This window comes from Caballeronia sp. LZ065, assembly GCF_031450975.1.
In the GTDB taxonomy this organism is placed as follows: domain Bacteria; phylum Pseudomonadota; class Gammaproteobacteria; order Burkholderiales; family Burkholderiaceae; genus Caballeronia.
Map to the genome: position 1 here is coordinate 103,798 of NZ_JARUXV010000002.1, position 55,069 is coordinate 158,866.

The 55,069-nt window shown below is 65.1% G+C and carries 56 protein-coding genes and 1 pseudogene (1 of these 57 cut by a window edge); 28 read left to right on the top strand and 29 right to left on the bottom strand.

The window, feature by feature from the left end:
* Positions 1–187: aldehyde dehydrogenase family protein (locus tag QCE63_RS14575; RefSeq protein ID WP_309833944.1), on the top strand; the 187-nt coding region annotated here is incomplete at its 5' end.
* A gap of 74 nt (positions 188–261) precedes the next feature.
* On the opposite strand, the gene hisD is transcribed toward QCE63_RS14575, so the two are convergent.
* The 3 genes from hisD to QCE63_RS14590 form a co-directional block, all read right to left on the bottom strand.
* Positions 262–1,590, bottom strand: a complete 1,329-nt coding sequence (gene hisD / locus QCE63_RS14580) for a histidinol dehydrogenase (RefSeq protein WP_309833946.1) — start codon at positions 1,588–1,590, stop codon at positions 262–264.
* Between the two features lie 128 nt (positions 1,591–1,718).
* A complete protein-coding gene (locus QCE63_RS14585) occupies positions 1,719–2,792 on the bottom strand; it encodes a LacI family DNA-binding transcriptional regulator (RefSeq protein WP_309833948.1) in 1,074 nt (357 codons plus the stop codon).
* 72 nt (positions 2,793–2,864) lie between these two features.
* The gene (locus QCE63_RS14590; protein ID WP_309833949.1) at positions 2,865–3,791 is read right to left on the bottom strand and encodes a LysR family transcriptional regulator; all 927 of its coding nucleotides are present in this window, start codon (positions 3,789–3,791) and stop codon (positions 2,865–2,867) included.
* A gap of 140 nt (positions 3,792–3,931) precedes the next feature.
* Between QCE63_RS14590 and QCE63_RS14595 the strand changes: the two genes are divergently transcribed.
* The 6 genes from QCE63_RS14595 (at position 3,932) to QCE63_RS14620 (ending at position 10,058) form a co-directional block, all read left to right on the top strand.
* Positions 3,932–5,302 carry an acyclic terpene utilization AtuA family protein gene (locus tag QCE63_RS14595; protein ID WP_309833950.1) on the top strand — a complete coding sequence of 457 codons (1,371 nt, stop codon included), beginning with the start codon at positions 3,932–3,934 and terminating at the stop codon, positions 5,300–5,302.
* Position 5,303: 1 nt separating this feature from the next.
* Positions 5,304–5,633 carry a DUF4387 domain-containing protein gene (locus QCE63_RS14600; RefSeq protein WP_309812088.1) on the top strand — a complete coding sequence of 110 codons (330 nt, stop codon included), beginning with the start codon at positions 5,304–5,306 and terminating at the stop codon, positions 5,631–5,633.
* On the top strand, positions 5,630–6,175 hold the full coding sequence (locus QCE63_RS14605) for a flavin reductase family protein (RefSeq protein WP_309833951.1): 546 nt from the start codon (positions 5,630–5,632) through the stop codon (positions 6,173–6,175). Before QCE63_RS14600 ends, QCE63_RS14605 begins: the two co-directional genes overlap by 4 nt.
* Positions 6,176–6,184: 9 nt before the next feature.
* Positions 6,185–7,249: an amidohydrolase family protein gene (locus tag QCE63_RS14610; RefSeq protein ID WP_309833952.1), complete on the top strand. Its 1,065-nt coding sequence runs from the start codon at positions 6,185–6,187 to the stop codon at positions 7,247–7,249.
* Positions 7,250–7,340: 91 nt separating this feature from the next.
* Positions 7,341–8,636 (top strand): MFS transporter, encoded by a 1,296-nt coding sequence (locus QCE63_RS14615; RefSeq protein ID WP_309833954.1) that lies wholly within the window; start codon positions 7,341–7,343, stop codon positions 8,634–8,636.
* Positions 8,637–8,666: 30 nt separating this feature from the next.
* The gene (locus tag QCE63_RS14620; RefSeq protein WP_309833955.1) at positions 8,667–10,058 is read left to right on the top strand and encodes an LLM class flavin-dependent oxidoreductase; all 1,392 of its coding nucleotides are present in this window, start codon (positions 8,667–8,669) and stop codon (positions 10,056–10,058) included.
* Here QCE63_RS14620 and QCE63_RS14625 read toward each other — a convergent pair.
* Positions 10,045–11,073, bottom strand: a complete 1,029-nt coding sequence (locus tag QCE63_RS14625; protein ID WP_309833956.1) for a catalase family protein — start codon at positions 11,071–11,073, stop codon at positions 10,045–10,047. The genes QCE63_RS14620 and QCE63_RS14625 overlap by 14 nt on opposite strands.
* A 140-nt stretch (positions 11,074–11,213) precedes the next feature.
* Between QCE63_RS14625 and QCE63_RS14630 the strand changes: the two genes are divergently transcribed.
* From QCE63_RS14630 to QCE63_RS14650, 5 genes are all read left to right on the top strand, one after another.
* Complete coding sequence (locus tag QCE63_RS14630) at positions 11,214–11,510, top strand: DUF6723 family protein (protein ID WP_309833957.1); 297 nt, start codon at positions 11,214–11,216, stop codon at positions 11,508–11,510.
* Between the two features lie 165 nt (positions 11,511–11,675).
* Positions 11,676–11,900 carry a hypothetical protein gene (locus QCE63_RS14635; protein ID WP_309833958.1) on the top strand — a complete coding sequence of 75 codons (225 nt, stop codon included), beginning with the start codon at positions 11,676–11,678 and terminating at the stop codon, positions 11,898–11,900.
* A 168-nt stretch (positions 11,901–12,068) separates the two neighbouring features.
* Complete coding sequence (locus tag QCE63_RS14640; protein WP_309833960.1) at positions 12,069–12,713, top strand: recombinase family protein; 645 nt, start codon at positions 12,069–12,071, stop codon at positions 12,711–12,713.
* 279 nt (positions 12,714–12,992) lie between these two features.
* The gene (locus tag QCE63_RS14645; RefSeq protein ID WP_309833962.1) at positions 12,993–17,144 is read left to right on the top strand and encodes a CheR family methyltransferase; all 4,152 of its coding nucleotides are present in this window, start codon (positions 12,993–12,995) and stop codon (positions 17,142–17,144) included.
* 75 nt (positions 17,145–17,219) lie between these two features.
* Complete coding sequence (locus tag QCE63_RS14650) at positions 17,220–18,233, top strand: chemotaxis protein CheB (RefSeq protein ID WP_309833963.1); 1,014 nt, start codon at positions 17,220–17,222, stop codon at positions 18,231–18,233.
* Positions 18,234–18,239: 6 nt separating this feature from the next.
* Here the strand turns inward: QCE63_RS14650 and QCE63_RS14655 are convergent, their stop codons facing one another.
* The 5 genes from QCE63_RS14655 to QCE63_RS14675 all read right to left on the bottom strand — a co-directional run bounded on the left by QCE63_RS14655 (position 18,240) and on the right by QCE63_RS14675 (position 21,448).
* The gene (locus tag QCE63_RS14655) at positions 18,240–18,533 is read right to left on the bottom strand and encodes a hypothetical protein (RefSeq protein WP_309833965.1); all 294 of its coding nucleotides are present in this window, start codon (positions 18,531–18,533) and stop codon (positions 18,240–18,242) included.
* Positions 18,534–18,670: 137 nt separating this feature from the next.
* Entirely contained in the window at positions 18,671–19,537 is an 867-nt protein-coding gene (locus QCE63_RS14660; protein WP_309833966.1) for an SDR family oxidoreductase, read from the bottom strand.
* A gap of 36 nt (positions 19,538–19,573) precedes the next feature.
* Positions 19,574–20,710 (bottom strand): glutathione-independent formaldehyde dehydrogenase, encoded by a 1,137-nt coding sequence (locus tag QCE63_RS14665; protein ID WP_309833967.1) that lies wholly within the window; start codon positions 20,708–20,710, stop codon positions 19,574–19,576.
* 166 nt (positions 20,711–20,876) lie between these two features.
* A complete protein-coding gene (locus QCE63_RS14670) occupies positions 20,877–21,146 on the bottom strand; it encodes a hypothetical protein (protein ID WP_309833968.1) in 270 nt (89 codons plus the stop codon).
* Positions 21,147–21,190: 44 nt separating this feature from the next.
* Positions 21,191–21,448 carry a hypothetical protein gene (locus tag QCE63_RS14675; protein ID WP_309833970.1) on the bottom strand — a complete coding sequence of 86 codons (258 nt, stop codon included), beginning with the start codon at positions 21,446–21,448 and terminating at the stop codon, positions 21,191–21,193.
* A 148-nt stretch (positions 21,449–21,596) separates the two neighbouring features.
* Between QCE63_RS14675 and QCE63_RS14680 the strand changes: the two genes are divergently transcribed.
* The gene (locus tag QCE63_RS14680) at positions 21,597–21,872 is read left to right on the top strand and encodes a hypothetical protein (RefSeq protein ID WP_309833972.1); all 276 of its coding nucleotides are present in this window, start codon (positions 21,597–21,599) and stop codon (positions 21,870–21,872) included.
* A pseudogene (locus tag QCE63_RS14685) lies at positions 21,872–22,417 on the top strand (ABC transporter transmembrane domain-containing protein); the annotation flags it as partial. The gene QCE63_RS14680 and the pseudogene QCE63_RS14685, both read left to right, overlap by 1 nt.
* Here the strand turns inward: QCE63_RS14685 and QCE63_RS14690 are convergent.
* From QCE63_RS14690 to QCE63_RS14720, 7 genes are all read right to left on the bottom strand, one after another.
* Positions 22,398–22,859, bottom strand: coding sequence for a PIG-L family deacetylase (locus tag QCE63_RS14690; RefSeq protein ID WP_309833974.1), 462 nt, complete (start codon positions 22,857–22,859; stop codon positions 22,398–22,400). The pseudogene QCE63_RS14685 and the gene QCE63_RS14690 overlap by 20 nt on opposite strands.
* Entirely contained in the window at positions 22,813–24,120 is a 1,308-nt protein-coding gene (locus QCE63_RS14695) for a cytochrome c (protein WP_309833976.1), read from the bottom strand. The genes QCE63_RS14690 and QCE63_RS14695 overlap by 47 nt, the downstream gene beginning before the upstream one ends.
* A 4-nt stretch (positions 24,121–24,124) precedes the next feature.
* Entirely contained in the window at positions 24,125–24,544 is a 420-nt protein-coding gene (locus QCE63_RS14700; RefSeq protein WP_309833977.1) for a hypothetical protein, read from the bottom strand.
* Complete coding sequence (locus tag QCE63_RS14705; protein ID WP_309833979.1) at positions 24,541–25,155, bottom strand: cytochrome c oxidase subunit 3; 615 nt, start codon at positions 25,153–25,155, stop codon at positions 24,541–24,543. The genes QCE63_RS14700 and QCE63_RS14705 overlap by 4 nt, the downstream gene beginning before the upstream one ends.
* Positions 25,152–27,128 (bottom strand): cytochrome c oxidase subunit I, encoded by a 1,977-nt coding sequence (gene ctaD / locus QCE63_RS14710; protein ID WP_309833980.1) that lies wholly within the window; start codon positions 27,126–27,128, stop codon positions 25,152–25,154. Before ctaD ends, QCE63_RS14705 begins: the two co-directional genes overlap by 4 nt.
* Positions 27,125–28,093 carry a cytochrome c oxidase subunit II gene (gene coxB, locus QCE63_RS14715; RefSeq protein ID WP_309833981.1) on the bottom strand — a complete coding sequence of 323 codons (969 nt, stop codon included), beginning with the start codon at positions 28,091–28,093 and terminating at the stop codon, positions 27,125–27,127. The genes ctaD and coxB overlap by 4 nt, the downstream gene beginning before the upstream one ends.
* 489 nt (positions 28,094–28,582) lie before the next feature.
* The gene (locus QCE63_RS14720) at positions 28,583–28,723 is read right to left on the bottom strand and encodes a hypothetical protein (protein WP_309833983.1); all 141 of its coding nucleotides are present in this window, start codon (positions 28,721–28,723) and stop codon (positions 28,583–28,585) included.
* Between the two features lie 22 nt (positions 28,724–28,745).
* Here QCE63_RS14720 and QCE63_RS14725 point away from each other — a divergent pair, with 22 nt between their 5' ends.
* Positions 28,746–29,636, top strand: coding sequence for a lipopolysaccharide biosynthesis protein (locus tag QCE63_RS14725; RefSeq protein ID WP_309833984.1), 891 nt, complete (start codon positions 28,746–28,748; stop codon positions 29,634–29,636).
* Here the strand turns inward: QCE63_RS14725 and QCE63_RS14730 are convergent.
* Genes QCE63_RS14730 through QCE63_RS14755 form a run of 6 tightly spaced genes read right to left on the bottom strand, consistent with a single transcriptional unit; the run spans position 29,614 to position 36,338 of the window.
* Positions 29,614–30,210 carry a ParB/Srx family N-terminal domain-containing protein gene (locus tag QCE63_RS14730; protein WP_309833986.1) on the bottom strand — a complete coding sequence of 199 codons (597 nt, stop codon included), beginning with the start codon at positions 30,208–30,210 and terminating at the stop codon, positions 29,614–29,616. The genes QCE63_RS14725 and QCE63_RS14730 overlap by 23 nt on opposite strands.
* Positions 30,211–30,228: 18 nt before the next feature.
* Positions 30,229–31,872, bottom strand: a complete 1,644-nt coding sequence (locus QCE63_RS14735; RefSeq protein ID WP_309833988.1) for a GMC family oxidoreductase — start codon at positions 31,870–31,872, stop codon at positions 30,229–30,231.
* Complete coding sequence (locus QCE63_RS14740; RefSeq protein ID WP_309833990.1) at positions 31,862–32,506, bottom strand: gluconate 2-dehydrogenase subunit 3 family protein; 645 nt, start codon at positions 32,504–32,506, stop codon at positions 31,862–31,864. The genes QCE63_RS14735 and QCE63_RS14740 overlap by 11 nt, the downstream gene beginning before the upstream one ends.
* Positions 32,503–33,414, bottom strand: coding sequence for a hypothetical protein (locus tag QCE63_RS14745; protein ID WP_309833991.1), 912 nt, complete (start codon positions 33,412–33,414; stop codon positions 32,503–32,505). Before QCE63_RS14745 ends, QCE63_RS14740 begins: the two co-directional genes overlap by 4 nt.
* 17 nt (positions 33,415–33,431) lie before the next feature.
* Positions 33,432–34,538: an enolase C-terminal domain-like protein gene (locus tag QCE63_RS14750; protein WP_309833992.1), complete on the bottom strand. Its 1,107-nt coding sequence runs from the start codon at positions 34,536–34,538 to the stop codon at positions 33,432–33,434.
* A 3-nt stretch (positions 34,539–34,541) separates the two neighbouring features.
* Complete coding sequence (locus QCE63_RS14755) at positions 34,542–36,338, bottom strand: thiamine pyrophosphate-requiring protein (RefSeq protein WP_309833993.1); 1,797 nt, start codon at positions 36,336–36,338, stop codon at positions 34,542–34,544.
* 262 nt (positions 36,339–36,600) lie between these two features.
* Here QCE63_RS14755 and QCE63_RS14760 point away from each other — a divergent pair, with 262 nt between their 5' ends.
* From QCE63_RS14760 to QCE63_RS14770, 3 genes are all read left to right on the top strand, one after another.
* Complete coding sequence (locus tag QCE63_RS14760) at positions 36,601–37,299, top strand: MgtC/SapB family protein (protein ID WP_404990125.1); 699 nt, start codon at positions 36,601–36,603, stop codon at positions 37,297–37,299.
* Positions 37,300–37,412: 113 nt separating this feature from the next.
* The gene (locus QCE63_RS14765) at positions 37,413–37,619 is read left to right on the top strand and encodes a hypothetical protein (protein ID WP_309833995.1); all 207 of its coding nucleotides are present in this window, start codon (positions 37,413–37,415) and stop codon (positions 37,617–37,619) included.
* A gap of 164 nt (positions 37,620–37,783) precedes the next feature.
* Entirely contained in the window at positions 37,784–37,987 is a 204-nt protein-coding gene (locus QCE63_RS14770) for a CsbD family protein (protein ID WP_309833996.1), read from the top strand.
* Between the two features lie 75 nt (positions 37,988–38,062).
* Here the strand turns inward: QCE63_RS14770 and QCE63_RS14775 are convergent, their stop codons facing one another.
* Complete coding sequence (locus QCE63_RS14775) at positions 38,063–38,506, bottom strand: RcnB family protein (protein ID WP_309833998.1); 444 nt, start codon at positions 38,504–38,506, stop codon at positions 38,063–38,065.
* Positions 38,507–38,743: 237 nt separating this feature from the next.
* Between QCE63_RS14775 and QCE63_RS14780 the strand changes: the two genes are divergently transcribed.
* The 3 genes from QCE63_RS14780 (at position 38,744) to QCE63_RS14790 (ending at position 42,179) form a co-directional block, all read left to right on the top strand.
* Positions 38,744–40,690, top strand: coding sequence for a KUP/HAK/KT family potassium transporter (locus tag QCE63_RS14780; RefSeq protein ID WP_309833999.1), 1,947 nt, complete (start codon positions 38,744–38,746; stop codon positions 40,688–40,690).
* A gap of 20 nt (positions 40,691–40,710) precedes the next feature.
* The gene (locus tag QCE63_RS14785; protein ID WP_309835460.1) at positions 40,711–41,967 is read left to right on the top strand and encodes an MFS transporter; all 1,257 of its coding nucleotides are present in this window, start codon (positions 40,711–40,713) and stop codon (positions 41,965–41,967) included.
* A gap of 62 nt (positions 41,968–42,029) precedes the next feature.
* On the top strand, positions 42,030–42,179 hold the full coding sequence (locus QCE63_RS14790; protein ID WP_309834000.1) for a hypothetical protein: 150 nt from the start codon (positions 42,030–42,032) through the stop codon (positions 42,177–42,179).
* Between the two features lie 7 nt (positions 42,180–42,186).
* Here QCE63_RS14790 and QCE63_RS14795 read toward each other — a convergent pair whose 3' ends face one another.
* From QCE63_RS14795 to QCE63_RS14805, 3 genes are read right to left on the bottom strand one after another with little or no spacing between them, the layout of a single operon-like run.
* Positions 42,187–42,393 carry a hypothetical protein gene (locus tag QCE63_RS14795; RefSeq protein ID WP_309834001.1) on the bottom strand — a complete coding sequence of 69 codons (207 nt, stop codon included), beginning with the start codon at positions 42,391–42,393 and terminating at the stop codon, positions 42,187–42,189.
* 36 nt (positions 42,394–42,429) lie between these two features.
* Positions 42,430–42,708 (bottom strand): hypothetical protein, encoded by a 279-nt coding sequence (locus QCE63_RS14800; RefSeq protein ID WP_309834002.1) that lies wholly within the window; start codon positions 42,706–42,708, stop codon positions 42,430–42,432.
* Positions 42,709–42,728: 20 nt separating this feature from the next.
* Entirely contained in the window at positions 42,729–42,905 is a 177-nt protein-coding gene (locus QCE63_RS14805) for a hypothetical protein (protein ID WP_309834003.1), read from the bottom strand.
* A gap of 339 nt (positions 42,906–43,244) precedes the next feature.
* On the opposite strand from QCE63_RS14805, the gene QCE63_RS14810 reads away from it, so the two are divergent.
* The 5 genes from QCE63_RS14810 (at position 43,245) to QCE63_RS14830 (ending at position 47,085) form a co-directional block, all read left to right on the top strand.
* The gene (locus tag QCE63_RS14810; RefSeq protein ID WP_309834004.1) at positions 43,245–44,429 is read left to right on the top strand and encodes a radical SAM protein; all 1,185 of its coding nucleotides are present in this window, start codon (positions 43,245–43,247) and stop codon (positions 44,427–44,429) included.
* Between the two features lie 13 nt (positions 44,430–44,442).
* Entirely contained in the window at positions 44,443–44,997 is a 555-nt protein-coding gene (locus QCE63_RS14815) for a hypothetical protein (protein ID WP_309834005.1), read from the top strand.
* Positions 44,975–45,376, top strand: a complete 402-nt coding sequence (locus QCE63_RS14820; RefSeq protein WP_309834006.1) for a 2OG-Fe dioxygenase family protein — start codon at positions 44,975–44,977, stop codon at positions 45,374–45,376. The genes QCE63_RS14815 and QCE63_RS14820 overlap by 23 nt, the downstream gene beginning before the upstream one ends.
* Positions 45,373–46,617 (top strand): MFS transporter, encoded by a 1,245-nt coding sequence (locus QCE63_RS14825; RefSeq protein WP_309834007.1) that lies wholly within the window; start codon positions 45,373–45,375, stop codon positions 46,615–46,617. The genes QCE63_RS14820 and QCE63_RS14825 overlap by 4 nt, the downstream gene beginning before the upstream one ends.
* 87 nt (positions 46,618–46,704) lie before the next feature.
* Positions 46,705–47,085 (top strand): DUF3022 domain-containing protein, encoded by a 381-nt coding sequence (locus QCE63_RS14830; RefSeq protein WP_309834008.1) that lies wholly within the window; start codon positions 46,705–46,707, stop codon positions 47,083–47,085.
* 12 nt (positions 47,086–47,097) lie between these two features.
* Here QCE63_RS14830 and QCE63_RS14835 read toward each other — a convergent pair whose 3' ends face one another.
* Positions 47,098–47,418 (bottom strand): hypothetical protein, encoded by a 321-nt coding sequence (locus QCE63_RS14835; protein ID WP_309834009.1) that lies wholly within the window; start codon positions 47,416–47,418, stop codon positions 47,098–47,100.
* A gap of 81 nt (positions 47,419–47,499) precedes the next feature.
* Positions 47,500–48,084, bottom strand: a complete 585-nt coding sequence (locus QCE63_RS14840) for a glutathione binding-like protein (protein ID WP_309834010.1) — start codon at positions 48,082–48,084, stop codon at positions 47,500–47,502.
* 227 nt (positions 48,085–48,311) lie between these two features.
* On the opposite strand from QCE63_RS14840, the gene QCE63_RS14845 reads away from it, so the two are divergent.
* On the top strand, positions 48,312–49,430 hold the full coding sequence (locus tag QCE63_RS14845; RefSeq protein WP_309834011.1) for a GGDEF domain-containing protein: 1,119 nt from the start codon (positions 48,312–48,314) through the stop codon (positions 49,428–49,430).
* A gap of 14 nt (positions 49,431–49,444) precedes the next feature.
* Here the strand turns inward: QCE63_RS14845 and QCE63_RS14850 are convergent, their stop codons facing one another.
* Entirely contained in the window at positions 49,445–50,728 is a 1,284-nt protein-coding gene (locus QCE63_RS14850) for a cystathionine gamma-synthase family protein (RefSeq protein WP_309834012.1), read from the bottom strand.
* Between the two features lie 356 nt (positions 50,729–51,084).
* Between QCE63_RS14850 and QCE63_RS14855 the strand changes: the two genes are divergently transcribed.
* On the top strand, positions 51,085–55,069 hold the 5' portion of the coding sequence (locus QCE63_RS14855; RefSeq protein WP_309834014.1) for a bifunctional nitrate reductase/sulfite reductase flavoprotein subunit alpha. Its footprint extends 83 nt past the window's final position; the window shows 3,985 of its 4,068 coding nt (coding positions 1–3,985); the start codon lies at positions 51,085–51,087; its stop codon lies off the right edge, out of view.

Here is a 55,069-nt window from a genome sequence, read left to right on the forward strand (position 1 = left end):
CGACATCGGCCGCGTATGGCGCGTGGCCGAAGCGCTCGAATACGGCATGGTGGGCATCAACACCGGGCTGATTTCGAACGAAGTGGCACCGTTCGGCGGCGTGAAGCAATCCGGCCTCGGCCGCGAAGGCTCGCACTACGGCATCGACGACTACGTCGTCATCAAGTATCTGTGCATGGCGGTCTGAACCGCACGCGCATACCTATGACACCCGCACCGCACGCCACGCGCCGAACAAAGCGCGGCGTGCGGTTCATCGCATCAGAGCGCCGTCGCCGGGCTCTCTTCCACCGCGCTCGCGTAAGGCACATCACGCTTGCCATAGCGACGCACACGCAAGTTCGCCTGCTCCCCATGACCCGCGAAGCCCTCGAGCGCGCACAAACGCGAGCAATATTCGCCAACCAGCGCCGACGCCTCGTCCGTCAGCACCTTCTGATACGTGCAGGTCTTGATGAACTTGCCCACCCACAGTCCGCCCGTATAACGCGCCGCCTTCTTCGTCGGCAACGTGTGGTTCGTGCCGATCACCTTGTCGCCATACGACACATTCGTGCGCGGACCCAGGAACAGCGCGCCGAAGTTCGTCATCTTCTCAAGGAAGTAATCGACATCGCGCGTCATCACCTGAACGTGTTCGAAGGCAAGATCGTTGGCGATCTTGACCATCTCCTCGTCCGACTCCGCCACGATCACTTCACCAAACTGCGCCCACGACTTGCGCGCGATATCCGCCGTCGGCAGGATGCCCAGCAAGCGCTCCACTTCCGCCATCGTCTCTTTCGCAAGCTTCTCCGAAGTCGTCAGCAAGATAGCCGGCGAATCCGGTCCATGCTCAGCCTGGCCGAGCAGATCGGTCGCGCACATTTCGCCATCCACGCTCTCATCGGCGATCACGAGCGTCTCGGTCGGACCCGCGAACAGGTCGATGCCCACCCGGCCGAACAACTGACGCTTCGCCTCCGCAACGAACGCATTGCCCGGACCCACCAGCATGTCCACCGGCGCAATGCTCGCCGTGCCGATCGCCATCGCGCCCACCGCCTGAATGCCGCCCAGGCAATAGATCTCGTGCGCACCGGCCATGTGCTGGGCCGCGACGATCGCCGGCGCCGGCTTGCCATGGAACGGCGGCGCGCACGTGATGATGCGCGGCACGCCAGCCACCTGCGCGGTAATCACCGACATGTGCGCCGATGCCAGCAACGGGTACTTTCCGCCCGGCACGTAGCAGCCCGCCGCGTTCACCGGAATGTTGCGATGCCCAAGGATCACGCCCGGCATCGTCTCCACTTCAATGTCCTTGATCGAGTCGCGCTGATGACGCGCGAAGTTGCGCACCTGCGTCTGCGCAAACTCGATGTCCTTGATGTCGCGCGCCGAAAGCTGCGCGAGACAGTCGTCAATCTCCTTCTGCGTCAGACGATAGTCCTCGCGATCCAGCTTGTCGAAACGAATCGACAGATCTCGAATGGCCGCATCGCCCCGTTCCTCGATATCGGCGAGCGTCGTCTCCACCGTCTCGCGCACTTCCTTCGCCGCCGACTTGATCACTTCCGCAGTCGCGCCTTGCTTCAGCCACTTGGCCATGAAATCTCCTGGTCTCTGTTCGATGATGTGGGGAGCGCATACCGTTTGCATACGTATGCAACACGAGCGAAGATTAGTCGCTTTTGGCGTGATCGGCAAGTTCCAGTGGGGAAAAGCGACGCTAAGGTTTACCCGGGCATGGCCCAGGTTTGCGTGCCGTCATCGTTCGTCACGACGCCCCGGTGCGGCTTGCGCGCCGAGCCGCGCACGATCAGCCCGCCAGGAGCTTCGTCGTGAAGCGCGACATCGAGCGTGCCGTTCAGTTGCGCGAGCACCGCCGCGACGGCGCGCTGCACCATGTCGTCGAGCGGCTGGCTGTAGGTCGTGAGGTCGAACACCGGCCAGCGCGCCATGTCGATATCATCGAAGCCGACGATCGACACCTCTTCACCCAGTTTCAGCCCGAAGCGCGCGCGAGCCACGCTGATCGCGGCAAGCGCCATGTGGTCGTTGGCGCAGAAGATGGCATCGGGCGGCTTCGTGGCGGACAGCAGCGAGACCACCGCTTCTTCCGCGCTCGCCGCCGTGTACTGGCCCACGCGTCGTTCAATAGCCTTCACGCCCTGCTCGCGCAAATAGTCGAAGAAGCCTTCCTCGCGATCACGGCTCGTGGACGAGCTCTCGAGCCCCGCAACATACGCATAGCGCTTGTGCTTGCCCGCATGCAGAAACGCCGCGAGCGTGCGCGCGCCCGCGCGGTTCTGGCCCGTCACGCTGGACGCGGCCTGGCTGTCGGTCTTGCGGTTGAACATCACCACCGGCAGTCCGATGTTCATGCACTCGTCGGCGAAATGCGAGGACAGGCTGGTCGAAATCAGCACGAGTGCATCGACGCGATAGCGCAACACTTCCTCAAGCACGGGATCCGAGCCGCGCAACGGGTCGCTCGTGAACATCAGCACGCCATAGCCCGCGCGCGCAAAGGCCGCCGTGAGTGCGTTGAGCGCCGCGTGATAGAACGGGTTGGCATTGGCCGGCACGGTCACGCCGATGAGGTTCGCGCGGCCCGTAATCAACGAGCGCGCCACCAGGTTCGGCCGGTAGCCCAGTTCGCGCGCCGCCGCGACGATACGTTCACGCGTGGTCGGCGAGACGCTCGCGCCGGGCGTGAACGCACGCGACACCGCCGACTGCGAGACGCCCGCCGCGCGGGCTACGTCATGCGCGGTGGCGGGTCGTCGTTCGGGCGTGGCATCGGACATCGTGGCGGGTCTCGGGGTGTCGGGGAATCGGCGGCGCTACAGCAAGCGCGCCGACAGTATGCCCCAGCGCGCTCACGCGATCGAGCGCCACACGCCCGCGCGCACCAGCGCATCCGTCTCCTGGCGCACGATGCGATACAGTGCCTTCATCGCGAGCGTGGCTTCTTTTTTCGGCGAGAACGCAACCGACAGCACACCCGGCAACGTCGGCTCGATGATCGGCCGGGCCTTCAGCGTGCCGCGCTCGATACGGCTGCGCACGGCCGCATAAGGCGCGACCGAGAAGCCCAAACCAGCCTCGACGAGTTCGAAGATCGCCATCATCGCGTCGATCTCGAAGGCGATGTTCAGCGTGAGCGAACGCGCCGTCGCGGCATCTTCGGCGAGCGTGCGCAACCCATGCGGGCGCGCCGGCAGTATCCACGGCAGCTGCACGGCATCAGCGAAACGAATGGGCTCCATCGCGGGCTGGAGGATATCCGCATCGGGCGGACCGACGAGCAGCAGGTCGTCGGACAGCAGCGGCTCGATGCTGATCGTGCTGTGCGGCCCGATGTTGTACAGCACGCCGATATCCAGCTGGCCGCTCAACAGCCATTCGAGCATGTAGCCCGACAAGCCCTCGCGCATGCGCAGGCGCACCTCGGGAAACTCGGCGCGGAAGCGCTTGACGAGCGGCACCAGCAGGAAGTCGCCGAGCATCGGCGGGATGCCCATCGTGACCGTGCCGCCCGGCACCGAGCGCATGGCCTGCATGTGATTCACGGCCTCGTCGCTGCGTTCGAGGATGTCGTTCGTGCGCGCGAGGAACTTCTGTCCGGCCTCCGTGAGCGACATGCCATGGCCGTGCCGATACAGCAGCGGCGGCCCCAGTTCCTGTTCGAGCATCTGGATATGGCGCGTCAGCATCGACTGGCTGATGCCGAGAATCGCGGCCGCGCGCGAGACGCTGCCTTCGCGCGCCACCACCATGAAATACCTCAGCTGCTTCAACTCCACGTGCGGGTCTCCTCGTTCTCCTCTGTTGCCGGGCATTGTCGCCTGAAGCGGGCCGATATGCATAACAGGTATGCGAGCAGCCGCCGTTCCATCTGATTACGCTTGATTCCATCCAGAAGCACAACGGAGACACGCACACAATGGAAGAACTCAGGTTGCTCAGCAGTACGGCCATCCTCGGCTATGGCTTCGCGCAGAGCGCGTTCGAAGCAGGGCTCGCGCGCAATCCGCATCTGATCGGCGCGGACGGCGGCAGCTCGGATCCGGGGCCGTACTATCTCGCCTCGGGCGAGTCCTTCACCTCGCGCATGGCAACCAAGCGCGACATGCGCCTCATGCTGGCCGCCGCCGTGCCGCGCGGCATTCCGGTGATCGTCAGCACCTGCGGCGGCGCCGGCGGCGATCCGCATCTCCAGATGATGGTCGATATCGTCAAGGAAATCGCCGCGGAAGAAAGTCTGTCATTCAAGCTCGCGGTGATCAATTCGGAATTGCCCAAGGACGTGCTGCTCGAACACGTCAATGCCGGCAAGACGCGACCGCTGTATAACCTGCCGGAACTGACGCCGGAACTCGTCGAACAGGCCGTGCGCGTAGTCGGCGCGATGGGTCCGGAGCCGTACATTGCCGCCCTCGACGCCGGCGCGCAAGTGATTCTCTCGGGCCGCAGCACCGACCCGGCGCCGTGGGCCGCCATGGCAATCCGCGCGGGCTTCTCGCCGGCGCTCGGCTGGTACGCGGGCAAGATGCTCGAATGCGGCGCCGAGCCGGCGTTGCCGAAGCGGGAAGGCTGTCTGCTCGCGACCATCCGCGAGGATCACGTCGAACTCGAACCGATGCACCCCGAGCAAGCCTGCACGCCGCGTTCAGTGGCGTACTTTGCGCTGCACGAGAACAGCAGCCCGATTCATCACCACGAGCCGGGCGGCATGCTCGATACCTCCGAATGTTCGTTCGAGGCCGTCACGGAGCGCGCGGTGCGCGTGTCCGGCATGCGCTGGAAGCCCGCGAAGTACACGGTGAAGCTCGAAGGCGTCGAGGCGCGCGGGCATCGCGTCATCTCGCTGTGCGCCACGCGCGACCCGGTGCTGCAGGCGCAGATGGACCGCTATCTGGCCCGCTCGCGCGAGATCGTCGATGAGAAGGCGACCGCGTTCGGCGCGCCGTCCGACACCTATACGCTCAACTTCCGCGTCTATGGCCAGAACGGCGTCATGGGCGAGCGCGAACCGCTGCCGCAGGCCGAGCGCCATGCGCACGAAACGGCGATCGTCGCGGAAGTGGTCGCGCAGGATCGCGATACCGCGAAAGCCGTGCTGGCGATTGCGCGTACCACGATCCTGCACTCTGAATTCCCCGGCCGGCTCTGCAAGGAAGGCAACATGGCGATCCCGTTCTCGCCGTCCGACCTCGATCTCGGTCAGGTCTACCGCTTTTCCGTGTGCCATCTGCTCGAACCGGAGAACGCGCTGTCGCTGTTCCCGATCCGCTACGAAACCATCGGAGCCTGACATGCCAGCCATCAAGGATTTTGCGAGCGTGTGCCGCAGCAAGAATGCAGGACCGTTCATGGTCACGCTCGATATCGTGTTCGAAACCGACGAGATCTTCGACCGCGTCGCCGCCACCGGCGTGCTTACGCCGCAACTCTTCGCGCGTCTGTATGGCGTGAAGCCGGAGCAGGTGCAGTTCACGCCGTATCGCGCCGCACGCGCGTTCAAGGCGACGCTGCCGCGCCTGATCTCCTCGGGCGATATCGGCGACACCGACGTGTACGGCTCGCAGCAGCACGCGCCGATGCTCGATATCGACATCCCCATCAAGCTGGAGAACACGCAATGAGTGAAGCCGATCTCCAGACGCGGCCCGCCGCGTCGCCTGTCCTCGAAGAAACCTTGCAGGACGACTTCCGCCAGGCCATGCGCCGGCTCGCGGGCGGCGTGGCGCTGGTGTCGACGGTGCACGAAGGCGTGCGCCACGGCATGACCGTCACGGCCGTCACCTCGCTGACGATGGACCCGCCCGCGCTGGTCGTCTCGGTGAACCGGCACGCATCGGCGTTCGATGCGCTCCTGCGCAGCGGCACCTTCTGCGTGAACCTGCTCACGCAGCAGCATGCGGACCTCGCGGTGGCCTTCTCGCGCAAGCCGGACGGCGACGCACGCTTCGCCAACGGCGCATGGCGCATGAACGACCGCAATCTTCCGTCGCTCGACGGCAGCATTGCGTCGATCACCTGCCGCGTGCACGACACCGTGGAGTTCGGCACGCACGCGATCCTGATCGGCGCGGTCGAGCATCTGGAGATCGAGTCGCAGCAGCCGATGGCGCCGCTCATCTATCTGAGCGGGCAATTCGGCGGCTTCTGGCCGCTGACGGCCTGAGGAGCGCGCATGTTCGACGCGAAATACGAACACGCCAACTTCCCGCGCGTGCGGCCGGAATGGCTCGCGCAGGTGGCCGAGCCGGCCGTGGAGCCGGAGTTGCCGATCATCGACCCGCATCATCATCTGTGGGATGTCGAGAGCGCGTTCTATCACGCGCCGGAACTCGTCGCGGACGTGAACGCGGGGCATCGCGTGCTGGCTACGGTGTTTGTCGAGTGCAAGGCGCATTTCGACAGCGACGCGCCCGCCGGTTTCGAGCCGGTCGGCGAGACGCGTTTCGCGGTGGCGCAGGCGCAGGCCGCCGCGCAATTGCCGCAAGGGAATGCGGGGCTCGTGAAGGGCATCGTCGCGTATGGCGATCCTTTCGTACCCAATCCGCAAGGCGTGCTCGAAGCGCATCTCGAAGACGGCCAGGGCCGCATGCGCGGCGTGCGGGTCCGCGCCGCATGGCATGCTGACCCGGCGTTCGCCGCACCGCACGGCGGCGCTGACGAACACCTGATCGCCTCGCCCGAGTTGGACCGCTACTGCGCGATCCTCGCGGAAATGGGCCTCGTGCTCGATCTGTGGGTCTATCACACGCAACTGGATCAGGCCGCGGAACTCGCGCGCCGTCATCCGCGCCTTGCAATCGTGCTGAATCATTGCGGCGGTCCGCTGGGCATCGGTCCTTATGCCGATCAGCGCGCCGCGGTACGCGAAGAATGGAGCCGCTCGCTCGGACGCGTGGCCGCTCATGACAACGTGGCCGTGAAGATTGGCGGACTGGCGATGCCGCGCACCGGGCTTTCTTTCGCCGATGCCGCGAAGCCCGCAAGCTGCGTCGAGCTGGTCGAGCGCTGGACGCCTTATGTGCGCACCTGCATCGAGCTGTTCGGCGCGGACCGCGCGATGTTCGAGAGCAATTTCCCGGTCGACAAGGGCAGCTGCAACTACGTCTCCGTGTGGAACGCGTTCAAGCTGCTGAGCGCGGGCTATCCGGACGCGGCGCGCCGCAAGATGCTCGCGGGCACGGCGAATCGCGTGTATGGCCTGCGGGTCGAGGCACTCATGGCGGAGGGCATCGCGTAACAACGACGAATCAGGCGCATCACCCATCCGCAAAAAGGCACGAGACCGTCCGGCGCACGCCATCGTGCGCACGGATTCCCGGAGGAGACATATGAAAAATCGCCGCATCTTTATCTACATCTTTCTGTTTTCGCTCACGAGCATCAACTACATCGACCGCGTCGCGCTGTCGGTGGCCGCGCAGCCCATCGCGCATGAGTTCGGCATCAGCCCGATCCAGATGGGCTTCCTCCTGTCCTCGTTCATCTGGACATACTTCGCGAGCCTGATCCTCTGGGGTCTCGCACTCGACCGCTGGGGCACGCGTTACGTCAACGCCATCGGCATGGCGGTGTTCTCGGTTGCCACCGTCGCGACTGGCTTTGCGTGGAGCTATGCGTCGATCCTCGTCACGCGTCTCGTGATGGGCGCCGGCGAAGCATCGTCGTATCCGGCGGGCGGCAAGGTGATCCGCGAATGGATGCCGGCGCGCGAACGCGGCATCGCGGCGGCCGTGCTCAACAGCGGCTCGTATGCGGGCCCGGCCATCGGCGCATTGGTGGTTGCCTTCGCGGTGCAGATGTTCGGCTGGCGCACGGGCTTCATCCTGGTCGGCAGCTCCGGCGCGATCTGGCTCGTCTGCTGGCTCAAGTGGTTCCGCAAGCCGGAGCTCGCCACGTTCCTCAGCGAGGAAGAGCGCGCGCACATCCTGCGCGAGCGCAACGGCGGCATGCCCGACACGCCCACTGGCCCGACACTCTCCATCCCCGACCTGCTCAAGTCCGTGAGCGTCTGGGGCCTGCTCATCACACAAGGCTTCGGCTCCTACGCGCAGTTCCTGTTTCTCACCTGGCTGCCGAGCTACTTGCAGACCGAGCGTCATCTCGACATCGTCAAGAGCGGCTATTTCACGGCGCTGCCGTATGCGCTCTCGGTGCTGCTCGCGCTCGGCATCGGCAAGCTGAGCGACCGCCTGCTGCCCGTCGACGCCATTAACAAGGGCGGACGCCGCACCATGGTGGCGGCCTCGATGCTGCTCACGTCCATCGTGCTCGCCACGCCGTTCGTCGATGACGTGTGGATGATGGTCGCCGTCTTCACGCTCTCGCTGACCGGCGCGCAGGCCGCGCTGGCGATGAACATCGCGCTGATCGGCGACCTGCTGCCTTCGTCGGCGGAAGTGGGGCGCGGCACGGGCCTGCTGATCACCGGCGGCGCATCGTTCGCGATGATCGCGCCGATCGCCACGGGCTATGTGGTCGCCATCACGCACAGCTACAACAATGCGTTCTATATCGCGGGGGCGCTCGCCCTGGCCGGCGCGCTCGTCAGCCTCTTCATGACGCGCAAGCCCATTCGCCACCATGACAACGTGGCGGAAATGAGCGAAGTATCGGCCCGCGCCTGAACGACTTTCACGATTCACGAGGAACCTGACATGACCCAGAAGCAAATGACCCTGATCGGCTTTCTGCAGGCGCAGAACTGCTCGACCTATCCCGGTTCGTGGCGCCACAGCGCGGCGATGCAGGACTTCATGACGCCCGAGTACTACCAGCGCATCGCGCGCACGCTGGAAGAAGGCAAGTTCCACCTGGCCTTCTTCGACGACCGCCTCGCGATGCCCGATATCTACGGCAACGATCACGCGCAGACTGTGGAGCACGGCGTGCGTGCCGTGAAGATGGACCTGGTCTCGATCCTCACCGCGATGGGCATGGCGACCTCGAAGCTCGGCCTCGGCGCGACCTACTCGACGACCTACTACGAGCCGTTCCACATTGCGCGCACGTTCGGCACGCTCGACCTGATGACCAAGGGCCGCGCCGCGTGGAACGTGGTGACCTCGCTGAACGATTCGGAAGCGGCGAACTTCGGGCAGGACTCGCACCTCGAACACGACCTGCGCTATGACCGCGCCGACGAGTTCGTCGAAACGGTGATGGGCCACTGGGATACGTGGGAAGACGGCGCGCTGATTCTCGACAAGGAAAGCGGCCGTTTCGCGGACCCGTCGAAGGTGCATCGTCTCGATCATGAAGGGAAGTTCTTCAAGTCGCGTGGCCCGTTCACGGTGCCGCGTTCGCAACAGGGTCATCCGGTGCTGATCCAGGCGGGACAGAGCGGCCGTGGCCGTGCATTCGCGTCGCGCTGGGCGGACCTGATCTTCGTCGTCTATCCGAAACTCGAAGTGGCGAAGAAGCAGTACGCGGAGATGAAGCAGGCGCTCGCCGATGCAGGCCGCAATCCCGACGACGTGAAGATCTCGACCGCGTGCTACACGATCGTCGCGGAATCGGATGAGATCGCGCAGAAGGAGCGCGAATACATCGATGCGCTCGCCAAGCCGATCGACTCGCTCGCGCTGCTGTGCGAAGTGCTCAACACGGACTTCTCGAAGCGCGGCTACGACGATCCGTTCAGCGACGCCGAAATGGCCGCGATCTCCGGCTGGACCGGTTTCCGCGATCGTGTGGTGACGCTCTCGGGCAAGAAGAATCCTTCGGTGCGGGACTTCGTGGACTTCTCGAAGCGCGCGCGCATCGACGAGTTCCCGGTGTTCTGCGGCACGCCGAAGACGGTTGCGGACCAGATGGAGCAATGGTTCACGGAAGGCGCCGTGGATGGCTTCGTGATCGCGCCGACTCACGTGCCCGGCGCGTATGAGGACTTCGTGCGCATGGTGGTGCCGGAGTTGCAGCGTCGCGGCCTGTTCCGCAAGGACTACACGGGCGGCACGCTGCGCGAGAACCTCGGCTTGCCGATTCCGCAATCGGGCGATTGGCGCAAGACCGCGTATCCGCAGGAAAAGAAGATCAAGCTTGCTTGATCTTCGTGCCGGGCGCGACGGTGGGTTCGGTCATCGGACAGCCGTTGCGCTCGCGTCTGAAGTGCGCGGACATGTCATAGGCGGCCTTGCGGCTGCGCATGAGGCCGCCTAACGGTCGATGCGCCGCCACGCCGCGCCACGGACTGAAGGCCATGCCTTCGTCGATGGTCGCCACCCGCGCCGCATCCCACGACGACTGCCGCCCGACCCGGATGCGCGCCACCGCGACATACGGGCTCTCGCCTTCGGGCCAGCGGACCGACGCATCTTCCACTGGCATCCTTTCGATGTCGGTTGCCAGTTGCACGCGCAGTTCCCACTCGCCGTCGTGCGCCGCGAAGAACGCGCTCACCGCTTCGCGCATGCCGTGAGGCTTGCCGTTCATATCGATCAACGCATCGGTCATGTCAATCAGCGGCGCCGACACCGGCGCAACGCTCATCTTCGCGAAGTAGTCGCCGTACAGCAAAGGGCCTGCCGAATAGAAAGTCTCGCCCAGTATGTGGGTCTCGGCCTGTCCGCGTATGCGCGGCGTCGTGCCGGTGGGCGTCGCGGGTGGCAGCAGGCTGGACAGGAACGCCTTCGGCGTGCCCGACATGAAGACGGGTGCGTTGATCATCACGAAGTCCTGCGTGATGTCCAGCTCGCTGCCGGGCAGACGAACCCCTTTCACGCCGATCAGCTTCAGTGCGAGACCGCGCGGCGTGGACAGCCTGTCGTCGAGCCCGTCGCTCCGGTTCGTCGAGAAGCGCATCACCACCGGCACGGTCATCGCTCGCGCAAAGACGCCTTGTGCGTAGTGCGCAGGCAGTGCGCCCAGCACGCTCAGTTCGCCGACTACCAGACCGTGAGTTCTCGCATGCACGCTGCGCATTGCATGGCCGTGGTCACGGTAGGTCGTGTCGCACATCGCGCGCATGGCCTTGACGAGCGCGGCCGTGGTGGCCGCTTCGTCATCGGGGATGACTTCGAAGGCGGCATCGAAGGGAAGGGCGTGAACGAGCGCTGAACACATGACGGCTCCGATCCGGGATCCGCCAGACTTTTCGCAATCCGCATGCCGTTTTTTTGTCACTAAAGGATGGATTAAGGACGCCGCGGGCGCCTTCTGCTTGAACCACAATCAACATGTCGAGATCCCTCAACGGTGACCCAGTGACTCAATCGAGCGGCAAGCGCCCCAAGCTGGTCCTGTTTCCGGCACGTCATGTCGAGCCCCGGCCGGGTACCAGTACGGACGACTTCCAGATCTACGCCTCTTATCGGGGCAGCACGGCGAGCGGCTTCTTCGGCACGCTGAAGGTCGTCAGGAAGACGGATGGCCGGCTGCTCTTTCCGTTCGAGGGCGTGGACACCATCGGTCCCTTCGCCACGAAAGCCGATGCAGTGGCCGCCGCTCTTGCGCGAGGCGATGTCGTCGTGAATGCCGATCTCGCACGCCCTGAACTCTGACAATGAACGATATGCCGGAAGGGATCTGATCCGGACAGGCGACCCTTCTGGTTTCCCCGAATCGCAAACGTTTCCGCACGAATGACAATCAACCCTAGCCCTCGGCAGTCAAGCTGCCACACACAGAAGGGCACCTGGAGCGACATTGAGAGAGCGGAGGGCCGTATGGATCAGACCCGGTTTGTGTATCGCGGTTTCGTCATCACCCCCATGGCCGCCTATGACGGCGGCCTGTACGCGGCGATGGTCATCATCTGCGATGACCGCGGCCAGCAACGCGCCAGCGGCGTGCTGGGCCATTTCGACTCCCCGGAGCAAGCGAGCGCCTTCGCGCTGACTGCGGGAACGGACGAGGTGGATCGCCGGCTGTGGCACCCCGTCGCAGCCTGACAACCCATAAAACAGCGTGAAGGCCCCACGCCGCCGTCCGCGCGGCGATGTACGGATCGGATGCGATTTGTACGTTGAAGGTGCCTTTCGTACTGCCATACTCCACTTATCGGCGGCGGTCTTTCCCGACTACGCGCGCCATCATCCGACCGGAGAGAAGGTTAGGCCATGGCACTTGTCGTCTATGTATTCGAGGAAAGCAGAGGCGTCCCCACGCACGAGCGCGATCTTTTCGAGATCGACGCGGCGGGTTATTTCGTCGACATGAGCGCGGTGTTCGTGGAGTGCTCCAGTTGCACGACGCCCATGCTCGCGCGACCTGCCTTCCAGCGCGCACTGCGCCGGCTGCAGGCTGGCGACACGCTCGTGACCACTCAGCTTCTTGGCCTCGGCAACAGCGTCTCCGACGTCCTCGCGACCGTCGAACAACTCGGGCGGCGCGGCGTCGTCGCGGTGTGTCTCGCGTATGGCAAGCAGAATCTCTGTGCTGCCGAAGGGCAGTCTTTCATCGACGCGCTCCGGCTCGCCGAAGACCTGGAGCGCGTGACGCGCCGCAGCCGCGCTCGCGAAGCCGCGAGCGCGGCGAAGGAACGGGGCGTCGCGCAAGGGCGTCCCAGTTCGCTTACCCCGGCGCAGCAGCAGGCGGCCATCGACTCCCTGGACGCGGGCCGTACCGTGACGGATATTGCCCGCTCGCTCAACACGTCGCGCCAGACCATCATGCGTCTGCGCAACGCCCACCGGCAGGCGCCGGACGCCTCGCAGCTGGAGGAAGCGCTGCCCCGGCCGCTCGCCGTCAACGACTCGAAGTAGCAAACGTGGTTGCCTGGCCGGTTGCAGGGCTCCCGGAAGCGCCTTCCTTTTTTGAGAACGGCGCACCCACGGGAATGCGCGCATCGGCCAGCCTGAAAAGGGTAAGTTACGTACACTACAATCCAGTCACAGGCGATCATCGCAATGCGACGCCAGCAAGGCCTGCACGTGGATGACACAGGACGCACATTCATTGGGCAGCATGAACCAAATTGACACCATACGAACGAGCATGGGCAATCCATCAGTACACAAGCTTCGGGCGGAGGGCCTGACTACATGACGAGCAGCCGTTCCCAGGCGCCAGCTTCCACGAATATCGAGCCCTTGCAGTTTGCCGTCGTCGGCATGGGCGCGTCCGCGGGTGGCATCGAGGCGCTGCTCAACTTCTTCGACAACGCGCCCGCCGAGATGGACATGGCGTTCGTCGTGATCGTGCATCTGCCGGCGGATCACATGAGTTTCGCCGACGAGGTGCTGCAGCGCGTGACGGACATGCCGGTCAGGCAGGTGACGGGTCCGACCACCATCGAGAAGAACCACATTTACATCAACGCACCCGGGCAGCACGTGGAGATGACCGGGACTTCGCTGCGCTCGGTGGCCCGCGCCGAAAGGGACGCCCCGCCCACGACGATCGATCACTTTTTCGCCACGCTGGCGTCCGAGCACGGCACGCGTTCCGTGGGCATCGTGCTGTCTGGCGCGGGCTCGGACGGCGCGGCAGGCCTCTCGCGCATCAAGGAGAGCGGCGGCATGACCGTCGCGCAGAAACCGGAGGACGCGCATTTCGCCGAAATGCCGCAGCATGCCATCTCCACGCGCCAGGTCGACTTCATCCTGCCCGCGGCCGAGATGCCGGAAAAGCTGCTCGACCTCTGGACCAACGCGAAGAAGATTCATCTTCCCGCCGTGGAGGGCGTGGAGCTTGCCGAGAAGGAGACTTCGCCCGTAGTCGGCGGCGCCGAGCGCGCGCTCTCCGACGTGCTCATGCAGCTGCGCGTGCGCACCGGCCACGACTTCCGCCACTACAAGCGCGCCACGATCCTGCGGCGCATCGAGCGGCGCATGCAGGTGAACGGTCTGCGCGATATCAGCGAATATCGCGAGCATTTGCGTGCCAACCCGGACGAGACCACGGCACTGCTGGCGGACATGCTGATCGGCGTGACCCAGTTCTTCCGCGACCGCGATGCCTTCGACGCGCTGCGGCGCGATGTCATGCCGCATCTGCTGGACGCCAACAAGAGCGAAGCGCAGATCCGCGTCTGGGTGCCGGGCTGCTCCACGGGCGAGGAAGCCTATTCGCTCGCCATCATGCTGGCGCAGGCGCGCGAGATCGCGGGCTTCGAGGCGACCTACCAGATCTTCGCAACCGACATCGACGAACCCGCCATCGCGCAGGCGCGCTCCGGTTCATACCTCGGCTCCATTGCGAGCGACGTGCCCAACGATTTTCTGCGCCGCTACTTCAAGCAGGAAGGCGGGCGCTATCAGATCGTGAAGTCGGTGCGCGAACGCATTCTGTTCGCCGCGCACAGCCTGCTGCGCGATCCGCCGTTCTCGCACCTCGACCTGATCTCGTGCCGCAATGTCCTGATCTATCTGGACCGTGCGGTGCAGCGCCAGGTGCTCGAGCTGTTTCACTTCGCGCTCCGCGCAGGCGGTTATCTGTTCCTCGGCACGGCCGAATCCGCCGATACCGCCGACGACCTCTTTACCATCGTCGACAAGAAGAGCCGCATCTATCGCGCGCGCACGGTGCTCAACCGCGTGAAGCCGCTGGTGGCGTTCCCGTCGCTCGGGCCCAGCCACGTCATGCCGCGCGAGGATCTTTCGGTTGTGGCTACGCCGTCGCATTCGCACACCGGACCCGAGACGCCCGAGCGCCGCAGTTTTTCCTTCGCCGCGCTGCATCAGCGCGTGCTGGAGGAATATGCGCCGCCGAGCGTGGTCGTGGATCGCGACTCGAACATCGTGCATCTCTCCACGACGGCCGGCCGCTTCCTGCGGCACGGCGGCGGCGAGCTGTCCTCGAACATCATGGCGCTCGTGCTGCCCGAACTGCGGCTCGATTTGCGCACGACGCTGTTCCGCGCGCACCAGACCGGTGGCAGTGTCGAGGCGCGGCGCGTCAAGCTGTTGCAGGAGGGCCGTACCGTGTGGGTCAATATGACCGTCCGACCGTTCCATGACACGGGCGTGAACGCAGACTTTTTCCTCGTGCTGTTCGACGAAGTGCAGGAGCATATGGCGGACGAAGGCTTGCCCGAAGAGCGCGGCCAGGATCCGCTGCTGATGCAACTGGAGCGCGAACTCCAGCACACGCGCGAGCAGCTCGCGACGACCATCGAGCAGCACGAGACCACGGTCGAGGAGCTGAAGGCCTCGAACGAGGAATTGCAGGCGATCAACGAGGAACTGCGCTCCGCGACCGAGGAACTCGAAAGCAGCAAGGAAGAGTTGCAATCGGTGAACGAGGAGTTGACCACGGTCAATGCGGAACTGCAGGCGCGCGTGGAAGACACGGCGAAGGCCAACGACGATTTGCAGAACATCATCGCCTCCACCGAGATCGCCACTGTCTTCGTCGACAAGCAGATCCGCGTCAAGCGCTTCACCACAAGCGCGACGCACGTGTTCAAGCTGATCGACGTGGACATTGGCCGCTCGCTTTTCGACATCACGCATTCGCTGCGCTATTCGTCGCTCGCGGACGACGTGAAGCAAGCTTTCGAAACCCTCAAGCTGATCGAGCGCGAAGTGGAAAGCTCGGACGGCAAGTGGTACCTGATGCGCCTGCTGCCGTACCGCACGGCGGACGACCGCATCGACGGCGCGGTGCTGACCCTGATCGACATCACGGCGCGGCATCTGGCTGAGGAATCGGCGCGCATCGGCGAGCAGCGCCTGCGGCTGGTCGCGCAGTCCACCAACGACTACGCGATCATCCTGCAGGACCCGAACGGCGTGATCGTCACGTGGAATGCGGGGGCGGAGCGCATCTTCGGTTTCACGGAGCGGGAAGTGGTCGGCAAGAACATCGCGCTGATCTACGATCCGGTCGACCGCAAGGCGCACATTCCGGCGCGCGAACGCGAGGTGTCGGCGCGCGAAGGCCGCGCCGACGACGACCGCTGGCACATCACGCGCGACGAGCGCCGGGTGTACTGCAGCGGCGTGGTGACGCCGATCTCGGACCCGTCGTTCACGGGCTTCGCGAAGATCGTGCGCGACCTGACCGAGCGCAAGCTGCGCGAGGATGCGAACCGCGAGGCGCTCGCGCACGAACATGCGGAGCGCAAGAAGGAAACGCTCTCGAACCAGCTGAAGGACGACTTCATCGCGGTGCTGTCGCATGAGCTGAAGCATCCGCTCAACCTGATCGGCATGAAGGCGGAGATCCTGCCGCGCCTGCCCGAGACGCGCGGCATCGAAGTGGTGCGCGAAGCCGCCGATTCCATCAAGCGCGCGGTGCGCGGCCAGGCGCAGATCATCGACGATCTGCTGGACCTCTCGCGGGTGCGCACGGGCAAGCTGGCGTTGTCCATTGCGCCGCTGGATATTGCCGCCGTACTGGCGCGCATCGCCGAGGCCACGGAGAGCGAAACTGCGCAGCGCAGCATCCGCCTGAGCATGAGCACGCCGGGCGAGCCGGTCTACGCCTTCGCCGACGCCGTGCGCAGCGAGCAGATCTTCTGGAACCTGGTGTCGAATGCACTGAAGTTCACCGATAGCGGCGGTTCCATCGACATTCGCATCGAGCGCGAGGGCGGCATGGTGCGTGTGGATGTCGTCGATACGGGGCAAGGCATCGATCCGTCGGCGCTGCCGCATATCTTCGAGATGTACCGGCAGAGTGGACGCAATCCCACGTCGAGCGGCCTGGGTATCGGACTGTCGCTCGCGAAGCAGCTCGTCGAGATGCACGGCGGGCGCATCGAGGCGCTTTCGGACGGCGTGGGACATGGCGCCACGCTGTCGGTGTGGCTGCCGGGTGCGGCGCATCAGGACGCGTCGCCGGAGCAGCAGGAAGACCGTGCTCGGCCGGTGGCGGGCGCGCGCCTTTTGCTTGTCGACAACGACGTCGAGGCGACCGCTTCGTTCGCGGCGCTGCTCGAACTGGAACAGGCGAGCGTGCAAACCGTCACCAGCGCCGAGCAGGCGCTGGAACAGCTTCGGGCAGGCCAGGTGGACGTGCTGATTTCGGATGTCCAGTTGCCGGGCATCGACGGCTACGAACTGATCAGAAGGATTCGCACCGATCCCACCCTGGTCGGCCTCAAGGCCGTCGCGGTGACCGCGTTCGGGCGGGACGAGGACCGGCGCGCCGCGCGTGCGGCGGGTTTCGATGCGCACCTGAGCAAGCCGGTCGATCTTCCGGACCTGCTGCAGACGCTGGACACGCTGCTGGCCGCGGGGCGTTCATAACGCATGCCTTGTTTTGGCAGATAAAGGCCGCGTCCCGGTCCGCGAATTGCTGCTCTCCTGAAGCAAGGAGGCAATATGGCGGAACGGGACATTGTGGTGATCGGCGCGTCGCGAGGCGGCTTCCAGGGGCTCAAGGTACTCATCAGCCAGCTGCCCGCTGACCTGCCTGCGGCGCTGTTCATCGTGCTGCATATCGGGCGTCATGCCAGCGTGCTGCCCGAACTGATGAAGGCATGGGGGCGCCTGCCGGCACGTTATGCCGGCCACGGCGAGACCATCGAGCGCGGCACGGTTTGCATCGCGCCGCCGGATCGGCATCTTGTTTTGTCGAAAGGTCGCATGTGGCTCAATGACAGCGCCAAGGAAAATTTTGCGCGGCCTGCCGTCGATCCCTTGTTCCGCAGCGCCGCGATCGAATACGGTGCTCGTGTGATCGGCGTGGTGATGAGCGGCGACCTCGACGACGGCGCGGTGGGACTCGCGAACATCCGTGCACAACGCGGCTTCGCCATCGTACAGGATCCCGACGATTGCGAGGCAACCGGCATGCCGCAGGCCGCGCTCGAAGCCACCGGCGCGGACAGGCTGTGCACGGAGCGGGATCTGGCGAAGTGCATCCAGTCGGCCATGAAAGGCGAGCCGTCGGGCGAGGCGCCGGCGAACGTGCAGGCCAACAAACCGGTGTATGAGAAAGAGGCGGTCATTGCGTCCAGCGGTCTGGCCGACCTCGATGCACTCGATGAAGTGGGCGAACGCTCCGCGCTGACGTGTCCGGACTGTGGCGGGGCGCTGTGGCGCGTTCGCCACGATCGCCCGTTGCGCTACCGTTGCCATACGGGGCATGCGTTCACGGGCCTGTCGCTGGCCGAAGGCATTGAATCGCGTTCGGAGGAGGCCGTCTGGTCGGCGATTCGGGCGGTTCACGAGCGCGTCATCTTTGCCCGCGAACGGCAGCAATGGGCCGAGCGCGCCGGCGAAAAGGATCAGATCGCAATTGAACAAGCGCGTATCGATGAAGCGGAAGGGCTGGCGGAACTCTTGCGTGCGGCAGTGCATACGATCTCTTCTTTGCCCGCACCGCGCGAGTGAGAACGCTCAGCGAGCGTGATGCGCCATGCATCGAATGCTTGCCGCGCGCCGCCTGAACGCGCAACGCCGCCTTGCCGTCGCGCCGCTGTATTGCCCGGCCGCGATGCGCTCGCGCATGCGCGCGGTCACCAGTGAATTCATGCTGAGCGGCCGTGCGGCGCGCGCCCGTCTTCCTTGCCGGTGCGGGCGTCCCTGCAATGAGGCTCGCACGTCGTGTGCGAAGCGTTGCAGCGCTTCCGCCGAACCGCTGACGCTCGTATATTCCTGATGCCCGATCCTGCCTTCGAGCAGAATCGTCATTCCTGATTCCTGGGCCATCTTCAAGACGTCGGATTGCATGGTGTGCCGAGCGCTCACGCTCGCTCCTTCAAGTCGCAGGCCCCGCGCCAGTGCGCGGAGCGTGTCACATCCTTTTAAAAGCAATCGCGGTGCCGCTATCAGATGATCGGCTTGCCGCCCGTCACCGCGATGGTCGCGCCCGAGATATAGCTTGCATCGTCCTCGGCGAGCATGACGTAGGCAGCGGCGAGTTCAGCGGGCTGGCCCGGGCGCTTCATCGGCGTCTGCTTGCCGAAGTTCTCGACGCTCGATGGCGGCATGGTCGAAGGGATCAAGGGTGTCCAGATTGGCCCCGGCGCCACGCAGTTGGCGCGAATGCCGCGCTCCGCCAGCAATTGCGCGAGGCCGCCCGTGAAGTTCTGGATCGCGCCCTTGGTGCTCGCGTAGGCGATCAGCCCGGGATTGGGCGAATCGGCGTTGATCGACGTGGTGTTGACGATGGCGCTGCCCGGCTTCATGTGCGCGAGCGCCGCCTTCGTGATGCGGAACATCGCGCCGATGTTGGTCGAATAGGTCTTGTCCCATTCGTCGTCGCTGATGTCTTCCAGCTTGTCGTAGGTAGCCTGATACGCCGCATTGTTCACCAGCACGTCGATACGGCCGAACGTCTCTGCCGTCTTGGCAACGAGTTGTCTGCAATGCTCGCGGTCCGTGATGTCGCCAGGCAGCAGCAGCGTGCGCCGGCCTGCATCCTTGACGAGGCGCGCGGTCTCCTCGGCGTCCGCATGTTCGTTCAGATACGCGATGGCGACGTCCGCGCCTTCACGCGCATACGCGATCGCCACCGCGCGGCCGATGCCGCTGTCCGCGCCGGTGATCAGCGCGATCTTCCCGGCGAGCCGGCCGCTGCCCGTATAGCTGGCTTCGCCATGATCCGGCTGCGGGTTCATCGGACCGGTGTGCCCGGGACGGTTCTCCTGCTGCTGTTGAGGCATCGGCGGACGCGGATAGTCCTTGTCGGTCATGTCGGTTTCCTTGTGCAGGTTGCGTGGTCGGAAGAATCAGGCGGCGGTCTTCAGAACGACCTTGGTCCAGCCCTCACGGCGTTCGTCGAAGTTGCGATAGCCTTCGGGCGCCTGTTCGAGCGGCAGTTCATGCGAAATGATCTGCGACGGCTTCAGCTTGTCTGCTTCGATCAGGTCGCGCAGCTTGCGGTTGTATGCCTTGACGTTGGCCTGACCCGTCGCCATGCACTGACCCTTCATCCAGAACGAACCGAAGTCGAACGCGAGCTGGCCCTTCTTCATCAACGCGTCGGGCGAACCCGGGTCTTCCGCGACGAACACGCCCACCACGCCGATGCTGCCCGTCGCGCGCACCGACTTCACGAGGTTGTTCATCGTGAGATTCGGCACTTCATGACCTTGACAGGTGCATTGATAACCGACGCACTCGCAACCGCGATCGGCCCCTTCGCCGCCGGTGAGTTCGAGCACGCGGTCCACGCCGCCGCCGTCGCTGTCGTCGATCGGAATGGCGCCGAGACGCTCCGCGAGTTTCAGGCGGTCCGGATGCGAATCGACCACCATCACCTTCGACGCGCCCTTGAGATTCGCCGACATCGCCGCCATCAGCCCCACCGGCCCCGCGCCGTAGATGACGACGCTGTCGCCTGCTTCGACGCCCGCGAGCACGGTCGCGTGATAGCCGGTCGGGAGGATGTCGGAGAGCATGACGTAGTCGTTCTCCTTCTCGACAGCATCGGGCGGCAGCAGCAGGCAATTGAAGTCCGCGAACGGCACGCGCAGGTATTCGGCCTGACCGCCGCTATACGGGCCCATGCCGGCGAAGCCATAAGCCGCGCCAGCCATGCCGGGATTGGCCGTGAGGCAAAAACCGGTAAGGCCCTTCTCGCAGTTCTTGCAGAAGCCGCAGCCGATGTTGAACGGCAGGCACACCCGGTCGCCCACCTTCACGCGTGTGACGCCCGGACCGGCTTCGACGATCACGCCGAGATTTTCATGACCGAGAATGCGGCCGGTTTCCATGTTCGTCCGGCCTTCGTACATATGCAGATCGGAACCGCAGATGTTGGTGGTGGTGATCTTGACGATCACGTCATTGGGCTGTTCGATGCGTGCGTCAGGCATGTCCTTGACGACGACCTGTCGCGGTCCTTCATAGACGAGGGCTTTCATTCACGGCTCCAATGTTGAGGTTCGATGAACACTTCGCTTGCGCGGTGGTGACATCAAACAGCATTGGGTGTTCCAGCGTGCGTGGAACAGCCGCAAAAGAGGGTATGGGCGACCGCGCCGACAGCACGCGAGCGTGCTTCGGATGCGTGACCGGGAACCAGGCGGTTCAGTCTTCCGGAGATTGAAGCTCGTTCAGGACGGTTATGCGAAGTCGAGCCAGCGCACTGGAGCTGGAGATAAGGTTAAGCAGGAGCCTTTCGGAATCCCCGGCATCGCCTCCGACGTCCTTGATCCAGTCGATGCGCTGCCGCTGCGCCTCGATGCGCATCTCGCCCTCGAGAATGAACTGATTGATTCGGTTGAGTTCGTTCAGTACGCGCTCATGACTCATGGCGGGCCTCGATCCGATAAGGTCGATCGTCGGCGCGTCGATCACGAGCGCGCCATCGCCAATGTTACACCGCGCCGCGCAGGGTCCGATCAGGCTCTGCCCGCCAGCCGCAAGGACGATTCGAGCACGTCGCTGCTCGACGTGACGAACTCGCGCGCCCATTCCGCGATGGCGCCCTCGACCATGCGTCGGCTCGGCTGGAAGATATGGCTATGGAAAGTGACCGTGGTGACTTCAGCGTGGCGCTTGTAGTCGCTTTGACGCGAAAATCGCGCGACGCCCGTCCATCCGTCCCCCGGAATCGACTCAGGGAATATTTCGAGGAAATACGCGCCTAGGGAATACATGATCATCTCCATGAAAGGCGTATATCTGTTTGGAAGCATATGCCGCTCCCGCTTCCTATGAATAAAGCGGGCTTTTCAGGCGCTGTTCTGCATCTGGCGCACGCGTTGCTGATGAATACGCGTTCGTCGCCAAACAGGGAGGACGCCGATGAAGCGAGTTCTGCAATCCGCGCTCATTGTTGTATTGACAGGCGCATGCGTGACTGCCGCGTCGGCCCAGCAAAACGGCGCGCCGCCCGGCAATAAATCGCCCGGCGACGATGGCGCCGGCAAGTCCGCGGGCATCGCGGGCGGCGCAGGTGCGGCGGGCCAGTCCGGCACCGATCCCGCCACGCTCAAGCGAACCGAAGAGCAACGCGTGAAGAAGCAGCACCGTGGTGCATCCGGTCCAGGAACGGCCGATCGCAAGGACTGGAAGGAGTGATCCCGGCCGCGCAAGACCGGGAACGCACGCGCGTTCGCGGACGCATCGTCCGCGATCTGTGGCACGCCGTATGGGCATGGCGTTATCAGACGGCGGCCGCACTGGTGCTGATGATCGGCGCGCGGCTTGCCGTGGTGTCCGTGCCGCTGCTGCTCAAGCGGGTCATCGACGAGTTCAGTCACCCGGCATCGAGCGTCATCTTTCCCGTCTTCCTGATCCTCGCCTACGTGCTGCTGCGCTATCTCGGCGATGTGCTCAACGAAGCGCGCGATGTGGTCTTCAGCATTGTCACGCAACGCACCGTCGCGTCGTTCACGGAGCGAACGTTCGCGCATCTGCATGCGCTCGGCGCGCGCTTCCACGCCAGGCGCGAAACCGGCGCTGTGGTGCGCGATGTCCAGAAAGGCGCGGACGGCGTGGGATTCCTGCTCGGCACGTCGCTGTTCACCATCGTGCCGGTGCTGATCGAGATCGGTACCGTCGTGGCGGTGATGGTCAGCAGCTACTCGCTGGAGTTCATGGTCATCATTGGCGTGCAACTGATTGTCCGCCCCCGGCCCCCGCGCACGAGGCGATGGCTTGCCGCTTTTGCGCTTCGTCATCCGCGTATTGCGAATCGAGGAATGAGAGATGCCTGGCGCGTGCGCCGAGTATCTCCAGCGCAGCAATATCTTCGGCGCGACGCGCTTCCATTGCCTGGTGAGCATCGCTGAAACCGCACGCCGTGTCCCAGCCGGTCACCATCGGCATCTCGGGCGTTCCGGCGAACACCGTGCATACCAACGCATCGGTTCCCGCAGCGAGCAGGGCGCCGCAACTGAAAACGGCGTCGTCGAGATGCGGGGAGATCACGAGCAGGCGTCGGGGAGGCTTCTGCATCATCGAGTGTCGGTCGTTCAGGTCATTCACCAAACGCATTGGGTGTGCCTTGGCGCGCGGCTCAGTGTGTCGAGCCGCCGCCCACCGCTTCGCGCATCGTCCTGACATCGCGCGTCGTGACCGGCGGCGCGTTATTGCCCCACGTCGAGCGCACGAAGGTCAGCACGCGGGCTATCTCCGTGTCGGTGAGCTGGTCAGCGAACGAGGGCATCTTCTTCGGTTCCGGGCCATGTACCGTGGACGGCGCGCGTCCGCCCTGCAACACGAGCCGCACGAGTGAATCCGGCTTCTGCGACAGCACCGCCGGATTGCCGGCCAGACGGGGATACTTGAGCGGAACGCCCATGCCGTCGGCCTGATGGCAGCGCGCGCAGGTACCTTGATAGAGTCCCGCGCCGGGCCGCTCCTGCTCGCCGGTGTGCAGCGCTGCGACGCTCTGCCGTGCTTCGCGCGAATGGTCATCGTAAGTGCCCCCTTCGCCGTGAGCAGGCAGGCTCTTCAAATAAGAGGCGATGGCTTCGAGATCCTGATTGTCGAGATACTGCGTGCTGTCCTCGACAACCTGCACCATGGCGCCGAAGGTGGCCAGTCCCGCGCCATGGCCCGTCTTGAGAAAGGCGGCGAGGTCCGCCGCCGAGATGCGGCCCAGTCCCGCGCCTTGCAGGCCGGTCAGGTTCGGCGCATGCCAGTGATCGTTGGTGCCGCCTGTGAGATAGGCCGGCGACCCGTCCGTGTAGCCGAGTTCGTCATAGGCTGGGCCACGCGGTGTATGACACGCGCCGCAATGGCCGAGCGATTGCACCAGATATGCGCCCCGGTTCCATTGCACGTCGCGCTTCGTATCGGCAACGAAAGGTTTGCCCGGCGCGAAGGCGAAATTCCAGAAGGTCAGGGCCCAGCGCTGATTGAACGGGAACGGCAGTTTCGTTTCGGGCGCGGCCTGCGCCACCGGCTCGACGCCGTGCATGAAGTAGGCATAGAGCGCATGCAAGTCGTCGTCGCTGATCTTCGAGAACGATGGATAGGGCATCGCCGGGTAAAGATGCTTGCCGCCCGGCGCCACGCCTTTGCGCAACGCGCGCGCGAAATCCTCATAGCTATAGCGCCCGATCCCATGCGCAGGATCGGGCGTGATGTTGCTGGACCAGATGGTGCCGAAGGGCGAGCCCATCGGCAGCCCGCCCGCGAACGGATGCGGTGGAGGCTTGCCCGGCACCGGGGCGGCGGTGTGGCAGCCGGCGCAGTCGGCGGCACGGGCGAGATAGTCGCCGCGTGCGACGAGTCCCGGCGACGTGTCCGGCGTCCGCGCATGGACCCACGGGGCGCACGCGAACAACGCCAGGCAAACGGATAGAAGGCGACGGATCATGAGTTCACCGTCCTCCGCAGGGCGAGACGAGCAGCCACGCGAGATCGGTGGCGATCAGCGCGAACACGAACAGCGCACTCGCCAGCGCGCCTGCACGCGCAACGAAGGCATCGCGCGCGGCATGCCGGTCGATCGAGCCCTGCTGTTTGAGCTCTGATGCAAGCTGCCCCGTGCGCCGCCAGTTGCGCCACGCGATGACGGCGCCCGCGCCGCCGATCACCATCGCCCCCAGCGCGGTCATCGCGAGTCCTTGTTCGAGCCACGGCAGCGCGGGCGCATGCACGGGCCGTTGATGAGGAAAGCAGCCCCACGCGGACAGGGTCTGGCCGAGTGTCGTCTGCGTCATCCACGCGAACGGCGCGAGCAGCAGGCCGAGCGTCAGCGAGAGGCCACCGGGGCGCGCGGGGTGTTGACCGGATGTCATCGCGCCAGCACATAGGGCGACAGATAGAGCGTCGCGAAGATGAAGAGCCACACGACATCGACGAAATGCCAATACAGCCCGCCGATACTGAGTGCCGCCGATCTCGCCCGGTCGAAGTAACCGAGCGCGGTCCACAGCAGCAGGAAGGCGAGGACGATCAGCCCCACCAGCACGTGCATCATGTGAAAGCCGGTGATCGTGAAATACAGCGAGCCGTACAGGTGCGTCGTCAGACCGTAGGGATGATCGGCCCATTCCTTCATCTGGATCGCGACGAACGCCGCGCCCAGCGCAATCGCGATGACGAGCATCAGCACGCCCATGCCGCGCCGGCCACGGCGCACGAAGCGCTCGCTGGCCCAGACGAACACGCTGCTGGTCACAAGAATGCCGGTATTCACGATGCCGAGCCCGAGTTTCGGCATGCCTTCGGGCGGCCAGCGTTCCGTGGTCTGAGAGGCGAGATAGAGATACGAGAAGATCAGATAGCCAAACAACGCGGCTTCGGTCGCAACCAGCGTGAGACATCCCCACCAGCCGCCCGAGCGCTGCCCCGGACTGCCGACGGGCAGGTTCGCGCGTTCCGGCAAGGCTTCCGCGAGTTCGCTCATGATGCGGCCTCCGCGTGAGGCGCATCGTCGCGCTGACCAAGTTCGCGTTGCGGCCACAGCCATGCGACGATCGCCGCGCCGCATCCGAACAGCGCGAGGCCCGCGAACCACCACGCCTGTAAAGCGAGCCCCGCGAAGAACAGCAGCGAGGCGACGCCCAGCCAGAACGGCGCATATGAGTCTTCGGGCATCTTGAGGATGACGTCGGGGTCGCCATCGAGCACAGTGGTGCCCAGCGCCTCGCGCCCCTGATTCAGCACATAGCCGTGTGCAAGCTGCGATTGCGCGCGGCCTGAAATGCGCGCTTCCCATAGCGGATGACGGCTCGCCACGCGCGGCGCGACGGCGAAGTTATACGGCGGCGGCGGCGACGAGGTGGCCCATTCGAGCGTCGGTGCATCCCAGGGGTTGTCTCCGGCAACCGGCCCGCGTCGCAGGCTGTAGAGCAAGTCCCACATGAACACGAGCACGCCGGCCGCGAACACGAATGCGCCGATCGACGTGATCATGTTGACGGTGTTCCAGCCCATGTCGGGCGCATACGTGTAGATGCGGCGCGGCATGCCGAGCAGACCGGCGATGTGCATCGGAAAGAACGCGACGTTGAAGCCCACGAACAAGATCCAGAAGCCGATGCGTCCGATGCGTTCGCTCATCATGCGTCCGGTGAACTTCGGAAACCAGAAGTAGATGCCGCCGATGACCGGAAACACGTTGATGCCCAGCAACACGTAATGCAGGTGCGCGACGACGAAATACGTGTCGGTGAGTTGCCAGTCGAGCGGCACGGCGGCGGTGAGCACGCCCGACAGTCCGCCGATCACGAACAGGAACACGAAGCCCGCGAAGTACAGGAACGGTACGCGAAACACCGGCCTGCCGGTCCAGATGGTTGCGATCCACGCGAAAGTGGCGACCGCGCTCGGAATCGCGATCACCATGCTGGCCGCACCGAAGAACGACAGCGCGAGCGCCGGAATGCCGGTCGCGAACATGTGGTGGATCCAGACGACGAAGCCGACGACCATGGTGGCCACCGTCGAGAGCGCGACGGGCAGATATCCCACCAGCGGACGACGGCAGAACACGGGCAGTGCATCGGAGACGATGCCCATGGCGGGCAGCACGACCGCGTAGACCCACGGGTGCGCGAAGATCCAGAACAGATGCTGCCAGAGCAGCGCGCGGCCGCCGTTCATCACGTCGAAGAAATGCGTGCCGATGCGCCGGTCCAGCCACAGCAGGAAAAACGCGAGACTCACCGATGGCACGGCAAGCAGATTGCCGCCCGACGCGGTGAGCGTGCCCCAAACGAGCACCGGCACGCGGTCGATGGACATGCCCGGCGCACGCATGCGCATGAACGTGACGATGAAGTTCATCGAGCCGACTGTGGTCGAGATGCCGAGCAGGACCATGCCGAGCGCATAGACATCGATGTTGGGACCGGTGTTGTAGGTGAGTCCCGCGAGCGGTGCATAGTTGAACCAGCCCGCATTGGGCGCTTCGCCGAACGGGAAGCTCGCGTAGAGAAACAGTCCGGCGAACAGGAAGATCCAGTAGGACAGCGCGTTGAGACGCGGGAACGCCATGTCGCGCGCGCCGAGGATCAGCGGCCACAGATAGTTGGAGAAGCCGGACAGCACGGGCAGCGCGTAGAGAAAGATCATCGTGACGCCGTGCATCGTGAAGAGCTGGTTGTATTGCTCGGGCGTGAGCAGTGTCGCGTCGGGCCGCGCGAGCTGCACGCGCATCACGAGCGCCTCCACGCCGCCCGCCAGCAGGAACGCGAATGCCGTGACGAGATAGCGCAGGCCGATGCTCTTGTGATCGACCGTCGAGAAGAAGCCGCGCCAGCCAGGCGGCGTCTCCCACAGTGCGCGCAGGGCGCGTTCGTCGGCGCTGCCGGGTTCGATGCGGCCTGTCTTGAGCGAGCGCCGCAACGGCGGAGGAGAGGTGGCGGCTTCGGTCATTGCAGTGTGCGAAGGTAGGCGGACAGCGCGGCGGCGTCCGCCGGGCTGAGCGCAATCGAGGGCATCAGCGAATCCGGCTTGATGCGCTGCGCATGCTGGATCCAGTCGAGCTGGTTCTCTGCCGTGTTCGGCAGCAGGCCCGCTGCGATCAGCCTGCGGGAATTCAAGTGCGTGAGATCGGGCGCCTGCTTGCCGTTCGCATCGGAACCGCGTATGGCGTGGCAGCCCGCGCATTTGTCGTCGAACAGCCTGGCTCCGGCGCTCAGGTGGGTGGACGCGTCGTGCGGCAGAGCCTGCTGCGCGTACCAGGCATCGAATTGCGCGCGCGGCTCGGCGATCACCTCGAACGCCATGTGCGCATGCTGTGCCCCGCAGAATTGCGAACATTGCCCGCGATAGATCCCCGGCTTGTCGGCCTGGATCCATTGCTCGTTGACGACGCCCGGGATCGTCTGGGTCTTGCCCGCGAGACGCGGCACCCAGAACGCGTGGATGACGTCCGCGCTGCGCAGTTCGATCTTCACCGGCTCGCCGACAGGGATATGAATTTCGTTGGCCGTGGTCACTGCCGGGTCGCCGGCATAGTCGATCTTCCACCACCAGTCATAGGCAGTCACGGAGAGCGTCAGCGCGGGCGGTTGGTGCGGCGATGCCACCGATTCCAGCGTGACCAGCACATAGGCGAGCGCGGCGAACAGGGCGACCGAGGATATCGCCGTGCCGATCCACACCCAGTGCAGCCCGCCGCCTTCTCCCTGCACGTGGCGGGCGTCGTGTTCGGTGGGCGGCGGACGCTTGCGCAAGATGCCGCCGATCAGCAGCACGCTGACGATCACCGCGACGACGACGGTCAACGCGCCAAGCGCCCAGCCGAGTCGCATGGTGGGTGCGGCGGCGGGGCCATCGGCGTGCAGGAAGTAGTTCAGCGGTGCATCGGCGTGGGCGTTTGCCTGGCAGGCGAGCATAAGGAGCCCTGCTGACGCGGCGCGAGTGTTGCGAATGAGCCGCCCGGCACGATGGGTCGTGTGGTGCGTGGCAGGCATTCGCAGCCGTCTCCCGGCAAAAGTGAATGTGGTGAACTCAATGACGTTGAGTCTGGTGTTTGTCCACCTTCAGCAATCCGTGATCCCAACGATTCGCTTACCACCGCGCGGTGCCTTTTCTACACGGGATTAGTTGAACTTCTCTGATGTATGAGGCTCCCATGCGACGGACCGCGAGTGTCCTTTCTTCAGTCGAATAGGCGTCCGTCAGGCGCTTTCATACACCGCCCTCAAGAGGTTTCCGCCTTCACTCATGCGCATGACACTTCTGCTTTCTACCGCTTTCCAGTTCACGGCTCTTCTGATTCCAAAACGAACTCGTCGCATTCCATCGTTATCGGTTGCATGCGTGACCGCCGTCACCGTAGCGCTGAGCGCATGCGGTGGCGGTGGCGGAAGCAACGACGGTAATCAGACGGCCTCTGCCACGCCGGCTTCGTCCGCCACGCCTGCATCTTCAGCTACACCCGCGTCTTCGCCCACCGCCGCCAGCGATGCGGCCAGCACGACCGCCAGCGCCCCCGCAGCCGTGATCGCACCGGCCGGCAGCATCTTCTACGGCATGAACGGCCACGTGAACGCTGCCGACGCCTACGCCATTTCCAGCCCGCAACAGCAGCTTGCGCAGTTGAAGGATCTCAACGTCTCGATGTATCGCAACGATGTTTCAAGCCAGGCCGATGCGGTGAAGCTCGCGAGCGTCGCGCAGATGATGCTGCCCTCCGGCGTGACCGTCTATCCGGTGCTGCTGCAAGTGGTGAAGGACTTCACCGACGAAGACACCGCCTATCAGAAGTCGTACACGCTGGCGCAGCAGATTGTCGGGGTGCAGAAGTACGCGTACTACGAAGTGACGAACGAACTGGCGCCGCAATGTCTCGTCGGCTGGGTGGACGGCGTGCACAGCACCGACTACGACAACGCGTGCTTCCAGATCGCGCGCGGCATCATTCGCGGGATGATTGCCGGCATCAAGTCGGTGGATCCGGCGGGGAAGATCATCATCGGCGGCAATACCTGGATGCACTATGGCTTCGACCAGATGCTCGCCAGCGGCACGCAGCCGGACGGCACCGGCGGACATCCCGTCGTGACGTGGGACATCACCGCGTGGCACTGGTATTCGGAACAGGGCGACATGCGCCATGCGTGCGGCGGCTCCGGTTGCTATGACGTGATCGGCACGCTCAAGTCGTTCGGCAAGCCGATCTGGATCAACGAAGTCGGCATCCGTCCGGACTTTCCCGGCACGCCGGATCAGGCCGCGACGTTCCTGTCCAGTGACATGCTCGGCACGCTGCTTTCCATCGCGCCGCAATACGATATCGAGTCGTTGCAGATGTACGAGCTTTATGACGACCCGCCGACCGGTCAGGGCCCCTACGGCGTCATGCTGAACGACGGCACGACGCAGAAGCCGGAGTATGCGGCGTTCAAGAACTTCATCGCCGCGCATCCCCTATGAAGCCCGGCAGGCCCGCGGCCTTCGGGCTGCGGGCCAATGCAAGCGCCGGTTGGAGCAGGGCGTCGAACTCCGCGTCGCTCGCGGGGAAGGGCAGACGCGCGTGGAAGAAGTCCGCCCAGCGAAATTCCGCGAGCGGGACATCGGTCTCGTCATAGCCGCCCGCGTCACGCACGAAGGCGGCGAGGCTGCGGAATTCGTCGTTCTGCGCATCGGTCAACCGGTGCGGCATGTCCTCAAACGCGACGCGGCGGCGCGCGGGATCGTAGGGATAAGTCCATGAGCGGTTTTCGAGCGTCAGCCAGAACTCGGCAGATGAAAGGGACGAGAAATCACGGAGCAGCACGAACGGCACGCGCGTTACACCGATGCCCAGCAGCGCGCCCGCGACATGATGATGGTCGATCACATACGGCGCTTCATCAGGACCCAGCACGATGGCGATGGGCTTCTCTGCAATCGCCATCTTCAGGTCGCGCGCATGCAGCGCCCGGTAAGCCTCGGCTTTGTGTCTGATCTGGCGTTCGCCATGCGTCATTTGCGTGGGACGCAGACAGTCGATGTCGAGCGTGTTCATCGCGTGCTCTCCCTTCGATCAAAGGTCCCCGCGCGCCGCCAGCGCCTCGATGCGATCCGCCGTGCGCAGCGCGACGGCCTGAATCGTCAGGGACGGATTCACGCCGCCGACGGTCGGAAACACCGAGCCGTCGCAGATCCACAGGTTTTTTATATCCCAGCTGCGGCAGTCGGCATCGACGACGCTCGTCGCGGGATCATCGCCCATGCGCGCGGTGCCGTTCAGATGACAGGTATCGTCATCCTGTCGCCAGACCTCGCGTGCGCCCGCGGCTTCGAGCGCGGTGCTCATGGTGCCGAGCGCATGCGCGACCATCCGCCTGTCGTTGTCGCAGAGCGAATACGTGACGCGCGCAACCGGCAGGCCGTACTGGTCGCGTTGGTCGGCGAGCGTCACGCGGTTGCGCTCCTGCGGCATCGTTTCGCCGACGATCTTCAGCCCCGCCTGATGGTTGTACTTGCGCATTTCGTCGACCAGCGCCTGGCCCCACAGCCCGCGCCCGTTCTGCACCGAGGCCCATGCCACCGGCAGCGGCCCCTGGCTCATGTAGCAATAGCCGCCGAAGAAGTCCTTACCCTTGTCTTCGTAATTCCAGTGCTCCGTCATCGAGAGCGAAGGCGGGCCCTTGTACCAGCGCACTTCCTCTTCCATCGTGCCCCACGCGGCCTGGTTCAATTGCACCATCAGGTTCTTGCCGACGAGGCCCGAACTGTTGGCAAGGCCGTCGGGATGACGGTCGGTGGCGGACATCAGCAACAGGCGCGGCGTTTCGATCGCATAGCCTGCGACCACGACGTTGCGTGCCCTCTGAAACCGCCAGCGACCCTCGCGAAAATACTCGACGCCCCGGGCGCGGCCATCGTCGCCCATGACGATGCGGCCGACCATCGCAAGATCGCGGATCTCGGCGCCCGCCTGCACGGCGCGCGGTATCCACGTGACGAGCGCGCTCTGCTTCGCGTTGGTTGCGCAGCCCGACACGCAGAAGCCGCGATACACGCACGGATGGGCATCGCCGCGCGGCGCGGAGAGCGTGGCGAGCGGGGTGGGCGTCCAGTCCATGCCGAGCGCCTCACAGCCTCGCGCGAGCACGAGCGCGGCCGCATTCAGTTCGTGCGGTCGATACGGATAGCGCGGCCGCTTCGGCCCCCACGGATACGTCACCGGGCCCGCGATCTTCAGCGCCTGCTCGACCTCCGCGTAATAGCGCCACATTTCCCGCCAGTCGAGCGGCCAGTCCGCGCCATAGCCGAGCAGCGACCGCGCCTTGAACCACTCCGGCCGGAAGCGCAGCGACACCATCGCGAAGTGCACGGTGCTGCCGCCCACCGCGCGGCCGCTGTTGTTGTTGCCGAGGCGAAGCGGATCGTCGCCGTCGCAGATGCGCTCGTCGGTCCAGAAGAGCTTCGACTGATGCGTCTCGTCCGAGGCGAACTCTTCGAGCGGACGCCACCACGCGCCCGCGTCGAAGGCCACCACACTGAAACCTTTCTCGGCGAGACGGCAGGCCAGCGTGCCGCCGCCTGCGCCCGTCCCGACAATCGCGAAGTCCACTTCCTCGCTTTCATCGTATTCGCGCATCGGCAGCCATGCGCCTTGATGGAAGACATCGGGCGCGCGGCCATGCTTGCCGCGCGGGACCTGTTGCGGATCATCGGACACGGCGATTCTCCTTCAGCGCACGCGCTTCCGTGCCGGGCTTCGCTTCGACGGCTTCCCAAGGATCGCGGCGGTCGAACACCATGCGCACATAGCCGCGTGGATTCGCCGGGCCACCGAAGCCGATCTCGCTCCATGCCCGCGGATGCGAGTAGTACGCGCCGCAGATGTCGTGCAGCACGCGCATCGCGAAGAACAGGGCGGGCGGCATGCCGCGCCACGCGTCGCTGTGCAGGGTGCCGTGCTGCATGTCGAGCAGCAGCGCCCGCTGCCAGGCTGCGTCGATGCTCGCGAACGGCAGTTCATGGCGCGCGCGGCTTTCCGCGTCGAGCGCGGCGAGACCGATGCGCCACGCGTCGCGCAGCATCGGCAGACGGGCGTCGCGATAGCCATCGCCGGCGTCCCTGACGAGCTTCGCATCGATCAGCGCGGGCAGCGGCGCGGGTTCGCGTTCATGATCCTGCGGCACGATGCACGCGCACAGCGCTGTCAGCGCGCGCCATTCGACTGCATCGAGGAAGCGCGGCCCCGCCGGCGTTGCGAGCCGTTCGCCGATCACACCGCGCGTGACCTCGTCCCATGACGGCGTTTCACGCTTGTCCGTCACGTCATAACCGGGATAACGGGGCAGGTTCATCGCTCGGTCTCCCGCAAACGCTGCGCGGCAAGGCCCGCGAGCGCGAGCGCGGAAAAGCCCGGCGGCGCGGGCAACGGTGGACCGTTGAACAGGTTCTGGCTCCAGTTGCGCCAGCCGCCCTGATTGCGGGCGATACCGCGCGCATGGAAGCCCACGCCGATAACACCGAGCGCCGCCGTCATGCGCAGCCAGAGCCGGGTGAACCAGCGCGGTCGCGGCGCGGCGAGCGCGGTGTGCAGCAGCAGCGCGGCGGCAAGCGGCGGAATGGTGACGGGTGCATACATGGCGGGGTTCTGGAACGCGCCGCGAAAATGCAGCAACGCAACTTCGCCCACTGTGCCGATCAGTCCCGCACTCGTCAGCAGCGCCAGCGCCTGCCCGGCGGGCAGGCCGAAGAGTCGCGGCTCGTGTTGCGGTTGGTCGCGCAGGCGCTCCGCGACCGCGCCGAGAGCGCCCGACAGCAGCAGCGCCATCGGCGCGCCGATGGGCGCGGCATAGAAGAGGTTATGCCAGCTCCACTGGCCGGGACGCTTCGTGATGTTGTACAGATGGAAGCCGGTGCCCGCGACGCCCGCGAGCGCTGCGCCCAGATACACCGAATCGCGCACCGGATGCCGCTGCGGCTCGTGATCGCGTCCGCCATGCACACCTGCGAGCAACGACAGCGCGGAGACCACGAGCGGCGTGACCATCGCCGGGTTGTCATAGGAGCCGCGGTAATGTTCCATCGCGCTGTCCGCAAGCACGGAGAGCGCGAGCAGCGCTGAACTGCGATTGAAACTGCGCGCCGTGTCGATATGTGTCTGCACAGGCGCCGCGCGCCGGTTCGACCTCATGCCGATGAACGCGGCGCCCGCCGCAGCGAGTCCGGCCGCCACTGCCAGATTGCCTGCCGTGAATTGCTTCATGCCGTGCCCCGTGTGCTTCACACCGCGTACCGGTGTGCATCCGTATATTTGAATTCGAGCCCGCAACCGGGCCGCGACAGGTCCGGCGTGATGGCGCCGTCCAGCGCGCGGGGTGCGCCGTCGAACAACATTTGCTCGATGCGCACGTGGTCGTGGAACCATTCCTGATGCCGCAGACGCGGTGCGGCGCAGGCGACGTGCAGATGCATCGCGGGTGCGCAGTGCGCCGAGAGCGGGAGATGAAACGCATCGCACAGCGTGGCCGCGCGCAGGAAACCGGTGACGCCGCCGCAGCGCGTCACGTCGGCCTGCAGGACATCCACCGCCGCGTTGTCGAGCAGCACGCGGAAGTCGTCCAACGTGTAGCCGTATTCGCCCGCCGCCAGTTCCATGCGCGCGGGCAGCACGCTGCGCAGCGAGGCAAGCCCGGCGATATCGTCCGAAGACACTGGCTCCTCGAACCATTCGACCGCCTGCTCCGCGAAGATCTGCGCGGAATGCAGCGCCTGCTTGCGCGTCAGCGCGCCGTTTGCATCGACGAACAGGCCCACCGGCGCGCCGATGGCCTCACGCGCCACCGCCACGCGATGCGGATCGCGCGCAGGCTCGCTGCCGATCTTGATCTTGACCCAGCGGCACCCGTCCTCATGCACCCAGCGCGTGAGTTGCTCGCGCATCTCGTCGTCGCTATAGGTGGTGAAGCCGCCGCTGCCATATAGCGGCACCCGTGTGCGCACCATGCCGAGCAGACGCGCAAGCGGCATGTCGAGCAGGCGGGCCTTGACGTCCCACAGCGCGCAATCCAGTGCGGAAATCGCGGTTGCTGCGGCGCCCGAGCGACCGATGTTGCGCACGCGCTGTTGCAGGCGCTGCCACAGGGCGTCGATGTGCCATGCGTCCTCGCCCCGCAGCGCAGGCGCGAGCGTGGCTTCGATCATCTTCACGACGCTCGCATCGCTGTAGGTATAGCCGAGGCCCGTCTTGCCCGCCGCCACGATCTCCACGACGATCAACGTCGTCGCGTCCCAGGTGAAGGTGCCGTCGGCTTCGGGCTTGTCGGTGGGAATGGTGTAGGCGCGCGCCCGAATGGTCTCGATCGGCGCCTCACGCTTGGACAGATGCATGGATCACTTGCCCTTATGCCCCGGCAACACGGCGCCGAGCACCTGCTTCGCCGTATCGACGATCACGTTGGCCTGGCTCGGGTCGCCCTTCATCAGTGTGGTCGCGAAAGCCTTCGCCTGCTGCACCGTGATGTGCGGCGGCAGCGGCGGCACATTCGGGTCGGCCTTCACTTCGATCACCACCGGACGGTCCGCGGCCAATGCTTCGTCCCATACGGCGGCCATGCGCTCGGCGTCATCGACGTAGATGCCTTTCAGCCCGATCAACTCCGCGAACTTGTGATAAGGCACCAAAGGAATGTCCTGCGACGCCTCGAACTTCGGATCGCCTTCCATCACGCGCTGTTCCCACGTGACCTGGTTCAGATCCTCGTTGTTGAGCACCATGCAGATCCAGCGCGGATCGCTCCATTGCTTCCAGTACTTCGCCACTGTGATGAGTTCGGCCATGTTGTTCATCTGCATCGCGCCGTCGCCGACGAGCGCGATCACGGGCCGCTCCGGATGCGCGAACTTCGCGGCGATCGCGTAGGGCACGGCCGCGCCCATCGAAGCGAGCCCGCCCGACAGCGAGCACAGCATGCCGCGCTTCACCTTCAGGTCGCGCGCATACCAGTTCGCGACCGAGCCTGAGTCGCTGGTGACGATCGCATTCGCCGGCACGCGCGGCGACAGCTCCCACACGGTGCGCTGCGGATTCACGCCGCTTTTGGCGGGTTCGATGGCGCGCTTCTCCAGCGTCTTCCACCAGTCGGCCAGCCAGCCTTCGATGTCCTCGCGCCAGCCGCGTTCGGTCTTCTGCTGCAACAGCGGAAGCAGGGCGCGCAGCGTCTCGGCGCTGTCGCCGACAAGGTTCACTTCCATCGGATAGCGGATGCTCAGCATGTCCGCCTTGAGGTCGATCTGCACGCCGCGCGCCGCACCTTCCTTCGGCAGGAACTCGGCATACGGAAACCCCGAGCCGATCATGAGCAGCGTGTCGCACTCCATCATCATCTTGTAGCTCGGCTCCGTGCCAAGCAGGCCAATGGAGCCCGTCACGAAGGGCAGATCGTCGGGCAGCGCGGCCTTGCCGAGCAGAGCCTTCGCGACGCCCGCGCCGAGCTTGTCCGCCACGGCGATGACTTCGTCGGTGGCGTCGAGCGCGCCCGCGCCGACGAGGATCGCCACCTTCTTGCCGGCGTTGAGGACGTCGGCTGCTTGCTTCAGATCGTCGTCATAGGGCACGGTCTTCGGCGCGCGATAGCCTACGCCCGAATGCAGCGTACCGTGCTTGCGGCCGGGCGGCTCGTAGTCGAGATCCTGAAGGTCGTTGGGCAGGATGAGCGCGGTCACCTTGCGCTCGGACAGCGCGATGCGCACCGCGCGATCCACCAGATGCCGGATCTGCGAGGGCACGCTCGCCTGTTGCACGAACGCACCGGCGACGTCCTTGAACATCGCGGGGAGATCGACTTCCTGTTGGTAGTGACCGCCGAGCGCGGCGCGCGCCTGTTGCCCGGCGATCGCGAGCACGGGCATGTGATCGAGGCGCGCATCATAGAGACCGGTGATCAGATGCGCCGCGCCCGGTCCTGAAGTAGCGATGCACACGCCGAGTTCGCCGGTGAACTTCGCATGCGCCGATGCCATGAAGGCGGCCATTTCCTCATGGCGCGCCTGGATGAATTCGATCTTGCCCTTCGAGCGATTGAGGGCGCCGAACACGCCGTTGATGCCATCGCCAGGGTAGCCGAAAATGCGGCGCACGCCCCAGGCATGCAGGCGGTCGATCAGAAAATCACCGACGGTGGTCGTCATGGGAAGCTCTCCGGAAGGTCATGAAGCAAGCGCGGCGTATTGAACGCGCAGACAAGCCGTGCAGCGCAAACGGCATGCCGACGGAGCGTTTGTCGGCGGCTTGTTCGACGATGGAAAGAGGTTGGAAAGCTGGCGATGCGCGCATGCCGCGTGCATACGGGATCGACGATTGCTGGACGCTGGTCAGATCCACGGCGCGACCAGGCGTCCCTCGTCCAGCGCGTTTGCCAACAATGACTCGAGGACAGGCCATATGGCGCTCATGCCATTGACATTGCACTGGACCGACGTGTGCATGCGCGTGTCGCTCGCAGTGCTGGCCGGCATTCTGATCGGCTTCAATCGCGGCGAGTCGGGCAAGGTGGCCGGCTTGCGCACCACGCTGCTCGTGTGCCTCGCCGCCTGTCTCGCCATGCTTCAGGTCAACGCGCTGCTGCTTCAGGCGGGCAAGACGCCGGAATCGTTCGCCACGCTCGACCTGATGCGCTTGCCGCTCGGGATTCTGTCCGGCGTCGGCTTCATTGGCGCGGGTGCGATCCTGCGCAAGGACGGCCTCGTCAAGGGCGTGACGACCGCGGCGACGCTCTGGTTCGTGACGGTGATTGGTCTGCTGTTCGGCGGCGGTCAACTGGCGCTCGGCGTGACCGGACTCGTGCTTGGCATCGTCGTGCTGTGGTTTCTCAAGGCGCTCGAAGTACGCATACCGCGAGAGAATCAAGCCGACCTGCACATCACCTATCAACGCGGACGCTTCTCGCGTGAAGCGCTTGCTGAAGCATTGAGGATGTCGGGTTGCACGCTGTCCAGCGTGGCTGGATCAGTGAAGGCGGCGGATGGGCTGATCGAGGAGAAGTTCAACGTACGCTGGCATGGACGCCCCGACGAACCTGTTCTTCCCGCCTTCAATGAAGCTGCACTAGCGGCCGGGGCTTCGGAATCCGAATGGAATCTTGTGAGATGAAATGAAGGCGCGTGCCGCCGAAGAGAACGGAACGCTAGCTTATCGAACAATTGGAAGCTGCTTCGCTATGGCGTATAACAAAGTAGTTTTGATTCGAATCGTCGGGAGTCGAAATGCTGATCCGCTGCGCTGCGTGCAACAAGCTCATCTATTCCGACGATGCATTGAACGATGGCATCTGTCCGGCCTGCGGGTCAACGGAAACTGAATACATCGCAATGGGGATCGTGTTCGAACAGGCTGCGGCTCCGCATGCGCCGGCAGTCGAAGCCGCCGAAGGAACGGCCCGTTCCACCGCCGCCTCCCGACCTCGAACCTGAATGACGTGACGCCTTGCGGCATACCGTGTTGAAGGCGCGTAATGTCCCTCTCGTTGCGCGCATCCTTGCCCGCCCATGGTGGCGGGCTTTTTAATGTGCGGGCGTCGCTGCGGGGCATGGCCATCGCTGCGATGAGGAACGATCAACGTTTGCGTGAGGACAGCATGAACAAGGATCAGCGGGAGGGCATCAAGGAACAGGTCAAGGGCTGGGTCGATACCGCCGTCGGCACGATCACGGGCAACGAGGACCGCAAGGTGAAGGGCGATGTGGAGATCACGAGCGGCGCGAATCGCAAGGATTGCGGCGATCAGAAGAAGAACATCGAGAAGGGCGTCGAAGATCCGGGCGAACCGACCAATCAATGACCTGCCGCGTGCAGACAACGAAGTTAAAGAAGGTCGGCATGTGTCCGCACACCGCGCGGACACATGCAAGAAGGCTTACTGCGAGAGCATGACCTGGGCGATCACGCCCGATGCAACCGCGACCAGCAGATAGTCCGCGCCGACGCCCACCCACTGATACCCGCGCGGCGGCTGACGCAGCCCATGTTCGTGCCAGTTGTCGACCACGTACTCATGGTCGCGATACTCTGACGAAAGACGCTGGCCCTTGCGCCATTCCGAATGCGGCGGCGGCTGATTGGCGTGCTCGGCGGGACCGCCGGGCTGATGACCGTTCATGCCGGGACCATGATCCTGGCCGCCTTGCGGACCGCGGGCCTGATGCGCACCGGGGCCACCGGGAGCACCGGGACCACCCGGGCCGCCATGCATGTCGTGATGTTGATCCGGACCGCCGGGCGCGGGTTGCGCGAAGGCCGCGCCGGTCGTGAGTCCGAGGCTCGCGCATACGAGCGCGGCAACGATTCGAGCTTTTTTCATGTGGTTTTCCTCTCCGTGTTTGCAAACTGCCGATTCGCTCAAGGCGGTTTGTTTCGCCTGTCCAGCACATTCCGCGCCTTGCGAATCGATGCCCGCGACTTTACGCAAAGACTCACTACAATGACGTGAGTTTGTGTAAGCAACGCTTACCTTTGATTACGCGGCGTCATCAAGCCGGCATGCGGGGAACACGCCTTGCTAGGCGATCGGCACGCACAAGGGGAGCGCACACGCCGCATGACATCGACATCGAACGATGCCCGCAGGCATCACGCCGGAGAGCAGGCCGCCACGCGCCCTGACCGTGACTCGTCGCCTCGGTCGTTGAAGGTCCTCGTGCCCGGCGCGCTCGGCGTAGTGTTCGGCGATATCGGCACGAGCCCGATCTACGCATTGCGGCAGGCCGTGAGCGAAGCGGGCACGCCGGACTCGCGCGTGGTGCTGGGCATCCTCTCGATGATCGTATGGGCCGTCGTGATCGTCGTGATGGGCAAGTATGTCTGTTACGTGATGCGCGCCGACAATGAAGGCGAGGGCGGCATCGTTGCGTTGACGGCGCTCGTGCGCTCCGGCTACGAGCGAGAGGGCCGCCACGTGCCGCGCCTGTTGTTGACAGCCGGCCTGTTCGGCGCCGCGATGTTCTACGGCGATTCGATGATCACACCCGCCGTGTCGGTCCTGTCCGCCGTGGAAGGCTTGCGTCAGGTCAGTGAAACCTTCGAGCCGTTCGTCGTGCCGCTCGCCCTGCTCATTCTGGTCGCGCTGTTCGCGTTCCAGCATCGCGGCACTGCCGCTGTGGGGAAATGGTTTGCACCGGTGATGTCGGTGTGGTTCGTCTATCTTGCGGCGGTCGGCGTGTATCGCATCGCGCAGCATCCCGACGTGCTGCGCGCGCTGTCGCCGACGTTTGCGTGGAACCTCGTGCACATGCGTCCGCTGCTTGCGTTCACCTTGCTCGGCGCGGTGATCCTCGCGTTGACGGGCGCCGAGGCGCTGTATGCAGACATCGGCCACTTCGGCAAGCGCGCGATCCGGCGCGCGTGGCTGTTCGTCGTGTTTCCGGCGATCATCGTCGGCTACTTCGGGCAGGCCGCCGCGATCCTGTATCAGCCCGGCGCGGCCAGTCAGCCGTTCTTCTTCGCCGCGCCCTCGTGGGCGCTCATTCCGACCGTGTTGATCGCGATGCTCGCCACGGTGATCGCTTCGCAGGCCGTCATCTCCGGCGCCTTCTCGATGACGAGCCAGGCCATCGAACTCGGCTTCCTGCCGCGTTTGCGCGTGGTGGAAACCTCATCGTCGCAACATGGGCAGGTCTACGTGCCCGCCGTCAACGCGGTGCTGTTCGCCGCCGTGCTGTTTCTCGTGCTGGGGTTCCGCAGTTCGGCGCGGCTTACGTCGGCTTACGGCATCGCGGTCGGTCTCACGATGTTCGTCACCTCCATGCAGATGGTGAGCCTCTCGCGCAAGCTGTGGCGCTGGCCGTGGATGGCCATCGTTACGATCAGCGCGCCGTTGCTCGCAATCGATGCGCTGCTTGTCGCGGCGAACGTCCATAAGCTCCCGGACGGCGGCTGGTTTCCGGTGGCGGTGGGCGTCGTGCTGTTCGTCGCGATGGCCACCTGGCATCGCGGGCGCGCGCTCGAAGTGCTGCATGCTTCACACGCCCAACCCCTCGCGGACTTCCTGCACCACGCATGCCGCGACCCCGAACCGCCCGCGCGTGTGCCCGGCACGGCGGTCTATCCGGGCAGCATGCCCGGCTCGACGCCCGCCGCGTTGGCGAGCAACCTGCGCCACAACCGTGTGTTGCACCGGACGGTGATCGTGTTCGCGAACCGCTCGGAATCCGCGCCGCGTATCGATGAAAAGACGCGCATCGAAGTGCGCGATCTCGGCACGGGTTGTTACGAAATCATCTCGCGGCACGGTTTCACCGAACGGCCCAATCTGCCGCGCCTGCTCGCCTCGCTCGAAGGACAACTCGGCGACTGGCGCTTCGATCCGAAGCACACCACGTACTTCCTGCCCCGCGACGAAGCCGTGCCCGGTTGCTCGCACGGTCAGATGGCGCGCTGGCGTGAGCGGCTGTTCGGCGCGATGTCGGCGCATTCCGCATCGAGCGCGGAGTACTACGGCCTCAAGAGCGAGGATGTCGTCGAGCTTGGCGTGCAGGTTGCGCTGTGACGAGACTGCCCGTGCATGAGGTGAAACCGACGGTTCCGCTGCTCGCGCTGAGCTTCTTCGCGGCGGACGTGCAAGCGGGCGTCGGACCGTTTCTCGGCATCTTTCTTCAGGCGCACGGCTGGACGCCTGACCGGATCGGTTCGGTGCTGACGATTGGCGGCATTGTCGGCATGCTGGTCACGGCGCCGGCGGGCGCGCTCGTCGATGCCAGCACGTACCGGCGCATGATCGTCGCGTTCGCGAGCGGTCTCAGCATCGTCGCGGCGCTCATCATCTGGATGTGGCAGGGCTTCTGGCCCGTCACGCTCTCGCAGATCGCAACGGCAATCAGTGGAGCGGCCATGGGCCCGGCGCTGGTAGGGCTCACGCTCGGCATGGTGGGACGGCAGAACTTCGATCGCCAGTTCGGCCGCAATCAGGTCGCGAATCATGCGGGCAACATCGCGGCGGCGCTGCTCTCGGGCTGGCTCGGCGCGACGCTGGGCATGCCGTGGATCTTCGGGATGAGCGCGGGTTTTGGCGTGGCGTGCATCGTCACCGCGTTCTGGATTCCGGGGCGCTCGGTGCACCCGCATTTCGCGCGCGGCCTCGCCCGCCACGATGACGACGACGCCTCCGACATTCGCGCGAAAGGCTTTTCCGTGCTGTGGCGCAATCGGCCGCTGCTGGTGCTGGCCGTCGCGCTCGCGTTCTTCAATCTCGGCAATTCGGCGATGCTGCCGCTCTACAGTCTCGCGGCGGCCTCGGCGCACGTGGCGGACCCGAGTCAGGTGACGGCAGCGAACATCGTGATCTCGCAGGTAGTGATGCTTGTGGCGGCCGCGTATGCAAGCCGCCTGACGCGCCGCTGGGGCTTCTGGTGGATCTTGTTTGTCACGCTCGCGACGCTGCCGTTGCGCGCGCTGACGGCGGCGTGGACGCCCCCGTTGTGGGGCCTCTTGCCGGTACAGGTCTTCGATGGAATCGGCGCGGGTCTGCAAAGCGTCGCCGTGCCGTCGCTGATCGTGCATCTGTTGCATGGCACGGGACGCGTGAATCTCGGGCAGGGCGCGGTGCAAGGGGTGCAGGCGGGCGGCGCGTGCCTGAGTCCGCTGCTCGGCGGCTGGCTCGCGCATCAGTACGGCTATCCGGTGGCGTTTCTCGTGCTCGGCAGTTTCTCGCTGGCGGCGTTCGCGATATGGATAGGCTTCGCCCGGGACGTGCGCGACGCCTGCGACACGCGGCGCGATGAATTGGTCAAGCTGAACGACATCGACTCGTCGACCCTACTGCCGTGAGGCGGCATGACGAATGCGCTTATCGCCGGACTGGATAGGTCATCTAGGTGAGGATGGACCGAATGAACACCCTGAACCAAAGCGCGCGACTGATGCACCTTCCGACGCCCGACAGCGACCCCGATCCGGTGCCGCCGCCGGATCACGCACCCGATACGCCGCAGCCGATCGGCGGTCCGCCGAACAGCCAACCGCCGGAGCGTCTGGACTAACGCCTCGCTACGCCGCCGGCAGCATGTCCGCTTTCGCGTTGGCGTGCTCCCGGGCCGCATGCAGCGCGGCTTCGGCGGTTTCAACGGGACGGTTACGCATCTCGGTGTAACCGTCGGCGTCGATGGTGTAGGACCAGGTGCATTGCCCGGTCGGATCACGATCGATGTCGATGTTCACGGTGTGGCCGTTGCGCATATAGCTTTCGGTGGACATGATGCGTTCCCTCGATCAGTGCGGTTGAGTGTGCTGTCAGGACATCCCTGCGCCGCCCCGCCGTTTGATCCCGAGTAGGGCGGCGGCGGGCACATGCACGATGCCGAAGCCCAGCACGAAGACCAGCCAGCGCGGCACCGGCAAATCCAGCGTGGACGCGCCCATGGCGCCGAACGCGATTCCCACGACGATCAGCACCAGATGCGCGATCCGGCGTTTGCCGGCGCCGTGGGTGAAGTGCGGGATTTCGTAGTGCGCATAGCACACGACGGCGCCCATCAGCGCGGCGGCGAGCAAGGCTTGCCACGCGATCATTGTTCAGGTTCGTACACGGTTCAGCGCGTTGAATCGGGCGGGACGCGATTCTTTTCCTGCGACGATGGCAACGTGTTTTCCGAATCCTCATGGCCACGTTTTTCGCGTGCATCGAGATCGCGTTGCTGCGTGGGCGCGCCCGTAGGTTCGTCCATCTCTTCCGCGTTCACATGTTCGGGTCTGGATGAGTTCTGCATGGCGCCCTCCTGAGTTGGCGGCAATGAGAGCATTCGAGCAATTCCCAGACCCGCGCCGTGCAGTGCGGTCTGTTAATCCATATGAAAGCAACGTAATTGATTTTAATCCAGGCTTTCGATTACTCCACGAATGTCAATTTGCTTCACTGGCATTGCTGTAAGTGAAACTCGTATTTAGAATTTTTAGCAGCTGGTGAGAGAGAAATTGAGCGCCTGGTTGATCCGTGGCGTTTGATCGTTCAATTCAAGGCCGGGATATGAAAAATGATCCGTGCTCGGCCGGCACGAGGCTTCTTATCGGAAGTTCAATGCGGAAAATCAACGAGAGCGAAAAATACAATGTCGGTTTGCACCCCCAATGCAATTGAAATATCCTTGGCGATGCCTGAATCTCGAGGTGTCGAGCTGGCAGAATGGCAGGACTGGCGCTGGCAGCAAAGGAACGCCATTCACGACGAAGCCTCATTGCGCAAGGCATGCGGCGGCTTTTCGGAACAGTTGAGTCAGCGTATTCAACATAATCTCAGGGGCCGCAAACTCCAGATTACGCCGTATTATCTCCGCCTGATTCTCGAAGGCAAGAAAAACGCAAACATCGTCGATAACCCGTTATGGCGTCAGGTCGTCCCGTTCTGGGAAACAGAGGCAACAGGCGGATATGACGGCGAGTCGGAGAACTGGGAGTTGGCGCATGAGATGAAAACGCCGATCTGTCAGCACAAATACGACAATCGCGTCATTCTGCGCATGGTCAACACTTGCAATGCGTATTGCCAGTTCTGTTTCGAGGCGTTGAGAACGCTGGAAGTCAACAGCGACAAAAGCAAGGCGAGCCGCGACACCTTCAGCGACAGCGTCGCATACGTGGAGCGCACTCCGGGGGTCGAGGAAGTCATTCTGAGCGGCGGCGATCCGCTGATGCTGTCGGATGCCAAGCTCGACGAGCATCTCGCCGCGCTCCGCAGCATGAGCCGTGACATCCTGATCCGCATCCATTCCCGCTCGCTCACGTTCAATCCCTACCGGATTACGGACGAACTGATCGACATACTGAAACGCCATCGGGTCAATTCCTTCGGCGTGCATGTCTGCCATCCGGATGAACTCAGCCCGGCGTTCATGCACGCGGTGAAGCGTATCCAGTCGGCCGTCCCCATCGTCTTTTCCAACATGCCGTTCCTGCGCGGCGTGAACGACAACGAAGAGACGTTGCATCGCCTGTTCATCGAGCTGTATCGCTGCGGCGTCAAACCGTATTACCTGTATCACTTCATGCCGTTCTCGCCCGGCGCGTCGGTCTACAAGGCCTCCATCCGCGATGCCATCCGCATCATGAAGCGCCTGAAGCGGCGTGTCTCCAACATCGCGATGCCCGAGTACGTGCTGCCGCATGCCAAAGGCAAGTTCACGGTGCCCTTGTTCGATAGCGCGAACGACATTCCGCAGTTCGTCGAGGCAGACGGCCAGCGTATTTACCGGTTCGTGAACTGGCAGGGCGAAACATGCGACTGGATCGACAATTAAAGGGAGAGACAGCATGCGCAAGTTGATTTCCCGTCCGGATGAAGGCACACGGCAAGCCGCCGTGCTGTTCGTGCAGATAGAAAGCCCGGTGCCCTCGGTGAATGCATACGGGCACCGTCACTTCGACGCCGCCCGCGAGATGGGCCTCGCGTGCCTCACCGCCGTGATAAGGCCGGCGGGGTCGGCCGGCAGCGCGGAGCCCGAGCGCGACGAGGTGTGGCTGCTCGGGACGCTCACGGTGGATTCGCTGCTCGCGCTGCTCGAACGGCTCGACGCGCGTTACGACGTCAAGGCGATGTTCTGCCATGCGGGGCAAGCCTCGATGCTCGGCGAAGTCGGCGCGATCGTGGCCGAAGTCTGCCGGCTGACCGGCCGGGTGCATTCGGAGGCGGAGGCCGTGGCGGCCTGCAACAACAAGTTCCTGATGCGCTCGGTCTTGCAGCAGCGCGGCGTTCGTTCGGTCCGCCATGCTCTGTGCAGCGATGCCGCCGCGCTGCGCGAGGCGGCCGCGGAGGTGGGCTATCCGCTGATTGCGAAACCGCCTTATGGCGCGGGTTCGGCTTCTTGACACGGATATCGCCATCCTCGAGAGCCAACTGGATCGCGAACGCGACTACACGATCGAGATCCATCAGTTCCGGGTGTTCGCGGAAGGGGGCGCAGTCAGTCCCACTACATCGGGCCTCCACCAGGACGGGCTGGATTGGGTCTGCATGCATTTCATCGGCAGCCGCAATATCCAGCCGGTCGTCTCGGAGGTCCACGCTTCGAAAGACTCGGCCGCGCCGCTGTGGGCGCACGCACTGGACGGCTTCCTCGACACCGTGATCGTCGATGACGCCGCGCTTTTCCACAGCGCCAGTGCTGTCCGGCAGGCGAATCCGGACGAACGGGCGTTCCGCGACATGCTGCTGGTTTCCTTCCGTGGTGCGGAGGGGCGCGCATGAGCAGTGGACCGATTTCCTCCCGAAGCGTCCCGTCCGGCTTGACGCGGGTGTATGTCTGGCTATCGTTCAAGACCGTCTCCGACGTCAGTTCCACCATGATCAGCATCGTGCTCGCCGCGTACGCGTTGACGGTGACGGATTCGGCCGCGCTGCTGGGCCTCGCGATGGCCTTGCGTCTGCTCGGCTCCGTCGCTGCCGGAGCCGCCATGCCGCGGCTGCGCGGACTCTCGCGGCGCACGATGATCTTCGCGGCGGAAGCGGGCAGCGGACTGGCCATCGGCGTGCTGGCGGTCTCGTCGCCGCGCGCGGATGCCGTGCTGATCTACATGGTGCCCTTCCTCATCGGCTTCTTTCAGGGCATCTACCGCGTCTGCATCATGTCGGAGGTGCCGGAGATGGTCGGGCAAGCGGGCCGGCATCGCTTCAACGCGATTCTCAGCGCCACCGATGGCATCGCTGTCGTGAGCGGCAGTCTGATCGCGTCCGTCGTCACGCAGGCGCTGGCTTACAAGACCGTCTTTCTGATCGATGCCCTCACCTTCGCACTGTCCGCGCTCGTCTTCGTGACGCTCGTGGGCCGCATGCCGCGCCGGCGCCTTCCTGCGCCGCCGGTGCGAAGCGAGGGCGTCAAGCCAGCGGTCGCAATGCGGCATCTTTCGACGCTCGTGATGTTCGTGATCGGCGCGCGCTTCGTGGAGGCGTTCGGGTCGGGCACGCATAACGTTGGCTTTCCGATCAAGTCCCAGGTGTTCGACATCCACCAGCCCGTGTTTCTCTACGGCTGGCTGATGGCGGCATGGGGCGCGGGACGGCTCGTTTCGGCGGCCGTGACGCCGCGCGTGCTCGAACGGCTCGAAGGGCGTAACCGGTCGCTCGAACCGTACTTCATCGGCTTGCTCATGCTGACCTTCGCCTGCTTCCTCGGCGTCTTCGAATGGCATGGCATGGCCGGCATGCTCGGATTCGTCTGGCTGGCCGGCATCTTCGACGCCGCCACGGAAACGGTCTACTACTCGCTGCTTCAGTCGGCGCCGGCGGCGTCGCGTGACCACGTCATCGGCACGTCCTATGTCGTGGAACGGACCGGACTCGGGCTGGGCATGCTGACGGTCGGGCTGGCGTTCTCCAGTCTTGGAACGGAGGCTGCCGCCGCGCTGTTCTACGGCGGGTCGATCGCGCTGGCCGGCCTGGCATTCGCGGGCGTCAAGCAACAGAACAGGCGTCGCAGCCGATTGCCCTGACCATCCCGCCACTGCGCCATAAGCGCTACAGGCTCGGCGCTTGCTGATTTCTTCTGCCTATGAATCACGCATCTTCAGGGGGAAGCGATGAGAATCACAGACTACGATCAGCGTGTCGAAGAACTCCAGCTTGCGATGTCGGACGCGTTCGAATCGCGCAAGACGCCTGCCGTCAGCGTGCTCGACGAAGAAGACTCGGTGGTCATCAACGTATCGTGGGTGACCGAAAGCGGTCGTGACACGACGCTCGATTCGCGTTGCAGCGCATCGGTCCGCTTCACGACGGCGCAGTTGGAGCGCTATTCGTCAGTGGACATTGGCCGGCGCAAGATCCTTCAGGGGCGGGTGGCAGAGGGCTTGCGCCAGGCGTTCGCGCGCTCCGGCAGTGCGCAGCCGGAACCCGGCGCGTGTTCCCTCGAACTGCGCGCCGACGACGCCTGGTTCGACCCGCCCGCAACCGCCACCTGAAGCGCTGCCGGCCTACATGCCTTGCGCGCCGGCGTTGCCGGTCGCCGGGCGGGTCGAGCCGTTTGCATTCCCGCCGTTCAGACGCGGCTGCATGCCGCCGGAGCCCGTCGTTGTGCCTTTGCCGGCGGCGTTCGTGCCGTTGGCCGTTCCGCCTACGCCCGTCTGGCCCGCGCCTGTGGCATCGTCGGCAGGCGCGGTCGAATGCCTGGTCGCCGCGCTTTGTCCCTTCGACGGTCCGTGACTCGCGCCGGGCTGCGTCTGGTCGGCGGCGCAGGCGGTGCCGGCGAGGCCCAGCATCAAAAGGGACAGCGCGAATGTTCTGCTTGCGTGCATGACAAGTCTCCATGGGATCGGGACGCCCGCCACTATGCGAGGCGCGGTCCTCATCCACGCGCAAGCCGCGTTCCGGTTCGCCTATTCGAGACCTTCGTGCTCGAATGCCAGCTTCACAGCCGGCCGCTCGCGCATGCGCTCATAGAACGCCTGCAACGGCGCGGGCGCGTCGATGCCCACTTTCTTCGCCCACGTCAGCATGGTGAAGAGATAGGCGTCCGCGACGCTCGCCTGATCGCCGAACAGGTAGTCGCCCTTCATCATCTTCGCGACCAGTCCGAAGCGCTGGCCGATCTTCTCGCGCCCCGCCGCCGCCTCCGCATCCGACGACGCCTTGAACACGCGGCCGAACTGCTTGTGGATCTCGGTGGAGATGAACGCGAGCGTTTCCAGCAGGCGCAGTTGACCGTCCTCGCCCGAGGGCGCGAGTTGCGGCGCACGCTGCGCCACCCACGCGAGAATGGCGATGTTCTCGGTGAGGCGCCGGCCATCGTCGAATTCGAGGACCGGCACGTAGCTCTTGGGATTGATGTCGTCGAAGGCCTGGCCGTCTTCCGTCTTCTTGGTCTTCAGATCGACCTTCACGCGGTCGAAGTCGATGCCCGCTTCGTGTAGTGCGATGTGATCGGCGAGACTGCACGCGCCGGGCGTGAGATAGAGTTTCATTGCGGCTCCCTGGGTCGTGACCGCTGCATGCGGCAACGTCCGATGCGCGAGCAAGGCCCATGCCGCCCATGCCCATGTTCGCGGTCGGAAAGGGCGCGCAGGTATGATATCGGCCGTTAATCGCAGATGCGCCTGTATGCCGCGATTCCCGACGCGTTGGCGTCATGACGAAGCGGCACGCTGTCGCCGACGGTCGCGTTCCCCGCACGCGCATAGCGGGCCTCCCCATGTTCCACACACCCGATACCGAAACACTCCGCCTGTGCAGCGTGCTCACCAGCATCGCGTTCGGGCTCGTCTTCGCCCTGTTCCGTTTTGGCGGCCGCCGCGAACCTTACTTTGCGCACTGGTCGGCGAGCGCGTTCCTGTACGCGGCCGTGCTGATCGGCTTCGAGGCGGCGCGCGGCCAGCTGTTCGTCACCAGCCTGCTGATGGGCGCGCTCGCCGCGACCAACATGCTGATCGTCTCGGGCCTGCGCGCCTTCGACGGCAAGCCGCCGTTCCGCCCCTGGATGCTCGCGCCGGTCGCGGGCTGCGTCGTGGTCCATGTGCTGCCGGCGCTCGTCGGCGCACGCGGCCCCGGCCTGGGCGCATGGACGCAGGCGGGCGACACGGTCGCCATCGCCGTCTCGGCGGCCTTGGCGGGCGGCATCCTGATCGCGAGCGGACGGCGCGAGAAAAGCCGCGCGCGGCGCATCGCGGGGCTGGCCATCCTCGGTTATTTGCCGGGGTATGCGGTCGTGCTCGCGGCAAATCTTTTGATCACCCCGCGCATCAACTATCTCGCGCTGATCCCGATGCTCTCCGATCAGCTGTTGCTGGGCGTGCTCAATCTCGGACTGCTCGCGATTCCCGCCGAACGCGCGCAGCAGCGGTTGCGCGACGCTGCGCTGCGCGATCCGCTGACGGGCGCCTGGAACCGCGCGGGTTTCGACCGGCAGGCGGGGCGGCTGGCGTCGGCGGGCGCGACGGTGCTCGCCATCGACCTCGATCACTTCAAGCAGATCAACGACCGTCACGGCCATCTCGCCGGCGATACCGTGCTCATCGAACTCGCGCGGCTGGCGGGCGCCGAGGTGGCGTCGCTGGGCGGCGCATTCGGGCGGCTGGGCGGCGACGAGTTCGTCGCCATCCTGCCGGCCTCGCGCGCGCCGGATGCGCAGGCTTGCGCGAGCCAGATCCACGAGGCGTGCCGCAAGTACACCGAAGGCATGCCGGAATGGACGACGAGCATCGGCGTGTCGCAGATCATGGCCGGCGAGACCGGTCATCAGGCGGCGCTGCATCGTGCCGATGGCGCGTTGTATCGCGCCAAGCTGACGGGGCGCAACAAGCTGACCGCCTGACGCTTTGATTGCGTTCAGCAATGCTGCAACGCGCTCGACAAGTCCGCGATCAGATCGTCCGGATGTTCGAGCCCGACCGACAGCCGGATCAATCCTTCCGACACGCCCGCCGCCGCGCGCACGTCCGCCGGCACGCCTGAATGCGTGGTGGACGCCGGATGGCAGACCAGCGATTCCGTGCCGCCGAGACTCACCGCCGACCTGAACAGCGACAGCCCGTTGATGAGCCGGAACGCCTGCTCGCGGCCGCCGTCGAGCACGAACGCGAAGGTCGAGCCGGGGCCGCTGCACTGGCGCCGGTACACGGCCTGATACGCGGCGTCTTCGATCAGTTCCGGATGCAGCACCTTCACCGGCCGGAACGGATTGTCCGCGAGCCAGCGCGCGACTGCCGTGCCGCTGCGCGCGGCGCGTTCCATGCGCAGCACGAGCGTTTCCATCGAGCGCGCGATCATCCAGCACGAATGCGGGTCGAGCTGCGAGCCGAGCGTGCCGCGAATCGCGCGCAAGGTCTTGATGAGCCCCGCCGGACCGGTGATGCCGCCCGCCACCAGATCGCTGTGTCCGCCGATGTACTTGGTCAGCGAATACACGCACAGATCGATGCCGTGTTGCGCCGGCTTCTGGTAAAGCGGCCCGAGCAGCGTGTTGTCGCACACCGAAAGCGGACGGTAGCCGTGACGTTCCGCGAAGCCGTCGAGTTCGCGGCGCAGCGCGTCGAGGTCGAACAGCGCGTCGGTGGGATTGGCCGGCGTTTCGACGTAGCACATCGCGACCTTGCCGGTTTGCGCGGCGGCGTCCAGCGCCGCGCGCAGCGATTCGGGCGAGAGGCCGTCCGCGATCGGATGCGAATGCACACCCCATTCAGGCAGGAACTTGGACATCAGCGTTTCCGTGCCGCCATACAGCGGCACGGACTGCACCACGCAGTCGCCGGGACGCAGGAAGGCCAGCAGGACGGCCGCGATGGCCGCCATGCCGCTCGATGTCGCCAGCGCGGCTTCGGAGCCGTCGAACAGCGCGAGACGATCCTCGATGATCTCCAGGTTCGGGTGATTGAAGCGGCTGTAGACCAGCCCGGCGCTTTCGCCTTCGGGCAGCGGCTTGCGGCCCGCGACCATGTCGAAGAACTCGGCGCCGTCCTCGGCCGTGCGGAACGCGAAGGTCGAGGTCAGGAACACGGGCGGCTTGACCGATCCCTCCGACAAGAACGGATCGTAGCCATACGACATCATCTGGGTCTCGGGATGCAGTTCGCGGTCGCCGATCGTGCGCTTGTGATAGGTGCGGTAGGCCATGCTTCGCTCCGGCTGGGTAGAGGGGTGTTCTGGCTCATGCTAACCGGAACTATCGGAGGGCACGGTGCAGGGTCGATGCACGCCGATGGTGCTGCGTTGCACCATCACGCCTCGCACGGCGCACTATGCGCCGGTGCGGGAAAACTCCGTCAAAGCCCGCCGCACAAGGCTCTCAGCGCTTCAGACGCGTATGGCCCGGAAGTTGCCTTGAAAGAAGCCTCCGGTTCAATGGCGAGCCGGGGCTCGATGGCTTGACCGCTCGCGCGCTGCGCGACCCCGACAACGGCGTCCACGGATTCTGTCTCCGACAGCTTCCGGAGGACGCCTTTTTGTTTTTGAAGACCCGAACGATGGCGATGACGGCAAGAACGGTCGATACGGTGTGTCCGTACTGCGGCGTGGGTTGCGGGATGACGCTGCACGTCGAGAACGAGCAGGTCATCAAGATTTCCGGCAACAAGGATCATCCGAGCAACTACGGGCGGCTCTGCACCAAGGGTTCGTCGGCACACGTGGCGCTGCGCAAGTCGGGCCGGCTGGAGAAGGCCTTCGTGCGGCACGCGCGCCATGCCGATCCCGTGCCCATGCCGCTCGAACGCGCACTCGACGACACCGCCCGCCGCCTGCGCGCGATTCTCGACGCGCACGGTCCCGATGCGCTGTCGTTCTACGTCTCCGGCCAGATGTCGATCGAGGCGCAGTACCTCGTCAACAAGCTGGCGAAGGGCTTCATCGGCACGAACAACATCGAGTCGAATTCGCGGCTGTGCATGGCGAGCGCGGGCAGCGGCTACAAGCTGTCGCTGGGCGCGGACGGGCCGCCCGGCTCCTACGAGGATTTCGACCGCGCCAACCTGTTCTTCGTGACCGGCGCGAACATGGCCGACTGTCATCCGATCCTGTTCCTGCGCATGATGGATCGCGTGAAGGCGGGCGCGAAACTGATCGTCGTCGATCCGCGCCGCAACGCCACCGCCGATAAGGCCGATCTCTTCATGCAGATCCGCCCCGGCACTGATCTCGCGCTGCTGAACGGCCTGTTGCATCTGCTGCACGCGAACGGTCACACGGACGCCGCGTTCATCGCCGCACACACGCAGGGCTGGGACGACATGCCCGCGTTTCTCGCCGATTACACGCCGGAGAAGGTTGCCGCGCTGACCGGCATCCCGGAAAGCGATCTGCGGCAGGCGGCGCAGTGGATCGGCGAGGCGCCCGAGTGGATGAGCTGCTGGACCATGGGCCTCAACCAGAGCACGCACGGCACCTGGAACACGAACGCCATCTGCAACCTGCATCTCGCGACGGGCAAGATCTGCCGTCCGGGCAGCGGCCCGTTTTCGCTGACCGGACAACCCAACGCGATGGGCGGCCGCGAGATGGGCTACATGGGCCCCGGCTTGCCCGGCCAGCGTTCCGTGCTGGCGGAGGCGGACCGAGCGTTCGTCGAAGGCGTGTGGAAGGTGCCGCCGGGCACGCTGCGCACCGAGGTGGGCGGCGGCACCATCGACATGTTCGCGCGCATGAAGACCGGCGACATCAAGGCGTGCTGGATCATCTGCACGAATCCGGTGGCGAGCGTCGCGAACCGCGCGACGGTCGTGGAAGGCTTGCAGGCGGCGGAGCTCGTCATCACGCAGGACGCTTTTCTCGACACCGAGACCAACCGTTACGCCGACGTGCTCCTGCCCGGCGCGCTGTGGGCCGAGGCGGAAGGCGTGATGATCAACTCCGAGCGCAACATGACGCTCACGCAGAAGGCCGTCGAGCCGCCGGGCGACGCGCTGCCGGACTGGCAGATCATCGCGCGCGTCGCGTGCGCGATGGGCTTCGCCGACGCCTTCAGCTATGCGAGCGCCGCCGAAGTCTTCGACGAAATCACGCGCTTCGCCAATCCGCAGACCGGTTATGACCTGCGCGGCGCCAGCCACGCGCGGCTGCGCGAGACGCCGCTGCAATGGCCCTGCGCGCCGGACAGCGGGCGCGAGCGCAATCCCATCCGTTATCTCGCCGCCGATGCATCAGGCCTCCGATTCGCGACGCCGCACGGCAAAGGCGTGTTCTTCGCGCGTCCGCATGTCGATCCGAAGGAACTGCCGGACGCGGACTATCCCGTCGTGCTCAATACGGGCCGCCTGCAACATCAATGGCACACGATGACCAAGACCGGCAAGGTCGCGATGCTGAACAAGCTGAATCCGGCGCCGTTCGTCGAACTGCATCCGGACGATGCGGCGGCGCTCGGCGTGACGCAGAAGGATCGCGTCGAGATCCGCTCGCGGCGCGGCCGTGCGGTGCTGCCGGCCGTCGTGAGCGAGCGCGTGCGTCCCGGCAACTGCTTCGCGCCGATGCACTGGAACGACATGTTCGGCGATGACCTGTGCATCAACGCGGTCACGAGCGACGCCGTCGATCCGCTTTCGCAGCAACCGGAACTGAAGTTCTGCGCCGTGGCGCTGAGCCGCGTCGAAGCAGAAGTTGATTTCAATTCCCAACCCTCGCAGCAGGAAACCCCCATGTCCCGCCTCGACGCCCTTTCCACGCTCCTCGGTATCGGTGAGGTCGCAGCACCCGCGCTGAGCGACATCGACCGGCTGTATCTGGCGGGCTTCGTCAGCGGACTGCGTTCAGGCGGAAGTGAAGCGCGCGGCGTGCCCGTGCTGCCCGCCAACGCGCCGTTCAGCGCCGCGACGCGCGTCTGGGTCGATGGACTGCTCGCCGGATTGTTCAGCCGTGGCGAAGCGCCGCCCCTGGTAACCCACACCGACGCCATCGAGCCTGAATTGCAGATCGCGCATACGCGGCCCAAGGTTGCGTTGCTGTGGGCGTCGCAGACAGGTAATGTCGAATCGCTGGTCGAGTCCTACGCCACGCAATTGATGGAATCCGGCTTCGAGATCCGCACCGCGTGCATGTCCGACTGCGCCGTCGCGAGCCTTGCGAAGTCGCACTATGTGCTGCTGATGACCAGCACGTTCGGCGATGGCGACGCGCCCGACAATGGCCAGGACTTCTGGTCCGCGCTCAAGGCCGCCGATGCGCCGCGCCTCGAGTCGCTGCGTTACGCGGTGCTGGCCTTCGGCGACACGAGCTACGACGCGTTCTGCGGCCACGGCCGCCATCTCGATGCTCGCCTGGCCGAGTTGGGCGGCGAGCGCCTGCTGGCGCGGACCGACTGCGACACGGACTTCCAGACCGCCGCCGATGGCTGGCTCGCGCGGATCATCGCCCGCATCAAGGACGACGACGCGGCGCTGCACGCGGTGCCCGCGCAGGGCGCGATTCCCGACGTGCTGAGCCCAGGCGTCGCGAGCAAGGCGCGTCCGGCGCCGTCGCGGCTGCTGCGCAACGTGCGGCTGAACCGTGCGGGCGCGGCCAAGGACACGCGCTCCTTTGCGTTCTCGACGGCAGGCTCCAGCCTCGACTACGAAGCCGGCGACGCGCTGGGCGTATGGCCGACCAACTGTCCTGATCTCGTTGGCGAAGTGCTCGGCCTGACGAAGCTCCACGCCGATGCGCCCGTGCACGTCACAGGCGCGGGAGAAATGCGGCTCGCCGATGCGCTGGCCACGCACTACGAGATCGCCCGCCCGAGTCCGGAGGCGCTGAAGCTGATCGCGGCGCGCACGCCCGGCCCCGCGCTGAAGCAACTGCTCGGCGACGAGCGCAAGAATGAACTCAAGTCCTGGCTGTGGGGCCAGCAACTCGCCGATGTGCTGCACGAGCATCCCGCGTCGCTGTCGGCGGATGAACTGCTCGGCGTGCTCAAGCGCATGCAGCCGCGCCTGTACTCGATTTCGTCGAGCCCGAAGGCGCATGCGGGCGAGGTGCATCTGACCGTCTCGGCGGTGCGCTACGACAATGGCCGCCGCAAGCGCAAGGGTGTGTCATCGACCTTCCTCGCCGACCGCGCCCACGACGCCGACGTGCCGCTGTTCGTGCAGAAGAGCGCGCATTTCCGTCCGCCGCGCCAGGGCGATACGCCGATGATCATGGTCGGTCCCGGCACCGGCGTTGCGCCGTTTCGCGGCTTCCTGCACGAGCGTCGCGCGCGTGGCGATACGGGACGCAACTGGCTGTTCTTCGGCGAGCAGCATGCGGCCACCGACTTCTACTATCGCGAGGAACTCGAAGGCATGAGCCGGTCGGGCCTGCTGAACCGTTTCGACACGGCGTTCTCGCGCGACCAGCACGACAAGGTCTACGTGCAGGACCGCATGCGCGAGCAGGGCGCCGAGCTCTGGTCGTGGCTGCAGGACGGCGCGAACTTCTACGTCTGCGGCGATGCGAGCCGCATGGCGAAGGACGTCGATGCCGCGTTGCGCGAGATCGTCGCGCGGC

What these genes read in the sequence shown, in the direction of transcription:
- hisD (WP_309833946.1), bottom strand. Translation starts at nt 1,590, where the DNA reads ATGGCCAAGTGGCTGAAGCAAGGCGCGACTGCGGAAGTGATCAAGTCG.
- QCE63_RS14585 (WP_309833948.1), bottom strand. Translation starts at nt 2,792, where the DNA reads ATGTCCGATGCCACGCCCGAACGACGACCCGCCACCGCGCATGACGTA.
- QCE63_RS14595 (WP_309833950.1), top strand. Translation starts at nt 3,932, where the DNA reads ATGGAAGAACTCAGGTTGCTCAGCAGTACGGCCATCCTCGGCTATGGC.
- QCE63_RS14600 (WP_309812088.1), top strand. Translation starts at nt 5,304, where the DNA reads ATGCCAGCCATCAAGGATTTTGCGAGCGTGTGCCGCAGCAAGAATGCA.
- QCE63_RS14605 (WP_309833951.1), top strand. Translation starts at nt 5,630, where the DNA reads ATGAGTGAAGCCGATCTCCAGACGCGGCCCGCCGCGTCGCCTGTCCTC.
- QCE63_RS14610 (WP_309833952.1), top strand. Translation starts at nt 6,185, where the DNA reads ATGTTCGACGCGAAATACGAACACGCCAACTTCCCGCGCGTGCGGCCG.
- QCE63_RS14615 (WP_309833954.1), top strand. Translation starts at nt 7,341, where the DNA reads ATGAAAAATCGCCGCATCTTTATCTACATCTTTCTGTTTTCGCTCACG.
- QCE63_RS14620 (WP_309833955.1), top strand. Translation starts at nt 8,667, where the DNA reads ATGACCCAGAAGCAAATGACCCTGATCGGCTTTCTGCAGGCGCAGAAC.
- QCE63_RS14625 (WP_309833956.1), bottom strand. Translation starts at nt 11,073, where the DNA reads ATGTGTTCAGCGCTCGTTCACGCCCTTCCCTTCGATGCCGCCTTCGAA.
- QCE63_RS14635 (WP_309833958.1), top strand. Translation starts at nt 11,676, where the DNA reads ATGGATCAGACCCGGTTTGTGTATCGCGGTTTCGTCATCACCCCCATG.
- QCE63_RS14640 (WP_309833960.1), top strand. Translation starts at nt 12,069, where the DNA reads ATGGCACTTGTCGTCTATGTATTCGAGGAAAGCAGAGGCGTCCCCACG.
- QCE63_RS14645 (WP_309833962.1), top strand. Translation starts at nt 12,993, where the DNA reads ATGACGAGCAGCCGTTCCCAGGCGCCAGCTTCCACGAATATCGAGCCC.
- QCE63_RS14650 (WP_309833963.1), top strand. Translation starts at nt 17,220, where the DNA reads ATGGCGGAACGGGACATTGTGGTGATCGGCGCGTCGCGAGGCGGCTTC.
- QCE63_RS14655 (WP_309833965.1), bottom strand. Translation starts at nt 18,533, where the DNA reads ATGACGATTCTGCTCGAAGGCAGGATCGGGCATCAGGAATATACGAGC.
- QCE63_RS14660 (WP_309833966.1), bottom strand. Translation starts at nt 19,537, where the DNA reads ATGACCGACAAGGACTATCCGCGTCCGCCGATGCCTCAACAGCAGCAG.
- QCE63_RS14665 (WP_309833967.1), bottom strand. Translation starts at nt 20,710, where the DNA reads ATGAAAGCCCTCGTCTATGAAGGACCGCGACAGGTCGTCGTCAAGGAC.
- QCE63_RS14675 (WP_309833970.1), bottom strand. Translation starts at nt 21,448, where the DNA reads ATGTATTCCCTAGGCGCGTATTTCCTCGAAATATTCCCTGAGTCGATT.
- QCE63_RS14680 (WP_309833972.1), top strand. Translation starts at nt 21,597, where the DNA reads ATGAAGCGAGTTCTGCAATCCGCGCTCATTGTTGTATTGACAGGCGCA.
- QCE63_RS14690 (WP_309833974.1), bottom strand. Translation starts at nt 22,859, where the DNA reads ATGTCAGGACGATGCGCGAAGCGGTGGGCGGCGGCTCGACACACTGAG.
- QCE63_RS14695 (WP_309833976.1), bottom strand. Translation starts at nt 24,120, where the DNA reads ATGATCCGTCGCCTTCTATCCGTTTGCCTGGCGTTGTTCGCGTGCGCC.
- QCE63_RS14700 (WP_309833977.1), bottom strand. Translation starts at nt 24,544, where the DNA reads ATGACATCCGGTCAACACCCCGCGCGCCCCGGTGGCCTCTCGCTGACG.
- QCE63_RS14705 (WP_309833979.1), bottom strand. Translation starts at nt 25,155, where the DNA reads ATGAGCGAACTCGCGGAAGCCTTGCCGGAACGCGCGAACCTGCCCGTC.
- ctaD (WP_309833980.1), bottom strand. Translation starts at nt 27,128, where the DNA reads ATGACCGAAGCCGCCACCTCTCCTCCGCCGTTGCGGCGCTCGCTCAAG.
- coxB (WP_309833981.1), bottom strand. Translation starts at nt 28,093, where the DNA reads ATGCTCGCCTGCCAGGCAAACGCCCACGCCGATGCACCGCTGAACTAC.
- QCE63_RS14720 (WP_309833983.1), bottom strand. Translation starts at nt 28,723, where the DNA reads ATGCTGCCGGCCGGTGCGATCACGGCTGCGGGGGCGCTGGCGGTCGTG.
- QCE63_RS14730 (WP_309833986.1), bottom strand. Translation starts at nt 30,210, where the DNA reads ATGAACACGCTCGACATCGACTGTCTGCGTCCCACGCAAATGACGCAT.
- QCE63_RS14740 (WP_309833990.1), bottom strand. Translation starts at nt 32,506, where the DNA reads ATGAACCTGCCCCGTTATCCCGGTTATGACGTGACGGACAAGCGTGAA.
- QCE63_RS14745 (WP_309833991.1), bottom strand. Translation starts at nt 33,414, where the DNA reads ATGAAGCAATTCACGGCAGGCAATCTGGCAGTGGCGGCCGGACTCGCT.
- QCE63_RS14750 (WP_309833992.1), bottom strand. Translation starts at nt 34,538, where the DNA reads ATGCATCTGTCCAAGCGTGAGGCGCCGATCGAGACCATTCGGGCGCGC.
- QCE63_RS14755 (WP_309833993.1), bottom strand. Translation starts at nt 36,338, where the DNA reads ATGACGACCACCGTCGGTGATTTTCTGATCGACCGCCTGCATGCCTGG.
- QCE63_RS14760 (WP_404990125.1), top strand. Translation starts at nt 36,601, where the DNA reads ATGCCATTGACATTGCACTGGACCGACGTGTGCATGCGCGTGTCGCTC.
- QCE63_RS14765 (WP_309833995.1), top strand. Translation starts at nt 37,413, where the DNA reads ATGCTGATCCGCTGCGCTGCGTGCAACAAGCTCATCTATTCCGACGAT.
- QCE63_RS14770 (WP_309833996.1), top strand. Translation starts at nt 37,784, where the DNA reads ATGAACAAGGATCAGCGGGAGGGCATCAAGGAACAGGTCAAGGGCTGG.
- QCE63_RS14775 (WP_309833998.1), bottom strand. Translation starts at nt 38,506, where the DNA reads ATGAAAAAAGCTCGAATCGTTGCCGCGCTCGTATGCGCGAGCCTCGGA.
- QCE63_RS14780 (WP_309833999.1), top strand. Translation starts at nt 38,744, where the DNA reads ATGACATCGACATCGAACGATGCCCGCAGGCATCACGCCGGAGAGCAG.
- QCE63_RS14790 (WP_309834000.1), top strand. Translation starts at nt 42,030, where the DNA reads ATGAACACCCTGAACCAAAGCGCGCGACTGATGCACCTTCCGACGCCC.
- QCE63_RS14795 (WP_309834001.1), bottom strand. Translation starts at nt 42,393, where the DNA reads ATGTCCACCGAAAGCTATATGCGCAACGGCCACACCGTGAACATCGAC.
- QCE63_RS14800 (WP_309834002.1), bottom strand. Translation starts at nt 42,708, where the DNA reads ATGATCGCGTGGCAAGCCTTGCTCGCCGCCGCGCTGATGGGCGCCGTC.
- QCE63_RS14805 (WP_309834003.1), bottom strand. Translation starts at nt 42,905, where the DNA reads ATGCAGAACTCATCCAGACCCGAACATGTGAACGCGGAAGAGATGGAC.
- QCE63_RS14810 (WP_309834004.1), top strand. Translation starts at nt 43,245, where the DNA reads ATGTCGGTTTGCACCCCCAATGCAATTGAAATATCCTTGGCGATGCCT.
- QCE63_RS14815 (WP_309834005.1), top strand. Translation starts at nt 44,443, where the DNA reads ATGCGCAAGTTGATTTCCCGTCCGGATGAAGGCACACGGCAAGCCGCC.
- QCE63_RS14820 (WP_309834006.1), top strand. Translation starts at nt 44,975, where the DNA reads ATGGCGCGGGTTCGGCTTCTTGACACGGATATCGCCATCCTCGAGAGC.
- QCE63_RS14825 (WP_309834007.1), top strand. Translation starts at nt 45,373, where the DNA reads ATGAGCAGTGGACCGATTTCCTCCCGAAGCGTCCCGTCCGGCTTGACG.
- QCE63_RS14830 (WP_309834008.1), top strand. Translation starts at nt 46,705, where the DNA reads ATGAGAATCACAGACTACGATCAGCGTGTCGAAGAACTCCAGCTTGCG.
- QCE63_RS14835 (WP_309834009.1), bottom strand. Translation starts at nt 47,418, where the DNA reads ATGCACGCAAGCAGAACATTCGCGCTGTCCCTTTTGATGCTGGGCCTC.
- QCE63_RS14840 (WP_309834010.1), bottom strand. Translation starts at nt 48,084, where the DNA reads ATGAAACTCTATCTCACGCCCGGCGCGTGCAGTCTCGCCGATCACATC.
- QCE63_RS14845 (WP_309834011.1), top strand. Translation starts at nt 48,312, where the DNA reads ATGTTCCACACACCCGATACCGAAACACTCCGCCTGTGCAGCGTGCTC.
- QCE63_RS14850 (WP_309834012.1), bottom strand. Translation starts at nt 50,728, where the DNA reads ATGGCCTACCGCACCTATCACAAGCGCACGATCGGCGACCGCGAACTG.